The 45506-nt window shown below is 60.5% G+C and carries 45 protein-coding genes, 2 tRNA genes and 1 pseudogene; 28 read left to right on the top strand and 20 right to left on the bottom strand.

Features of this window, described 5'->3' with window-relative positions; all coding sequences use genetic code 11:
* Positions 1-158: 158 nt before the first annotated feature.
* A complete protein-coding gene (locus tag G6N73_RS23860) occupies positions 159-905 on the bottom strand; it encodes an SDR family oxidoreductase (RefSeq protein WP_165032187.1) in 747 nt (248 codons plus the stop codon).
* A gap of 6 nt (positions 906-911) precedes the next feature.
* Positions 912-2387 (bottom strand): aldehyde dehydrogenase family protein, encoded by a 1476-nt coding sequence (locus tag G6N73_RS23855; protein ID WP_165032185.1) that lies wholly within the window; start codon positions 2385-2387, stop codon positions 912-914.
* Positions 2388-2570: 183 nt separating this feature from the next.
* On the opposite strand from G6N73_RS23855, the gene zwf reads away from it, so the two are divergent.
* Genes zwf through G6N73_RS23830 form a run of 5 tightly spaced genes read left to right on the top strand, consistent with a single transcriptional unit; the run spans position 2571 to position 7350 of the window.
* Positions 2571-4043, top strand: coding sequence for a glucose-6-phosphate dehydrogenase (zwf, locus tag G6N73_RS23850; RefSeq protein WP_165032183.1), 1473 nt, complete (start codon positions 2571-2573; stop codon positions 4041-4043).
* A 5-nt stretch (positions 4044-4048) separates the two neighbouring features.
* Positions 4049-4747 carry a 6-phosphogluconolactonase gene (pgl, locus tag G6N73_RS23845; protein WP_206079052.1) on the top strand — a complete coding sequence of 233 codons (699 nt, stop codon included), beginning with the start codon at positions 4049-4051 and terminating at the stop codon, positions 4745-4747.
* A 58-nt stretch (positions 4748-4805) separates the two neighbouring features.
* Entirely contained in the window at positions 4806-6629 is a 1824-nt protein-coding gene (gene edd, locus G6N73_RS23840; protein ID WP_165032179.1) for a phosphogluconate dehydratase, read from the top strand.
* 53 nt (positions 6630-6682) lie between these two features.
* Positions 6683-6937 (top strand): AbrB/MazE/SpoVT family DNA-binding domain-containing protein, encoded by a 255-nt coding sequence (locus G6N73_RS23835; protein ID WP_165032177.1) that lies wholly within the window; start codon positions 6683-6685, stop codon positions 6935-6937.
* Positions 6934-7350 (top strand): type II toxin-antitoxin system VapC family toxin, encoded by a 417-nt coding sequence (locus G6N73_RS23830; protein ID WP_165032176.1) that lies wholly within the window; start codon positions 6934-6936, stop codon positions 7348-7350. The genes G6N73_RS23835 and G6N73_RS23830 overlap by 4 nt, the downstream gene beginning before the upstream one ends.
* 58 nt (positions 7351-7408) lie before the next feature.
* On the opposite strand, the gene G6N73_RS23825 is transcribed toward G6N73_RS23830, so the two are convergent.
* The 4 genes from G6N73_RS23825 to G6N73_RS23810 form a co-directional block, all read right to left on the bottom strand.
* Positions 7409-9067, bottom strand: coding sequence for a vWA domain-containing protein (locus G6N73_RS23825; protein WP_165032174.1), 1659 nt, complete (start codon positions 9065-9067; stop codon positions 7409-7411).
* An 81-nt stretch (positions 9068-9148) separates the two neighbouring features.
* Complete coding sequence (locus tag G6N73_RS23820) at positions 9149-10111, bottom strand: GlxA family transcriptional regulator (RefSeq protein ID WP_165032172.1); 963 nt, start codon at positions 10109-10111, stop codon at positions 9149-9151.
* A 52-nt stretch (positions 10112-10163) separates the two neighbouring features.
* Positions 10164-11063 (bottom strand): bifunctional methylenetetrahydrofolate dehydrogenase/methenyltetrahydrofolate cyclohydrolase FolD, encoded by a 900-nt coding sequence (gene folD, locus G6N73_RS23815; protein ID WP_165032170.1) that lies wholly within the window; start codon positions 11061-11063, stop codon positions 10164-10166.
* Positions 11064-11179: 116 nt separating this feature from the next.
* Complete coding sequence (locus tag G6N73_RS23810; RefSeq protein WP_165032168.1) at positions 11180-13789, bottom strand: GumC family protein; 2610 nt, start codon at positions 13787-13789, stop codon at positions 11180-11182.
* Between the two features lie 182 nt (positions 13790-13971).
* Between G6N73_RS23810 and G6N73_RS23805 the strand changes: the two genes are divergently transcribed.
* Positions 13972-15267 (top strand): lipopolysaccharide biosynthesis protein, encoded by a 1296-nt coding sequence (locus tag G6N73_RS23805; RefSeq protein WP_165032166.1) that lies wholly within the window; start codon positions 13972-13974, stop codon positions 15265-15267.
* 3 nt (positions 15268-15270) lie between these two features.
* On the opposite strand, the gene G6N73_RS23800 is transcribed toward G6N73_RS23805, so the two are convergent.
* The 3 genes from G6N73_RS23800 to G6N73_RS23790 are packed head-to-tail and all read right to left on the bottom strand — an operon-like array spanning position 15271 to position 18133.
* Complete coding sequence (locus tag G6N73_RS23800; RefSeq protein WP_165032164.1) at positions 15271-16188, bottom strand: DUF6492 family protein; 918 nt, start codon at positions 16186-16188, stop codon at positions 15271-15273.
* The gene (locus G6N73_RS23795) at positions 16185-16961 is read right to left on the bottom strand and encodes a WecB/TagA/CpsF family glycosyltransferase (RefSeq protein WP_165032163.1); all 777 of its coding nucleotides are present in this window, start codon (positions 16959-16961) and stop codon (positions 16185-16187) included. The genes G6N73_RS23800 and G6N73_RS23795 overlap by 4 nt, the downstream gene beginning before the upstream one ends.
* On the bottom strand, positions 16958-18133 hold the full coding sequence (locus tag G6N73_RS23790) for a glycosyltransferase (protein ID WP_165032161.1): 1176 nt from the start codon (positions 18131-18133) through the stop codon (positions 16958-16960). Before G6N73_RS23790 ends, G6N73_RS23795 begins: the two co-directional genes overlap by 4 nt.
* A 166-nt stretch (positions 18134-18299) precedes the next feature.
* Here G6N73_RS23790 and G6N73_RS23785 point away from each other — a divergent pair, with 166 nt between their 5' ends.
* Genes G6N73_RS23785 through proC form a run of 3 tightly spaced genes read left to right on the top strand, consistent with a single transcriptional unit; the run spans position 18300 to position 21460 of the window.
* Positions 18300-19298, top strand: a complete 999-nt coding sequence (locus G6N73_RS23785) for a glycosyltransferase family 2 protein (protein ID WP_165032159.1) — start codon at positions 18300-18302, stop codon at positions 19296-19298.
* Entirely contained in the window at positions 19267-20583 is a 1317-nt protein-coding gene (locus G6N73_RS23780; RefSeq protein ID WP_165032157.1) for an O-antigen ligase family protein, read from the top strand. Before G6N73_RS23785 ends, G6N73_RS23780 begins: the two co-directional genes overlap by 32 nt.
* Positions 20584-20641: 58 nt before the next feature.
* Positions 20642-21460 (top strand): pyrroline-5-carboxylate reductase, encoded by an 819-nt coding sequence (gene proC, locus G6N73_RS23775; protein ID WP_165032155.1) that lies wholly within the window; start codon positions 20642-20644, stop codon positions 21458-21460.
* Positions 21461-21483: 23 nt separating this feature from the next.
* Here the strand turns inward: proC and G6N73_RS23770 are convergent, their stop codons facing one another.
* Genes G6N73_RS23770 through modA form a run of 4 tightly spaced genes read right to left on the bottom strand, consistent with a single transcriptional unit; the run spans position 21484 to position 24447 of the window.
* Positions 21484-21825 carry a winged helix-turn-helix domain-containing protein gene (locus G6N73_RS23770; protein ID WP_165032153.1) on the bottom strand — a complete coding sequence of 114 codons (342 nt, stop codon included), beginning with the start codon at positions 21823-21825 and terminating at the stop codon, positions 21484-21486.
* A gap of 19 nt (positions 21826-21844) precedes the next feature.
* Positions 21845-22954, bottom strand: coding sequence for a molybdenum ABC transporter ATP-binding protein (gene modC, locus G6N73_RS23765; RefSeq protein ID WP_165032151.1), 1110 nt, complete (start codon positions 22952-22954; stop codon positions 21845-21847).
* Entirely contained in the window at positions 22951-23643 is a 693-nt protein-coding gene (modB, locus tag G6N73_RS23760; protein ID WP_165032149.1) for a molybdate ABC transporter permease subunit, read from the bottom strand. Before modB ends, modC begins: the two co-directional genes overlap by 4 nt.
* A gap of 9 nt (positions 23644-23652) precedes the next feature.
* Positions 23653-24447, bottom strand: a complete 795-nt coding sequence (gene modA, locus G6N73_RS23755) for a molybdate ABC transporter substrate-binding protein (protein WP_165032147.1) — start codon at positions 24445-24447, stop codon at positions 23653-23655.
* A 187-nt stretch (positions 24448-24634) separates the two neighbouring features.
* On the opposite strand from modA, the gene G6N73_RS23750 reads away from it, so the two are divergent.
* The 5 genes from G6N73_RS23750 (at position 24635) to G6N73_RS23730 (ending at position 29756) form a co-directional block, all read left to right on the top strand.
* A complete protein-coding gene (locus tag G6N73_RS23750; RefSeq protein ID WP_165032145.1) occupies positions 24635-25882 on the top strand; it encodes an NAD(P)/FAD-dependent oxidoreductase in 1248 nt (415 codons plus the stop codon).
* Between the two features lie 27 nt (positions 25883-25909).
* Complete coding sequence (locus G6N73_RS23745) at positions 25910-26884, top strand: TRAP transporter substrate-binding protein (protein ID WP_165032143.1); 975 nt, start codon at positions 25910-25912, stop codon at positions 26882-26884.
* 71 nt (positions 26885-26955) lie between these two features.
* The gene (locus G6N73_RS23740; protein ID WP_165032141.1) at positions 26956-27489 is read left to right on the top strand and encodes a TRAP transporter small permease subunit; all 534 of its coding nucleotides are present in this window, start codon (positions 26956-26958) and stop codon (positions 27487-27489) included.
* Positions 27490-27494: 5 nt separating this feature from the next.
* Positions 27495-28802 (top strand): TRAP transporter large permease, encoded by a 1308-nt coding sequence (locus tag G6N73_RS23735; protein WP_165032139.1) that lies wholly within the window; start codon positions 27495-27497, stop codon positions 28800-28802.
* Positions 28803-29756 (top strand): hypothetical protein, encoded by a 954-nt coding sequence (locus G6N73_RS23730; RefSeq protein ID WP_165032137.1) that lies wholly within the window; start codon positions 28803-28805, stop codon positions 29754-29756.
* 36 nt (positions 29757-29792) lie between these two features.
* Here the strand turns inward: G6N73_RS23730 and G6N73_RS23725 are convergent, their stop codons facing one another.
* Positions 29793-29981, bottom strand: coding sequence for a hypothetical protein (locus G6N73_RS23725; protein WP_165032135.1), 189 nt, complete (start codon positions 29979-29981; stop codon positions 29793-29795).
* Between the two features lie 182 nt (positions 29982-30163).
* Positions 30164-30238: transfer RNA gene (locus tag G6N73_RS23720), tRNA-Thr, on the bottom strand.
* Positions 30239-30384: 146 nt separating this feature from the next.
* Between G6N73_RS23720 and G6N73_RS23715 the strand changes: the two genes are divergently transcribed.
* From G6N73_RS23715 to G6N73_RS23665, 11 genes are all read left to right on the top strand, one after another.
* Entirely contained in the window at positions 30385-30573 is a 189-nt protein-coding gene (locus G6N73_RS23715) for a hypothetical protein (RefSeq protein ID WP_165032133.1), read from the top strand.
* Between the two features lie 120 nt (positions 30574-30693).
* Complete coding sequence (gene murA / locus G6N73_RS23710) at positions 30694-31983, top strand: UDP-N-acetylglucosamine 1-carboxyvinyltransferase (RefSeq protein WP_165032131.1); 1290 nt, start codon at positions 30694-30696, stop codon at positions 31981-31983.
* A gap of 85 nt (positions 31984-32068) precedes the next feature.
* Positions 32069-32506 (top strand): DUF2948 family protein, encoded by a 438-nt coding sequence (locus tag G6N73_RS23705; RefSeq protein WP_165032130.1) that lies wholly within the window; start codon positions 32069-32071, stop codon positions 32504-32506.
* 6 nt (positions 32507-32512) lie between these two features.
* Positions 32513-33805 carry a histidinol dehydrogenase gene (hisD, locus tag G6N73_RS23700; protein WP_165032128.1) on the top strand — a complete coding sequence of 431 codons (1293 nt, stop codon included), beginning with the start codon at positions 32513-32515 and terminating at the stop codon, positions 33803-33805.
* 8 nt (positions 33806-33813) lie between these two features.
* Positions 33814-34299: a UPF0262 family protein gene (locus tag G6N73_RS23695; protein WP_165032126.1), complete on the top strand. Its 486-nt coding sequence runs from the start codon at positions 33814-33816 to the stop codon at positions 34297-34299.
* 41 nt (positions 34300-34340) lie between these two features.
* Positions 34341-34760: an arsenate-mycothiol transferase ArsC gene (locus G6N73_RS23690; RefSeq protein ID WP_165032124.1), complete on the top strand. Its 420-nt coding sequence runs from the start codon at positions 34341-34343 to the stop codon at positions 34758-34760.
* A gap of 87 nt (positions 34761-34847) precedes the next feature.
* Positions 34848-35066, top strand: a complete 219-nt coding sequence (gene infA, locus G6N73_RS23685; RefSeq protein ID WP_019172992.1) for a translation initiation factor IF-1 — start codon at positions 34848-34850, stop codon at positions 35064-35066.
* 27 nt (positions 35067-35093) lie between these two features.
* Complete coding sequence (locus G6N73_RS23680) at positions 35094-35723, top strand: Maf-like protein (RefSeq protein ID WP_165032122.1); 630 nt, start codon at positions 35094-35096, stop codon at positions 35721-35723.
* Entirely contained in the window at positions 35720-35923 is a 204-nt protein-coding gene (gene yacG, locus G6N73_RS23675; protein WP_165032120.1) for a DNA gyrase inhibitor YacG, read from the top strand. The genes G6N73_RS23680 and yacG overlap by 4 nt, the downstream gene beginning before the upstream one ends.
* 158 nt (positions 35924-36081) lie before the next feature.
* Positions 36082-36157 (top strand) — tRNA-Phe (locus G6N73_RS23670).
* Positions 36158-36269: 112 nt separating this feature from the next.
* Positions 36270-37718 (top strand): tyrosine-type recombinase/integrase, encoded by a 1449-nt coding sequence (locus G6N73_RS23665; protein WP_165032118.1) that lies wholly within the window; start codon positions 36270-36272, stop codon positions 37716-37718.
* Positions 37719-37750: 32 nt separating this feature from the next.
* Here G6N73_RS23665 and G6N73_RS23660 read toward each other — a convergent pair whose 3' ends face one another.
* From G6N73_RS23660 to G6N73_RS23650, 4 genes and pseudogenes are all read right to left on the bottom strand, one after another.
* Positions 37751-38590, bottom strand: coding sequence for a hypothetical protein (locus tag G6N73_RS23660; RefSeq protein ID WP_165032116.1), 840 nt, complete (start codon positions 38588-38590; stop codon positions 37751-37753).
* A 120-nt stretch (positions 38591-38710) separates the two neighbouring features.
* The gene (locus G6N73_RS23655; protein WP_343044720.1) at positions 38711-39652 is read right to left on the bottom strand and encodes a type IV secretory system conjugative DNA transfer family protein; all 942 of its coding nucleotides are present in this window, start codon (positions 39650-39652) and stop codon (positions 38711-38713) included.
* Between the two features lie 24 nt (positions 39653-39676).
* A pseudogene (locus G6N73_RS38690) lies at positions 39677-39871 on the bottom strand (type IV secretory system conjugative DNA transfer family protein); the annotation flags it as partial.
* Positions 39872-40031: 160 nt separating this feature from the next.
* Positions 40032-40289, bottom strand: coding sequence for a helix-turn-helix domain-containing protein (locus G6N73_RS23650; protein WP_165032112.1), 258 nt, complete (start codon positions 40287-40289; stop codon positions 40032-40034).
* Between the two features lie 174 nt (positions 40290-40463).
* On the opposite strand from G6N73_RS23650, the gene G6N73_RS23645 reads away from it, so the two are divergent.
* Together G6N73_RS23645 and G6N73_RS23640 are read left to right on the top strand one after the other, a co-directional pair.
* Positions 40464-40760, top strand: coding sequence for a hypothetical protein (locus tag G6N73_RS23645; RefSeq protein ID WP_165032110.1), 297 nt, complete (start codon positions 40464-40466; stop codon positions 40758-40760).
* 593 nt (positions 40761-41353) lie between these two features.
* Complete coding sequence (locus G6N73_RS23640) at positions 41354-42139, top strand: hypothetical protein (RefSeq protein ID WP_165032108.1); 786 nt, start codon at positions 41354-41356, stop codon at positions 42137-42139.
* 114 nt (positions 42140-42253) lie between these two features.
* On the opposite strand, the gene G6N73_RS23635 is transcribed toward G6N73_RS23640, so the two are convergent.
* Complete coding sequence (locus G6N73_RS23635; protein ID WP_165032107.1) at positions 42254-42970, bottom strand: DUF932 domain-containing protein; 717 nt, start codon at positions 42968-42970, stop codon at positions 42254-42256.
* Positions 42971-43229: 259 nt separating this feature from the next.
* Between G6N73_RS23635 and G6N73_RS23630 the strand changes: the two genes are divergently transcribed.
* Positions 43230-44951: a hypothetical protein gene (locus G6N73_RS23630; protein WP_165032106.1), complete on the top strand. Its 1722-nt coding sequence runs from the start codon at positions 43230-43232 to the stop codon at positions 44949-44951.
* Positions 44952-45506 lie beyond the last annotated feature (555 nt).

Below are 45506 nucleotides of genomic sequence, written 5' to 3'. Positions count from 1 at the left end.
ACGTATAAAAATTAGGAAGGCGTTGGCCTCGCGCCCCGCTTCCCGACTTCTCCCTTCAAAGGGAGCGTTCTTTGACAATGGCCAGGGCTGAAAGGCAGCGTGGCGATGATGAAGCGTGCGTGGTCTCCCCCTTGCGGGGGAGATTGAGGAGCCATTGTTCAAATACACCGCCCGCCATCGACCTCAAGCGCCACGCCGGTGATGAAGGCGGCCTCGTCGGAGGCGAGCCAGAGAGCGGCGTTGGCGATATCGAGCGGCGTCGACAGCCGGCCAAGCGGGATCGAGGCGCGGAATTTCGCGCGAAGTTCCGGCGTGTCCTCGCCCATGAACTGCGCCAGCATGCCAGTGTCACCCGCCACCGGACAGAGGCAGTTGACGCGGATGTTCTTCGGCGCAAGCTCGATCGCCATCGATTTGGTCGCGGTGATCGCCCAACCCTTGGAGGCGTTGTACCAGGTCAGTCCCGGGCGCGGCCTGAGGCCCGCGGTCGAGGCGGTGGTGAGGATGACGCCGCCGCCCTGCGCTTCCATGATCGGCACCACGGCGCGGGCGGAGTGGTAGATCGCCTTCATGTTGACGGCGGTGATCAGGTCGAACACGTCCTCTTCGACCGCGAGCATGTCGCCGTTCCGATGCGTGTAGCCGGCATTGTTGACCATGATGTCGATGCGGCCGAAGGCGGCCATCGCCGCCGCCACCATCTGGTCGAATTCCGATTGCAGCGAAACATCGGTGGTCACCGCGATCGCCGCCTCGCCGATCTCGGCCGCGACGCGCTCCGCGCCCTTGGCGTTCAGGTCGGCAACGACGACTTTCGCGCCCTCTTCCGCAAAGCGCTTGGCCATACCCTCGCCGAAACCCGACGCCGCGCCGGTGATGATGGCGACCTTGTCTTTCAGACGCATGCATTTTTACCCATGATTGAAAACAATCGTCTTCGTCGCGCTCATGTCGTACAGCGCCTCGAAGCCCTTCTCGCGGCCGTGGCCGGATTTCTTGAAGCCGCCGAAGGGCAGTTCGATGCCGCCGCCCGCCCCATAGCCGTTGACGAAGACCTGGCCGGCGCGGACACGTTTGGCGATCCGGTGCTGGCGGCCGCCATCCCTGGTCCAGATACCGGCGACCAGGCCGAAATCAGTGCCGTTGGCGAGTTTCACCGCCTCGTCCTCGCCCTCGAACGGGAACAGCGTCAGCACCGGCCCAAAAATCTCCTGCCGCGCGATTGCGGCTTCAGGATCGACCGAGCCGAACAGCACCGGCGCGTGGTAGTAGCCGCCGGACGGGGCATCCGGGTGCACCGAACCCTTGGCCAGGACGGGAATCCCCGCCTCTTCGGCCGCCGCGACCATGCCGGCGACCTGGCTTTTCTGCCTGGGGTTGATCAGCGCGCCGAGATCGAGGTCGGCGTCGTGCGGGCCCGCGACCAGCTTCGAGAAGCGTTCGGCGAGGCCTGCGGCCACCTGCTCGTATACTGGCCGCTCGATCAGCACCCGGCTGCCGGCCGAGCAGGTCTGGCCGCCATTTTGAATGATGGCGTTGACGAGGACCGGAAGCGCCTTCTCGATGTCGGCGTCGGCGAAGACGATCTGCGGCGACTTCCCGCCAAGCTCCATGGTTACGCCGCGATTGTTGATCGCGGCCGCCTGCTGGATCGCGGTTCCGGTCATCGGCGAACCGGTGAAGGTCACGTAGTCGACCATCGGATGCGCCGAAAGCGCTGCACCGGCGTCACGGCCATAGCCAGTCACGACGTTGAAGACGCCTTCCGGAAAGCCTGCCTCCAGCGCCAGTTCGGCCATGCGGATCGCGGTCAGCGAAGCATCCTCGGCGGGCTTTACGACCAGCGTGTTGCCCATGGCAAGCGCTGCGCCCGCGACGCGGGCGAGAATCTGCAGCGGGTAGTTCCACGGGATGATGCCGGCGACCACGCCGTGCGGTTCGCGCAGCGTCAGCGCCGTATAGCCGTCGAGGAACGGGATAGTGTCGCCATGGATCTTGTCGCCGGCGCCGCCGTAGAATTCGTAGTAGCGCATGGTGGCCGTGACGTCCGCCCGGCCCTGCCGCACCGGCTTGCCGGTGTCGCGTGATTCGAGTGCGGCGAGTTCGGCGCCGTCCCTCTCGACCAGATGGAAAAGCCTGGTCAGGCAGCGGCCGCGCTCCATGGCCGGCATCCGCGACCACGGCCCGTCGTCGAAGGCGCGCCGCGCCGCCTTTACCGCCCGGTCGACATCGGCAGCGCCGGAGGCAGGTATGGAGGCGAACGCCTTGCCGTCGGAGGGACAGACCACGTCGATGCGCTCGCCCGACAGCGCGTCCGCGGGCTTGCCGTCGATGAACTGCATGAAGGCGCGGCCCTCGGCAACCGTTGCGGAAAGATGCGTTCCCATCGGTATTTCTCCTTGGCTTTCGCCCGTGCCGCCATATGTTGCGGCACCGTCACAAGGCGCAACTACCACTCCCGACAAACAAGCGGGTTGCGCCAGTGTCAAGTTTGAAGATGTGACAGTCTGACACTGGCCATATTAAATCGATTAGATTATAGCAGCGACCGTCAGGTATACGGAACCACCATGACCAGCCAGATCATCCCTGTCGAACCATTCGATTTCATCGTCTTTGGCGGTACCGGCGACCTCGCCGAGCGCAAGCTCCTGCCCTCGCTATACCACCGCCAGCGCGCCGGCCAGTTTTCGGAACCGACCCGCATCATCGGTGCATCGCGCTCCAAGATGACCGACGACGAGTTCCGCGCCTTCGCCCGCAAGGCGATCGCCGAGCACGTCAAACCTGAGGACACAGTCGCCGATCAAGTCGAAAGCTTTGTGGCTCGGCTCTCATATGTACCGGTCGACGCCAAGACCGGCGAAGGCTTCTCAAAGCTGAAGAAGGCGATTGGGGCCCATGAGGCGATCCGCGTCTTTTATCTTGCGGTTGCGCCGGCGCTGTTCGGCGACATCGCCAACGACCTGCGAGAACATGGCCTGGTTTCTCCCAATTCCCGCATCGTGGTGGAAAAGCCGATCGGGCGCGATCTGGCGTCCGCGCGTGCGCTGAACGACCAGATCGGCGCGGTTTTCGACGAACAGCAGATCTTCCGCATCGATCATTATCTCGGCAAGGAGACGGTGCAGAATTTGATGGCGCTGCGCTTCGCCAATGCGCTTTACGAACCGCTGTGGAACTCCGCCCATATCGACCACGTGCAGATCACCGTGGCGGAAACCGTCGGGCTGGAAGACCGCGTCACCTACTATGACAAGGCGGGCGCGCTGCGCGACATGGTGCAGAACCACATTCTACAGCTCCTGTGTCTCGTGGCGATGGAAGCGCCGGGCTCCATGGAGGCGGACTCCGTACGCGACGAAAAACTGAAGGTGCTGCGCTCGCTGAAGCGCATCAATGGCGCGGAGGCTCCAAGATCGACGGTTAGAGGACAGTATCGCGCCGGCGCATCCTCGGGCGGCGCGGTGAAGGGCTACATCGAGGAACTCGGCGACGGCCAGAGCAACACCGAGACCTTCGTCGCGATCAAGGCCGAAATCGCCAACTGGCGCTGGGCCGGCGTGCCGTTCTATCTCAGGACCGGCAAGCGCCTGGCCTCGCGCGTCTCGGAGATCGTCATCGAGTTCAAGCCGATCCCGCATTCGATCTTCGGCGAAGGCGCAGGGAATATCCAGGCGAACCAGTTGGTGATCCGGTTGCAGCCTGACGAAGGGGTCAAGCAGTGGATCATGATCAAGGATCCCGGACCCGGCGGCATGCGGCTGAGGCAAATCGCGCTCGACATGAGCTTTGCGGAATCGTTTCAGGAGCGCAATCCGGACGCCTATGAGCGGCTGGTCATGGACGTGGTGCGCGGCAACCAGACGCTGTTCATGCGCCGCGACGAGGTCGAGGCGGCGTGGAAGTGGATCGACCCGATCCTCGGCGCCTGGGAAGACAGCCACCAGGAGGCGCAGGGCTATACCGCCGGCACTTGGGGTCCGTCCGCTTCCATCGCGCTGATCGAGCGCGACGGCCGCACGTGGCACGAGAGCGACTGAGTGGCATGGCCGACGACGCTACCTGGCACGAATTCGCCTCGCGCGAAGAACTCGCCGAAGCGCTGGCGAGCGCTGCGGCGGACGTGCTGCAGGCAGCGATCGAGAGGCGCGGAACCGCGCTGCTTGCCGTCTCCGGCGGCACGACGCCGGGCCGTTTCCTTGCGGCGCTGTCCCGGCAGGACATCGAGTGGGGGCGTGTCACCGTAACGCTTGTAGACGAGCGCTTTGTCCCGGAAGATTCGCCGCGCTCGAACGCCCGGCTGGTCCGGGAAAACCTGCTTCAAGACAAGGCAGCGGTCGCCCGGTTCGCCGGACTGTTTTCGGACGCAAACACGGTCGAAGACGCGGCAGACAGGGCCGGCGAGAGGTTGAGCCATCTCCCGCTCCCGCTGGACGCGGCGATCCTCGGCATGGGAACTGACGGCCACACCGCTTCGTTTTTTCCGGACGCCGGCAACCTCAAATCGCTGCTCGACCGTTTCGCTGAGACGATCGTCGCGCCGGTCCACGCGGCAAGCGGCGGCGAACCCAGGCTGACGCTGACTTTGGCGCGAATCGTGGAAGCAGGCTTCGTCGCTCTCCATATTGAAGGGGCCGAGAAGCACCGCGTGCTGGAGGCAGCGTCAGGCGCGGAGGCGCATCTGCCGGTCCGTGCGGTGCTGGATCGCGCGCGACAGCCGGTACAGGTGTTCTGGGCGCCGTAGTTTGAATGCCGATGCCGGAAAACTCCCGTTCCGGCATCATCGAAGAGGATGCACCACCATGACCGCCAGGAAAGACATCGAGGCCATCACCGAACGCATCCGGCAGCGCTCGAGGAATTCGCGCGACATCTATCTGGAGCGGGTCGACAACGCCGCGAGCCGCGGCGCCAACAGGGCGGTGCTCTCCTGCGGCAACCTTGCCCATGGTTTCGCGGCCTGCGCGCCGGCCGAAAAGACCGCGCTTGCTGGAGACAGGGTGCCCAATCTCGGTATCATCACCTCCTACAACGACATGCTGTCGGCGCATCAGCCGTTCGAGACGTTCCCGCAACTGATCAAGCAGGCAGCGAAAGAGGCGGGCGGCATCGCGCAGGTGGCAGGCGGCGTGCCGGCCATGTGCGACGGCGTCACACAGGGGCAGCCGGGTATGGAATTGTCGCTGTTTTCGCGCGACGTGATCGCCATGGCGACCGCGATCGGCCTCAGCCACAACATGTTCGACGCCGCAGTTTACCTCGGCGTCTGCGACAAGATCGTGCCGGGGCTGGCGATCGCGGCGCTGACCTTCGGCCATCTGCCGGCGGTGTTCATCCCGGCCGGGCCGATGACAACCGGCATTCCCAATGACGAGAAGGCGCGCGTCCGCCAGCTCTATGCCGAGGGCAAGGTCGGCCGCGCCGAACTTCTGGAAGCCGAGTCGAAATCCTATCACGGGCCGGGCACCTGTACCTTCTACGGCACGGCCAATTCCAACCAGATGCTGATGGAGATCATGGGCCTGCACACGCCCGGCGCCTCCTTCGTCAATCCCAACACGCCGCTGCGCGACGCGCTTACCAAAGAGGCGGCGAAGCGGGCGCTGGCTATCACGGCCATGGGCAACGCCTACACGCCGGTCGGGCGGATGATCGACGAACGCTCGGTGGTGAACGGCATCGTCGGGCTGCACGCGACCGGCGGCTCGACCAACCACACGATCCACCTGATCGCTATGGCGCACGCGGCGGGCATCCAGATCACCTGGCAGGATATTTCCGATCTTTCCGAGGCGACGCCGCTGCTTGCGCGCGTCTATCCGAACGGCCTGGCCGACGTGAACCATTTCCATGCGGCGGGCGGGTTAGGCTTCCTGATCCGAGAACTGCTCGATGCCGGCCTGCTGCACGAGGACGTGCAGACCGTGTGGGGCGAAGGCCTGCGGCCCTATGCCATCGAAGCCAGGCTCGGCCCCGATGGCGGCGTGATTCGCGAAGCGGCGCCGAAAATCAGCGGCGACGAGAAAGTGCTGACGACCTTCGCCAAGCCGTTCCAGCCGACGGGCGGCCTGCGCGTGCTTGCCGGCAATATCGGCCACGCCATCATCAAGACATCCGCAGTCAAGCCTGAGCGGCGGCTGATCGAAGCGCCGGCTATCGTGCTGGACAGCCAGCAGGCGCTGAACGACGCCTTCAAGGCCGGCCAGCTCGACCGCGATTTCGTCGCCGTCATCCGCTTCCAGGGACCGAAGGCGAACGGCATGCCCGAGTTGCACAAGCTGACGACGATACTGGGCGTGCTGCAGGATCGCGGCCACAAAGTTGCGCTGGTCACAGACGGCCGCATGTCGGGCGCATCGGGCAAGGTTCCGGCGGCGATCCATGTGACGCCGGAGGCTCTAGAAGGCGGCGTCATCGGTCGGATCCGGGACGGCGACATTATCCGGCTCGACGCCGACAACGGCACGCTGGAGGTCCTCGCGCCCGCTTCCGAACTGGCGGTACGGAAAGTTCCGGATATCGACCTGTCGGCCAACGATCACGGCTTCGGCCGCGAATTGTTCGCGGGCTTCCGCCAGATGGTCGCGCGCGCCGATCATGGCGCGAGCGCGTTCGGGACGGCGTGACGCGCTCTTGAAAGTAAGGCGGATTTGCCTTACATGGAAGTCGGAGGTTTGCCATGACTGTTCTGACAGTTACATCGAAAGGCCAGGTCACGTTGAAGCGGGATGTCCTTAGGCATCTGGGCGTGAAGCCCGGCGAAAAAATAGAAGTCGATCTTCTACCTGATGGGAAAGCCACTATAAGCGCGGAGACGGTCCGCACAGGCAAAATTTCCGACCTCTTCGGGATGCTGAAGAAGGAAGGCCAGAAGCCTCTGACCCTCGAAGAAATCAAGGAACTCATTGAGGACGGCTGGGCTAATCGTAGATGAAAGCCACGGTAGACACGAACATTCTGCTACGTGCAATTCTCGACGATCATCCGACACAAAGTCCAGCCGCCCAAGAGATGTTGGATCGGGCCGAACTTGTGTCCGTCACGTTACCAACGCTCTGTGAATTCGCTTGGGTTCTGCGCAAGGGCTACAAGAGATCCAGGCAAGAGATATCCGCCGCCCTCGAGACCATAGCGCGAATACCGACCATTTCCCTGGACCGCCCTGCGGTCGAGGCCGGTCTCGCCTTGGCGAATGCGGGCGGCGACTTCGCGGACGGCGTGATCGCTTTCGAAGGCCAGCGCCTGGGTGGAGATATCTTTTTCACCTTCGACCGGGGTGCGGCAGAATTGCTCGCCAAAGCTGGCATCGCCACATCGCTGTTGTCGCCTGCTCCTACTGGACATTAATCATCGGCCTTTTTGGAACAGCCTGGCCCGAAGGCCAGCCGCACAACCCTTCCCCCTGCTACGGCACCGTCACCTCGGTCCGCTCGCCCGCGTTGACCGTCGCCGTCGCTTCCTTCTTGCCGCCATTGTCCTTGCGATCGGCAACGATAACGTAGTCGCCCGCCGGCAAGGTCGCCTGGTGCTTCTCGTCGAAGGCGTAGCCGAACGCCTTGCGGTTGCCCTGGATGTCCTTCTTGGCCCCGAACACCTCGATGTGTTTTGCGCTGGGCGCGGAGATCGCAAGCACGCCGGCGTCAAGCACGGCGGCTACGTCCTTGGCTTCGCCGGCGCGGATGTTGAAGGGCTGCTCGGCCTCAGCTTCCTCCATCCGCACGATCGCGACATAGTCGCCCGGCGGAAGATCGAACTTGCCATCCGGACCGAAGCCGTAGGTCACCTGTTCACGCGATCCGTCGATCTTCTTCTTCGCCTTGAAAATCTTGACGTCCAGCCCGGATGCCCCGACCTTTTCGCCTCCTTCCGCGTAGAGCGCATTGACGATGACGCTGCCGATGCCGAGCACGACATCTTTCTCGATGATCTGCCCCGCGGCGAGCGTAATCGTTTCGCTGACCTCGCCCTCGCCGATTTTCACCGTCAGCTTCTGCTCGCCGGCGGGCAGGACGATCCTGGTCAGGCCGTAATTGGTGGCATTGCCGCCGCCCGGATATTCGGTGACCACCGTCGCGCCGTCGCTGACCTCGGCGCCTTCGCTGGCCAGCGGCCGGACGATCAGAATGCCGGCATTGAGCACGAAGACCGGCTCGGTGACCTTGCCAGCCTCGATCTTGACCGGCATTTCGGCGGACGCCTCGCCGAGCGTCGCCCTGACTATGTAATCTCCCGGCTCCAGGCTGCCCTTGTAGTTGTTGTATTCGGTCGCGACGCGGTCGCCCTTCGCGCCATCGACTTTCACCGTGTAGATCTCATAGGCATTTCCGGCCTCGTCCAGCGCCGGCTGGCCCTCTGCCAGCAGCGTCTTCGGGACGAAGTTGAATTCGGGCGCGGCCGGCTCGGGCGCGGGGGCGGGTTCCGGATCAGGCTGCGGCGCGGGCGCGACCACGACCGTCTCGATCAGCGCATCCTTCAGCGCGCCGGCATCCGACGCCTGGATGTATTTGCCACCGGTGTTCTCTGCAAGGCACGCGACCTGCCTGCCCTCTTCTGCCGTGAGGCCGAAGCCGACCACATGGGCGGTGAAATCGACGCCGGCCTGTTCGAGTTCGGTTCCGACGGCGCAGGGATCGGCATTGCAGGTTTCGAGGCCGTCGGTGATCAGGATGACCGTCGCCTTGTCCTCGGTGTAGCGCAGCGCTTCCGCCGCCTGCCTGACTGAGGCGGAAAGCGGCGTTTTGCCAAGGAATTTCATCGCATCCGCGGCGAGCGTGATGGACGAAGCGGCGCCCGGCGCCGGCGGGACCACCAGTTCGATGTCGTTGCAATTGCCTTTCTCGCGGTGGCCGTAGGCGAGCAGGCCAAGCTCCATGTCGGCGGGAATTGTCTGCAGCACGGTCCTCAGCGTCTGGCGTGCGATTTCGAGCTTGGGCTGACCGTCGATCTGGCCCCACATCGAGCCCGACGCATCGAGCACGATGATCGTGCGGTCCGCCGAAGCGGCGATAGCGGTCAGCAAGAGGCTCAAAAATGCCGCCAGCACGCCACGTGACAATGCGATCATGATATCCCCCTCGGTCCGCTGTTCGCTCGCGGTCGCAAGCTAGCGAAGGGCCTGGGAACTGGCAACCCGGCGGCGTGCCGATCAGTAAGTGGTGCGGCGCTCTTCGGAAGGCGGGCGGCCGAATTGCAGCCGGTAGCTCTGCGCGAAATAGGAATGCGATGTGAAACCTGTGGCGATCGCTACGTCGAGGATGGGCATGTTGGTCTGGCGCAGCAATTCGCGCGCCCGCTCAAGCCTGAGCCGCATGTAGTAGCGTCCAGGTGTGACCGTCAGATGGCGCAGAAACAGACGCTCAACCTGCCGCACCGAAAGCCCGGCGGACTTGGCCAATTGCACTGCCGAGAACGGCTCGTCGAGATTGTCGGCCATCAGCTCGACGATCTTGCGCAGCTTCTCCGACTTTCCGGTCAGGTCGCGTTCCGGGCCGACGCGCTGGCGGTCGCCGGCAGAGCGGATGCGCTCGTGTTGGAACTGGTTTGCGACGCCGTTGGCGATGTTGGAGCCGAAATCGGTGCGCACGATCTCCAGCATCAGGTCGATGGAGGTCGTGCCGCCGGCGCAGGTGTAGCGCTTGCGGTCGATCTCGAAGACGTTGCCAGTGCATTCGATGTCCGGGAACTTCTCCATGAAGCCGGCGCGGTTTTCCCAATGGATGGTGCAGCGGTGGCCTTCGAGCTGGCCGGCCTCGGCAAGAAGATAAGAACCCACCGACAGCGCGCCGAGCGCGCCGCCGCGCCTGCCCCAGCTTCGCAGCGCGCCGAGCACCTTGCTCTTGCCGGGAAATTCGGTGGTCAGGCCGACGGAAACGAACAGTATGTCGACGGACGGCAGGTCGGCGACGCTGTAATCGATCTTCAGCGGCAGGCCGTTCGACGCCATGACGGCGTCGCCGTCGGCCGAGACAGTGGTCCAGCCGTAATAGTCGTAGCCGAGCAATCGGTTCGCCGATCGGAACGTGTCGATCGCGGCCGCCAGCGAAAACATCGAGAATTTGTCGACCAGCAGGAATGCGAACTGCCGGCCCCCCTGGATCTGGTCGGGCATGGCCGGCCGTTCTACAGCAAGAGGGGGCGGGGGCAAAGCTCGGACCTTGGCTTTAGAATGTCGGGCGCTTTAGGCCCGCGGCACGATATGCGGAAACCAGCGTGTTGGCCATAAGCAGCGCGATTGTCATCGGGCCGACGCCGCCCGGCACCGGCGTGATCGCGCCGGCAGCCTTTTCGGCCTCGGCGAACGCTACGTCTCCGACCAGCCATGACTTACCCTCGCCCTTCTCCGGCGCGGGAACGCGGTTGATGCCGACGTCGATGACGGTGGCGCCGGGCTTCACCCAATCGCCCTTGATCATCTCGGGGCGACCGACGGCGGCCACAAGAATATCGGCGGTACGGGCAAGAGCTGGCAGATCCTTCGTGCGGCTGTGGGCGATGGTCACGGTGCAGTTGGCGGCGAGCAGGAGATTGGCCATCGGTTTGCCGACGATGTTCGAGCGGCCGACAACAACAGCATTCAGGCCGGAAAGGTCCTTGCCCCGCACCCGCTCGATCAAAAGCATCGAGCCTGCCGGCGTGCAGGGCACGAAGGCGGTGTCGAGCTCGCCAGTGCCGAGCTTGCCGACATTGATGTAATGAAAGCCGTCGACGTCCTTTTCGGGCGCGATCGTCTGGATGATGCGGCCGGCGTCGATGTGAGCAGGCAAAGGCAATTGAACCAGAATGCCGTGGATCGCCGGGTCTGCGTTCAAATCGCGGACGATCGCGACCAGTTGTTCCTCGGAGGTTTCGGCAGGCAGCGTGTGCTGAACCGAATGGAAGCCGCATTCCTTGGCCTTGCGGCTCTTGGACGAGACGTAAACCTGGCTCGCCGGATCCTCACCGACGATGACGACAGCCAGGCCGGGCGTGATCGCCTTGGCGTTCACCAACTCGCTGGTGAGCCGTTTGACAGTCTGCACGACCTCATCGGCTACGGCTCTTCCGTCAATGATTTCGGCCATGGTTCATCCTTGACTGCAGCTTGGCAGTCTGCGGCATAGTGGCGAAAGATTGCCGGCGCAATCCGCCAAAGCGGCGTCGCGTGGCGTAAACTCGAAACCGCTGCGGAATTTCTCGCTCAGAAATAGCGGCGGCGCTGCCGGGCCTCGGTGAAGTCACGCACTGCCTCGCGGAACTCGCGCAGGCTGGACCGGATTTCATCGATCGGGGCCTGATGCGTCTCCGTGGCCGGAGGAGGAGCTTCCGGTTGCTGGAATGGCGCGCGCCGCATCGCGGGTTGCGGCTCATAGGACTGCGGCGCCGCATGCTGCGGATAGAGCGTCTGCGGCGGCATGTGCCCGGGATAGAAGCCCGTGGGCTGCTGTCCCTGCTGCGGGTAGGGATAATAGGACTGCGGCGGCATTTGCGGCTGCTGCCAATGCGGCGCCTGCTGGACTGGAGCCTGCGGATAAGCCATCGGCGGCGCATAGTGCGTCGCGGACGCGTTGGGCTCCGCATAGTATGGCTGCTGCATCTGCGGTTGCGCGTAGGCCGGCTGCGGCTGCGCCGGCGGACAAGGCTGCGGGTAGGCCTGCGGCTGCATCGGATAGGCGGTAGGGGCGGACGCCGTATGTGGCGCGCCAAATGGCGAGTAGGCGTAGACTGGACCTTGCATCGGAGTCTCCCTCGAAATTGAGAGTGCGTCATCAGGGTGCGACGGGGTCTGCGGCTCCGGCTGCGTCTCGGGTGTCGTGCCGGCCGGAGCGGCTTGCCGGCTGCGTGTTTCCGACCGGACGGCATGATATCCGGTTTCCTGCTCTGCCGGCCGGGGCGCGCCGGTCCATTCCGGGCCTTTCGCCGGACCGACCGGGCTGGATGAATCGCGCCTGCGCGGCCTTTGCCGCGTCTCGCTCGAATTGGCAGTTTCGCGCAGGCTCTCATAGGCTCCGCGCATGCCGCCGAATCCGACGCCGGCGAAGAAGCCGAGCATCAGACCGGTCAGCGCCATCGTCGAGCGCGAGGGTGGATTGGCGTTGAGTGGCGGCCAGGCCTTGGAAATCACGCTCATATTGGCGGTGTTGATGTCCTTCTGCTCGCCGGTTTCGCGTGCGCGCAGCAGGAACGCCTCGTATACGGCGCGCTTGGCGGACGCTTCGCGTTCGAGTTCGCGCAGCGTCACCAGTTCGTTGCTGAGATCACCCTGGCGCACCTTCAGCTGCGCCAGTCGTGAAGCAAGTTCCTGCTCGAGTTGGACCGCCCGCTTCAATTCGGTCTGCGTCGACGAAACAATGCGGCGCAACTCGCTGTTGATCATGTCGCGTGCACCCGCGAGCTGGGCCTCGACCGCCATGCGTTCGGGGTGACGCGGGCCGAGCCGCACCGCCATCCGGTCGGCGTCGCTTTTCAAGGACGAATATTGCGCGCGCAACTCCTGAATAGTCGGCGAAGTCAGCTCCTCCGGGAGCGTTCCGCCGAGCACCGCATCGACGTTGACCGATCGCGTCGACGCAGCCCTTGCGTTCAGTTCAAGCGTCCGCGCGCGCGCCACTGAAAGCTGCTCGTTCAGCTTTACGATCTCGTCGTCCGTAATCAGGCGACCCTGCGCATCGATGATGTCGTTTTCCGCCTTGAAGGTCTCGACTTTGCGCTCGGCCGCCTCGACACCTGCGCGAAGCTGGTCGAGCCGCGAGGTCAACTCCTCCTCTGCCCGCCCGGCTGTATTGGACTGGATCTGCCCGTATGTCTGCAGAAACACATCGGTCATGGTGTTGGCGATGAGGGCCGATTTCTCGCCGTCCTTGGTGACCGCGCTGATCATGATGACGAAGGTCTTGCCGCCGCGCTCGACCGACAGGGCCTCGGAAAGGTTCTGCACTGCAAGGGTGTGCCGCCTGTCGCCGCCATCGTCGCCATCGCTGCGCGACAAAAGCGAGCGGATGTTCGAGATGAAGGCGCCGATGCCGCCGTCGCTGCCCTCACCGTTGAATTCGGGATCGCTGGCGAGGTTAAGACGATCCACCACCCTGGTCAGCACCGTTCCGGACGTCAGGATCCGGACCTGGTTCTCGATAATCGCCAAAGTAGCCTCGTTTGAAAGCCCGCTCTGGGTGATATCGCGCTCGACCAGATTGAGGTCGCGCGGGTCGACCAGCAACTCGACTGTCGCCTCGTATTTCTTCGGGGTCGAAAGGGCGATCATGACGCCCAGCACCGCGCCGAGGATTGTGGTGCTGACGATGATCCATTTCGATTTGGCTATGCCGGCTACGACCTTGCCGGGATCGATGAGCGGCTTCCAATGCTCGTCGGGCACATCGCGGACGGTGATTGGCTCGGAATGCTCGACTCTCGGAATGCGGCGATCCTCGCGGCGTTCCGCTGGAGCCTCCACGGCGGGCTGAGGCGCGACGCCCCCGCCTTCTGCCCGCAAGCGCCGGCTGATCCAGCCAGGGACAAGACCGCTGACCCAATCCATCCCTGCTGGCTCCGGCGCAGGCGCTGCTTTGGGTGCGGGCTTTTCATCGATCGCCGCTACGCGTTCGCGACGAGGCTGAGGCGGATCGTTCTTCACTTCCCGGCGCTGACGGGCCAGATGATGGCGAGCGGCGGCATCGTCAGTGCGTTGCGGCTCGGCCGCGGCAAGAAGCGACGCCGAACGCCGCGGAACGCCTTCACCGCGCCGGGCGTCGCCAAACGAAAGCAACGAGCGCTCACGCCGTGGATCGTCGCGTTGGTCGGTGTCGAACATGGATTGCGGCCGTTTCCCGGCGCATGCCGGACTTGTGAATGCAAACGTTAATCCACGCTAAACAGCCGTGGGAAACAAAAGGTTAATTTCACGGCCTAAAGGCGTTCATCATCTTACGGAAAACAGCGGCGCCCTCCTCGGAACCGGCCATTAAACTTTCCGCGCTAGCATTTTGCAGAAACATGACCGAGGCAAGCGACATCCGGCAAAGGCGGCCTTTCGCCAGAATTGGCGCGTTCCTGTCGGAGCGGCGTGGCCTCGTGCGCGATTATTTCGCGGCGATCAGCGGCGCCGGCGGCCGGCTGGTGTTTTCACTGCTTTATTTCGTCGCGCTGGCGAACACGCTGTCGCTGGCCGATTTCGGGCTTTTCGCAACCGCCTCGGCCGCCGGCGTCATGCTGTCGCGGATCCTCGCATTCGGCTTCATTTCGGCGCTCTATCGAACGGCGACCATCCGCCCAAACCTTATCGGCACGTTCACGGCGGGTTTCGTCCTGCTGGCGGCGCTGTCGCTTCCAGTTCTGGCGGCGGCCTCCTGGCTGACTTACCTGCTGTTCTTTTCGGGCCAGATGGCGCTTTCCCTGTTCGCGGCGGTGATATTCGCCGAGGCGCTGCTGTGGCGGCCGTTCGAAGTCGTCATCATCGTCAACAACGGTTTGAACCGGTTCGGGCGCGCGGCTTCGCTGACCATTTTTGGAACCGTTATGCGCGCGGCGGGCGCGGTGGCGTTCGCATTGTGGCCGGCCGACAGCCTGGCCGCGTGGTCCGGCTTCTATGTCGCCGTCAACGCTATCGCGCTTATTGCAGCAGTCGCGCTGTTCTACCCCCGCCAGCGCCTGCGTTTCCGGCCGCTGCTCTATTGGCGGCGGCTTGCGGATTCGCTCTATGTCGCGGGGGCGGAAATCCTGTTCTACCTGCAGATGGAGTTCGACAAGCTCCTGGTTCTGGCAATTGGCGGTCCACAGCTTGCCGGCCTATATGCGATCGTTATGCGGCTGGTCGACCTCACCGCCATCCCGATCCGCACATTTTCGATGATGCTGGTGCAGCGCATGATGCGCGCGCCGGACATGCTGAAAAGCTTGCGCATGCGCGGCGGCATCGAAGCCGGCATTTTTGCCGTTTCAACCGCTGCGTTACTGAGCCTGGCTGTCATCCTTCACTATTTCCCGGCTGCATTGGGCAGAACCGTCGCGGAGGCCGCGCCACTCGTCGGACTGGCGGTTTGCGTGCCTGGCCTGCGAAATCTGATCGAATATCAGGCCGAATTGCTGTTCGCGCGCGGGCAGACGCTTGTGCGGGCGCTTAACCTTGCTTTGCTTGCGGGCGCGAAAGCCGTGCTTCTGAACTTCGTCATGATGAACAGTCTCGACACCGCGGCATTCATCTGGTCGCTGAACGCAATGTTTGTCGCGCTCTATGTGGTGTCGGCGCTGTTGACCTATTCGGCGCTGCGCATGCCGGCCAAGCCGGTCTGATGGCTACGCAGCCTGGGTCAGGCGGCGGATGCGGTCGATATCGGTGCCTATGAAAGACTGCATGCCGATTGCCACCTGATGCGGCGACATGCCGGCGACGAAGCGCTGGAATTCACCGTCGGACATGGCCGACCCGGTCCAGTGGACGCGGCAGAATTCCTCGGCAGCATGGAAGTGCCCGGCGCCGCCGAGCACCTCGTCAACGAAGCGGCCGTAGATCAGGCATTCGGAAAACTTGCGGGATGAGCCGACCACTTCGACCCAGTTGCGGCCGTGCAGCCGCTCGATCTGCGCGCACAGTGCCTGAACGTCACGCCTGCTCCATGCGATCAAGGTGGAGATGTAGTCATGCGGCGAAACCGCTGGATGCCCGATGCCCAGGACCGCGCCAGCATTTCTGGACCAGGTCGCGTGATCCCCCGTGCTCGGCAGCGCATTGTCGCGCCGGAACAGCCGCAGCCTGTCATCGCTGCGGAACGCCGCGCAGTCGAAGGGTTTCAGGAAGACGACATCGGAATCGCAATAGACGAGGATGTCTTCGGCCGCATGGGCAGCGATGGCGATGCGCCGAAGCTGCTGAACGTGCCAGCCGCGCAGAGGCATTGTTTTCCAACTCAGCCAGATGCGTCGGCGAAACAGGCTCGCAGGATCATTGACCGCGTGAAGCCATGACGGCAGCAGGTCACGCTCGTCGACCACAGTCCGTGATTTCGTTTCGAGCTGGCGAAACAGCGCCACATCGTTCCGCTCGACCAAGATGTAGTGATGCGCCATGCCGGTCACGTGCCGATCGACGGTCTCGCAAAGCAAGCGGCAGCGCTCGAAATCGGGCGCATAGCTGGCCGTGACCATGGCCGAAGCCGTTGTCTGACTCACGAGCCCCGGCGCGACCGCTCCTTGCGGCAGGAAGCGGCTGTTCACCGGCTGCCCTCGCCGACGATCTTCTGGCGCAGGACGCGTGCGAGAAAGAGCGGGTTGCCGACGATATAGCGCCGCCACAGGCGGCCGGGTTCGACTACCAGGCGGAAGAGCCATTCGAGCCGCATGCGCCGTACCCAATCCGGCGCGCGCGGCACCGCCCCGCTCAGGAAGTCGAGCAGCGCGCCGACCGCGATCGGCAGCGTGCAGTGCTTGTCGGTCAGATTGCGGGCGATCCAGAGTTCCTGCCTCGGCACGCCCATCGCGACCAGGAGCACATCCGGCCGCAACGCCCTGATGGTTTCGACGACGCCAGGTTCTTCCTGCGGCGAAAAATACCCGTCATGGATCACGACATAATTGTGCTGCGCGGCGATGGCGGCCAGCTTTCCGGCCGCCGCATCGGCGTTGCGCCGGGTCGCGCCGAGCAAGCCCACCGTCAACCGCTTCGAGACGGCCTGAAGGAACCCCGGAATGAAATCGGTGCCGTTGAGGTTTGCCGGAAAAGGCGATCCATAGAGGATCTTCGCCGCCATATCGACGCCGACGCCGTCCGGCAGGATGAGGAAGTCGTCGAGCGCATCGGCAAATGCCGCGTCGATGGAAGCGACGTTGGCGTTGTGGGCGTTGAGGAAGCTGACCTTGGTGAACCGCCGTTCGGCCAGCATGCGGTTCAAGAGACCGATCGCCTCGTCCCACCCTATGCTGGCGACCGAGATGCCAAGGATGGTTTTCCAGGCGGAAATGCCGATGGCGTTGGCGGCGTGCATGTTCATGCCAACGCCTCGTGCCGCTGGTAGCCGAGCGCTTCCAGGCCGCGCCTGACCCGCGCGTCGAGTTCCTCGCGCTGGCGGCGGTAGAACGCGGCGCCGTCGGCATCGGCAACTTCGCCCGAAGCAGCGCGCTCGAGCGCGGCCGCAAAGGTTGCCGGATCGTCGGCAACAACGCAGTTTGCGGGAACATGCCCGACACCGCGCAGCGATGAACTCGTGGCGACGGTCGGCAGGCCGAGCTCGAACGCCTCGATCGTTTTCAACTGCACGCCGGTCCCTGCCCTGCTGATCAGCGACACGACCGCGGCACTGCGGACGAAATCTTGTGCGTCGGAAACTCGGCCGACGAATGTCACGCCCGGATGGGAACAGGTGACGCCAGCGGGCACGGAACCGGCAATGCTGGTCCGGAAATCGCGGCGTAGGTGCGGCACGACTTCGCCCAAAAACCAGTCCAGACCGACGCGGTTTGGCTGCCAGGTCCATGTGCCGATAAGGGCAGCATCGCACTCCGAGCGGCGAGCGGCCGATGGCGACGGCGCGTCGGGCCGGGTCACCAATGGCAGTGCGGCGGATTTGGCATCGGAAGCAACGCCGAGCGCCGAGCGGTCTTCCTCCGCGAGGGTGAAGACGAAGCGGGCGCTGCCGCAGAGCCGCGCCTCCAGGCGTTTCAGAAGCCGCGCCTCACGCAGGAACAGCAGCCGCTCGAACCCACCTCTCGCCGCGTTCGCGTTTTCGGCGGCCGAGACATGCTCGACATTGTGGGCGATGAAGATCGATGGCCGGTCATCGAACACGCTTTCGAAAGCGCCGGCAAACTGCACCGAGTTCAGCAAATAGCCGTCGAATGGCCCGGCCTCAGCGATGGCGCGGCGAACCTGTTCCGGGCTGACCAGGCGCAATTTCACCGACGAGAATGTGAGGCCAGTCAGCGCCGCCTTGGCGAGCCATTTGAGCTTCTGCACGATCGACGCGTGCTCGTTGCGAACGTCGACGGCGCCGAGAACGATCGTGTTTTCGGCATCCAGCGCGGTCCGGCCGGGCCAGGTGAAGCCAACGACGGTGACGCGAACGCCTGCACGGCGCAAAGCCGCGATGATCGCGGCGTTGGCGATTTCGTAACCTGAACCGAGCCCGCCGTCGGGCACGATCGAAGTGGCAAACAGCAGATGCATCTCACCTATCCTGGAGATGTCGAATAGCCAAACCCAGTGAAGCCTTGCTTAAAAGCCTGGTCGGTCGAACCAAAACGGCGACAATCAAACGGCCATCCGCCAAAGGTGTTTAACGAATCCTTATCGCCGCCGGTGCTATGCAAACCAGGCATTGACGGACGTTCGCATGAAGCCCTTGCAGAAAGATGGACCGGTTTCGATCCTCGGCCGGTCTCCGGGACTTGTTCCGGAGACCGTCGAAGCGGTTGTGACAGTGCCGACATTCCGCCGGCCGGAACAGTTGCTGGCCACGCTCGAATCGCTGCGGCTGCAGGAAACGGCGCGCCGGTTCGCGGTGATCGTGATGGAAAACGAGGCGGAAGTGCGAGAGGGCGCCACCGCCGCGCTGCCGCTTTTCGAGGCGGGCACACTTGAGGGGATGGTTATCGTCGCGCATGAGCGCGGCAATTGCAGCGCCTACAACGCCGGCTGGCAAACGGCGGTGATGCACTTTCCAAGCTTCAGATATCTGCTGGTCATCGACGACGACGAGATCGCCGACAGAAGCTGGCTGGAAAACATGTGCACTGCCGCGGAAAAGTACGCGGCGGACATCGTCGGCGGGCCGCAGGTGCCGGTCTTCGCCAGCCCGACGCACTCGAAATGGGCGGAACATCCGGTTTTCGCGCCGCCTTACGCGAAAAGCGGAAGGGTCGGCGCGCTCTATTCGTCAGGCAATCTGCTGATTGGCCGGCATGTGCTGGCGGCAATGGGTCCGCCATTTCTCGACCTCAAATTCAACTTCATGGGTGGCGGCGATTCCGACTTCCTGAGCCGCGCGGTGCAGCGCGGCTTCAAGCTCGCCTGGTGCGCCGAGGCGCCGGTTCGTGAAGCGGTTCCGCCGCGCCGGGTCGAAGCCGACTGGATCCGTGCACGCAGCCTTCGCAACGGCGTGATCTCCACGCTCGTCGAGAAGAAGCGGCGCGCCGGAACGCCGCTGGCCAACGCCAGGGTGCTTGCAAAGAGCCTGGCGCTCCTCGCTGCTTCACCGTTCCGGGCGCTGGCCAGGTTGGCCGCCACGGGCTCGGCGGCGATCGGCGTCTATCCGATCCATGTCGCGCTTGGCCGGGTCCTGGCCGAGTTCGGATACGCCAATGAACAATACCGTCAGCCCGAGAAGAACTGACGCCGCGCCGATCACGGCGGCGTTCTCGCGGAGCGGTATAGCCACGGCGATCGCGGCGATCCTGCTGACGATCGCGATGGTGTCGTTCAAGCCGTTTCAGCCAGCTGCCACGACCGTTGGCGACGGCGGCGACATCGTCAATCAGCTCGGATTCGGTTCGCTGGGCGCGCTTTCGATCTTCTCGCTCGTGGCCTTCGCCAATCCGCGGGTTGTCAGCGCCCTATTCAGCCCGAGCTTTCTGCTGATGATCGGCTTCCTGCTGCTTTCGGCGTCAAACGCAACCGACCCGAATGCCGCGATGCGCGCCGCCTCCTTTACGCTGATCGGCATTCTGACGATGGCGACCGTGCTGGCGATACCGCGCGACGCCGACGCGTTCTCGGCCGTCATAGCGGTGGCGGGGCTTTTCGTCATCGGGCTGAGCTTCGCCGGGCTGGTGATCTTTCCGAACGACGCCATGCATACGGCCGATTCCATCGAGGCCGAGCATGCCGGACTCTGGCGCGGCGTCTTCAGCCACAAGAACATCGCCGGCCCGGTGATGGCCTGCCTAAGCTTCGGCGGGCTTTATCTCTTCCGCCGCGGCTGGAAGGCGACCGGCGTGCTGCTGTTTGCCAGCGCGATGGTCTTCATGATCAACACCGGCTCCAAGACGACCGCCGGCCTTGTGCCGGCCTCGATCCTGGTCGTCGTCGTGCCCAGCCTGTTCGGGATGCGGCTGATAACGCCGCTTTTGTTTGCGCTCTCCATGATCTGCACGGCGCTCGCCACGCTGGGCATCGTCTTCATCGATCCGCTGAAGCAGCTTGCCGCGGAGCATTTCCCCGACCTCACCTATACGGGGCGCACGACGCTTTGGGAGTTCGTCGGCGAGATGATCGCCAGACGGCCCTGGACGGGCTACGGCTACAACAGCTTCTGGGGTACTGACGCCGTCACCAGCACCGCACAGCCATTCGACCGGGCATGGGACGTGCGCGGCATCGTCCATGGCCACAACGGCTATCTCGACATCGCTGTGATCATGGGCCTGCCCGCAATGTTCGTGGCCATATGGGCGTTCCTGATCGCACCGCTACGCGATTACATGCGCATACCGCTGCGCAAGGAGAACATCTTCCTCGGCGATTTCTTCATGATGATCCTGCTGTTCACGGCGCTGAATTCGTTCCTGGAAAGCTTTTTCTTCCGGCGCGCCGACCCCGTGTGGCTGTTCTTCGTGTTCAGCGTCATTGGGCTTCGCCTGACCGCACGCTTCCCGCTCAAGGCGTCCAATCCGGACTGATCGGCCTCTTCCGCATGAGTTCCGGACCGTCTAAACGGAGGCAGACGGAGGCTCGGAAATGACAGTGAAAGTGATGCTCGCCGGTTGCGGCAACATGGGATACGCCATGCTTTCAGGCTGGCTTAAATCGGGCAAGCTCAGGCCCGGCGAAACCTTCGTCATCGAGCCCAACGCAGAATTGCGGGCGCGAGCCAAGGCGCTCGGCAGCGAGGTGGGCAGCGATGCCGGCGAAATTCCCACAGGCGCCGTCGTCCCTACTCTGATCGTGCTTGCGGTCAAACCGCAGGTGATACGCGACGTGACGGCTGGCTACCAGCGCTTCGGCGACGGCCGCACGACCTTCCTCAGCATCGCCGCGGGAACGGCTATGGCGACGTTCGAAGAAATACTCGGCGAACGCGCGCCGATCATCCGCTGCATGCCCAATACGCCGGCCTCGATCGGCAAGGGGATGATGGTCACGTTCGCCAATGAACGCGTCTCGGACGAGACCCTCGCATTCGTCGCCGACCTGCTTTCGGCCAGCGGCGAGGTCGCCTCCATCAACGACGAGAGGCTGATGGACGCGGTGACCGCCGTTTCCGGTTCCGGCCCGGCCTACATATTCCATTTCATCGAGTGCCTGACAGCGGCGGCCGAAAGCGCCGGCCTGCCGGCGGAGACGGCGAAACTGCTGGCGATGCAGACCGTCTACGGGGCGGCTTCACTGGCGGCCGAAAGCGGCGAGAATCCCGGCGTGCTGCGCCAGCAGGTCACCAGTCCGAACGGCACGACGGCGGCGGCGCTTGCCGTGCTGATGGGCGAGGATCGGCTCAAGCAGTTGGTGACGGAAGCGGTGGAGGCTGCGAAGCTCAGAAGCATAGAACTGGGCAGATAGCGTAAGGCCACACCGCCTCGGGGCTACCCCGCCTCGATTTCCGCCTGCAGCGCCGCCAGTTGCTGCGAGGCGGCGGCGACCGCCGCGTTTTCGATAGCGCGAAACCGGGTGACTACAGAAAGTCCAAGCGGCGTGAGCGCTGCGCCACCGCCGCTTTTCCCGCCGGTGCGGGCTGAGACAAGCGGCTTGCCGAACAGCCGATTCAGATCGTCCACGAGATCCCAGGCGCGCTTGTAGGACATGTCCATCGCGCGGGCGGCCGCCGAGATCGAACCCGAAGCCGATATCTCCTCAAGCAACGCGATCTTGCCGGGTCCAATCCGGCCTTCGGGATCTAGATTTATCCGCAGGCTGAGCGAAGGCATCCTTGTAGCGCGCTCCCGTTCAGAAACCTTGATCGGCCAAGCTATTCGACAGGTTTTCGTGGTCGAAAGCCACAGATTTTATCACCGCGAAAACCTCCTGCCCGACGTGCAGCCGAAGAGCATCAAGCGACAGGCGGGTGATCCGCGACAGCACCTGCTGTCCGTGGCAATCGACATGGATCTCGACCAGTGGATTGGACGCATGGGCAATCCGCGCGATCTTCCCGCGCAGTATGTTCTGGGCGCTGAGCGCCACCGGTTCGGCAGTCGCGATCATGACGTCGCGCGCCCGGAGCCGGAGCCTGACCGCGGAGCCGGTCTCAGCGCGGATGCGCGGGACCCGGATTTCGCCGGCGGCCGACTTCAGAACCGTCACGCCGTATCTGATGTCGTGGGCGGCTACCGTCATATCGAGCACGACGCCGCCCTCGCCTCTTTCTTCGGCCGGGAGAAGGTCGAGCCGCTGAATGATCTCGCCTGTCGGGCCGGACGCGGCGACCTTGCCGTCCGACATAACGACGATGTCAGTGGCGAGCCTGGCGACCTCTGCGATCGAATGGCTGACATAGACGATCGGGATTTTCAGTTCGTCGCGAAGCCGCTCGATATAAGGCATGATCTCGCTTTTGCGCGCTTCGTCGAGCGAGGCCAACGGCTCATCCATCAACAACAATCGGGGGCTGGCGAGCAAGGCGCGGCCGATGGCGACACGCTGCTTTTCGCCGCCGGAAAGCAGGTTGGGCCTGCGCTCGAGCAAGTGGCCTATGCCGAGCAATTCCACAATACGGCCGGTATCCGCGTAACGTTCGCGCGCAGGTGCGAACCATTTTCCGTAGGCAAGATTGCGGCGCACGCTCATATGCGGGAACAGCCGTGCGTCCTGGAACACGGCCCCGATGCGTCGGCGATGCGTCGGCAAGAAAATGCCCGAAGCCCGGTCAGTGAGCACACGCCCGTCGATCTCAACGCTACCTCGGTCGGGCCGGATCAGCCCGGCGATCATGCTGACGATCGAGGTCTTGCCAGACCCCGACGGTCCGAATAGCGCCGTCAGATGACCGGGGCTTGCGAAGCGCGCTTCCAGTTGGAAACCACCGAGCCGGTGGCTGACATCGACGAGGATGGTCATGCGCCCTCGATCCGGCGGCTGGCGCGCTGCGCCAGCGCTTCTGAAGCCATCAGCGCAGCCATCGAGATAGCCACGGAAATCAGGGTGAGCCGTAGCGCGCCCGCATCGCCTCCAGGGATTTGCGTGAAAGTGTAGATCGCGGACGGCAGCGTCTGCGTTTCGCCGGGAATGTTCGACACGAAGGTGATGGTCGCGCCGAACTCGCCCATCGCCTTGCCGAAGGAAAGGATCATGCCCGCGATTATGCCGGGCAGGATCAACGGCAGGGTGATGGTGGCGAAGACCCAAACCGTGCCGGCGCCGAGCGTGCCGGCGGCTGCCTCGAGCCGACGGTCGACGGCCTCGATCGACAGCCTGATCGCACGCACCATCAGCGGGAAACCCATGATCGCGCAGGCTAACGCCGCCCCGGTCCAGCGGAATGAGAAGACGATGCCGAAATGCTCGGCGAGGAACGCGCCCACCGGCCCTCGCCTGCCAAAACTCAGCAGCAGCAGATAGCCGGTGACCACGGGCGGCAGGATCAATGGCAGATGGACGATGCCGTTGAGGAGCGATTTGCCCCAGAAATTGCCGCGCGCAAGAATCAGAGCCGTGAGCAGGCCGAGCGGTAGGCTCCCCAGCATGGCCCAGACAGCGACCTTGATCGACAGCCGGACCGCATTCCACTCATCTGGCGTGAGTTCCATGCGTGATTGCTAGTTGGAGGCGACCGGAGCGAGCACGGTGAAGCCCTGCGCCTCGAACAATTGCCTTGCCTTGGCCGATTGCAGGTACTTCACGAATTCCGCGGCGTCCGGATTGCTGGCGTCAGCGGTCACTCCCACAGGATAGACGATCGGCGGATGTGCATCCTCGGGAAAGACGCCGATTACCTTCACGGCCGGTTCGGCGACGGCGTCGCTCCGGTAAACGATGCCGAGCGGCGCCTCCCCTGTCGCAACAAGTTTGAGCGCCGCGCGCACATTCTCCGCCTGCGCCACCCTGTCTTCGACCTCGACCCAGACGCCGAGCCTTTCGAGCGCTGCCTTGCTGTATTTACCGGCAGGCACAGCCTTTACGTCTGCCATTGCCAGCCTGCCTTCGCCGAGAAGCTCGGTTAGCGGGAAATCGGGTGCAATATTCGCCTCGATTGCCGAATCCGCACTTGCTATCAGGACGATGCGGTTGCCGAGAAGATTTGTCCGGGAACCCGGCACGATCAGCTGCCTTTCCGACAGATACTCCATCCAGTCGAGATCGGCCGAGATGAAAATATCGGCTGGGGCGCCCTGTTCGATCTGCCTGGCCAGCGCCGAGCTTGCCGCGTAGGAGATGGTCGCCGTCTGGCCCGTCTCGGCCTGCCAAGTCTCATTGACCGCATCGAGTGCATTTTTGAGGCTGGCAGCAGCAAACACGACCACTTTCTCGGCTGCATGAACGGAAGGCGCAGATGAAAGCGCCATCACCATCGCGCCAATCAGCGCGGCGAACTTCCACCCATTTCTGCCCATCTCTGCCACTCTCCAAGGTCGATCGCGATCAGCCTAAGCGAAGGCTAGCGATATATCCAGACGAATATAACACCTGCCGGCGCGGCACAACGCCGAGGCGCGACTCGGCGATACAAATCCGGGCCGGTCCAAGCTATGCGTCGAGGGCCGATGATCGAAGACAGGCGGCGGGAGGAATGACTGAAGCATGACGCGAACTATTGTTGTTGTCGGAGCCGGCATCGTCGGCGTGTCGGCGGCCATCTGGTTGCAGCGGGAAGGTCACGAGGTGATCCTGATCGATCGTGGCGAACCCGGGGAAGGGACGAGCTACGGCAATGGCGGCGTTCTCGCTTCCTGCGCGATCGTTCCGGTCACGGTGCCGGGCCTGCTGCGCAAGGCGCCGCGGATGCTCTTCGATCCTCGCCAGCCGCTGTTTCTGAAATGGCGGCATCTCCCCAGGCTCGCGCCTTGGCTCAGCGCCTATCTCAGCCATTGCACGCCAGACGAAACGCGACGCATCGCCAACGCACTCTACGCCCTTACCGGCGACAGTCTCGCCGACCATCAGGCGCTTGCCGCCGGGACCGGGGCGGAGCCGTTTGTAGTGCCTTGCGATTATTTCTACGTCTATCGCGATCGGTCGCAGTTCGAGGCCGACGCTTTCGGCTGGTCGATCCGAAGGGAACATGGTTTCCGATGGGATGAACTCGATGGAACGGCGCTCCGCGCGCATGACCCGATCTTCCGGCCGGACCTGAATTTTGCGGTTCGGCTCGGCGGGCATGGGCGCATCACCGATCCCGGACGCCATGTCAAAGCACTGGCAAAACACGTGGAGACCCGTGGCGGGCGCGTCATTCGCGCCGAGGTGACCGACATCGTACATCAGAACGGCCGCGTCGCAGGCGTCCGCGCCGGCGGCGAAACCATTTCCTGCTCCACCGCGATCATCACGGCGGGCGTCTGGTCGGGATCATTGACCAAGAAGCTGGGAATTGAGGTGCCGCTCGAGAGCGAACGTGGATATCACATCGACCTGCACGAGCCGAACCGGATGCCCAAATCGCCGGTGATGTTTGCATCGGCGAAATTCGTCGCGACACCGATGGACGGCCGTCTCAGGCTTGCCGGCATAGTCGAGTTCGGCGGGCTGGACGCCCCGCCTTCCCGTGCGCCTTCCGACCTGCTGCTCAGGAACATACGCGCCGCGATGCCCGACCTGACCTGGCGCAGCACGAAGGAATGGATGGGGCATCGGCCCGCAACACCGGACTCCATCCCTGTAATCGGAGCCGTGCCGGGCATTGAGGGCGCCTGGCTCGGATTCGGTCATCACCACATCGGGCTGACGACAGGGCCAAAGACCGGCAGGTTGCTCGCGCAACTGGTTTCGGGCCAACCACCGAACTTAGACCTTGCGCCCTATGCCCCTTCACGTTTCACTAGGCGGTAACAAATCGAATTGAATGGGAGATTCACAATGAAGTATTTTGCACGCCTGATGGCGGCGACGGCGTTTGCGGTGGTTTCCGCGAGCGCCGCTTCTGCGGAAAAATGGGATATGCCGATGGCTTATCCCGCGACCAATTTCCATTCCGAGAACGCGGCAGCGTTTGCGAAATGCGTCGGCGAAGGCACAGGCGGCACGCTGGAGATCGTCACCCATGCCGGCGGCTCGCTGTTCGGCGGCAACGACATCAAGCGGGCGGTGCAGACCGGTCAGGCGCCCATCGGCGAGCGGCTACTTTCGGCGCATGCCAATGAAAACCCGCTCTACGGGATCGATTCGATTCCCTTCCTTGCCACGTCCTTCGACGCCTCGGAAAAGCTGTGGGCCGCAGCGAGCGACAAGCTCAAGACGGCGCTCGATGCGGAAAACCTGGTCTACGTTTACGCCGTGCCGTGGCCGGCGCAGGGCCTCTACATGAAGAAGGACGTCAATTCGGTTGCCGATCTGAAGGGCGTGAAATTCCGCTCCTATAATGCGGCAACCGCGCGCATCGCCGAACTCGCCGGTATGGCGCCAGTGCAGATCGAAGCGGCCGAACTCAGCCAGGCGCTGGCGACCGGCGTCGTCGAAAGCTTTATCTCGTCCGGCGCAACGGGCGTCGATTCGAAGGTCTGGGAACAGCTCACGCATTTTTACGACGTGCAGGCCTGGCTGCCGCGCAACGTCGTCTTCGTCAACAAGGACGCCTGGACCGCGCTCGACGACGCATCCAAGACGGCAATCACCACCTGCGGTGAAAAGGCGGCTGCGGACGGCCTCGCCAAGGTGAAGGAGCTTTCCGGAGGCTACCTCAAAACGCTGGAAGAGAACGGCATGAAGGTGTCGCCGCCCAGCGAGCAACTGGCGAAGGAACTCGAAGGTTTCGGCCAGACCATGACCGACGAGTGGCTGAAAAGCGCCGGCGACGACGGCAAGGCGATCATCGAAGCTTACCGCGCTAACTGACGACTCCGGTCAGACCAGGGCCCGGCGACGTCGCCGGGCCTGCTTCTTCATTGACAACCCAGGAGCGCACAGTGGACGGCGAAGCCCGCATAATCCGCCGCAGCCTCGACTTCGTCTATGATTTCGCAGCGTGGCTGTCGGCCCTGTGCCTGGTCGCGATATTGGTCGTCATCACGGCGCAGGTCGTCGCCCGCTGGATGGGCATCCCCTTCCACGGCTCCAACGAATATGCCGGCTACTTCATGGCCGCGGCGTCGTTCCTGGCCTTCGCACATACGCTGAACCGCGGCGCGCATATTCGCGTCGGCCTGCTCCTAAACGCACTCGGCGGAAGGCGCTTCTGGGGCGAACTCTGGTCGCTCGCCATCGCTTCGGCGGCTTCGACCTATCTCGCCTGGTATGCGGTCAAGATGGTCTACTGGTCGTGGAGGCTGAACGATGTCAGCCAGGGCCAGGACGTGACACCTTTGTGGATCGCGCAAACGCCGATGGCGGTCGGCGCGGTCATTCTCGCAATCCTTCTGATCGACAATCTCGTCACCCTGCTGGTCACCGGACGCGACAATATCCGCGACGGCCTCGCCGAACAGAGCCACGCGGAATAGCGCCGATGGAACCTTTCTACGCCATCGGCATCTTTCTTTTCGTCCTCTTCCTGCTGCTCGGATCCGGCGTCTGGATAGGGCTCGCCCTGCTTGGCGTCGCCTATGTCGGCATGGAGATGTTCACCAGCCGCCCGGCTGGCGACGCGATGATGACGGTGATCTGGCGCTCATCGTCATCCTGGTCTCTGACGGCGCTGCCGATGTTCATCTGGATGGGAGAAATTCTCTACCGGACACGGCTGTCGGAAGACATGTTCAAGGGGCTCGCTCCGTGGATGGGAAGGCTGCCGGGCGGCCTGCTCCACACCAATGTCGCTGGCTGCACGATCTTTGCCGCGGTCTCCGGCTCCTCCGCCGCCACGCTGACGACGGTCGGCAAGATGACCATCCCCGAACTGCGCAAACGGAACTATCCCGAGCGCCTAACAATCGGAACGCTTGCCGGCGCGGCGACGCTCGGCCTGATGATCCCACCGTCGCTGACGCTGATCGTCTATGGCGTGGCAATCAACGAATCGATCACCAAGCTGTTCATCGCGGGCGTCATTCCCGGGCTCGTGCTGGCGACCCTTTTCATGTGCTACGTCGTCACCGCCTCGATGGTCTCCAAGGACTACAATCCGGCCGCCGAGCCGACGCTGCCTTTTTGGGACAAGGTGAAGCGGTCGCGGTTCCTGGTCCCCGTCCTGCTTCTGATAACCGCCGTGATCGGCTCCATGTATCTGGGCGTTGCAACCGCGACCGAAGCCGCCGCGATCGGCGTTATCGGCTCGCTGGCGCTCGCTGCCGCGCAAGGCGCGCTGACGGCCGGGAATTTCTTCGAGAGCCTGATGGGCGCGACGAGAACGTCGGCTATGATCGCGCTGATCCTTGCGGGCGCGGCTTTCCTGTCGCTGTCGATGGGCTTCACCGGGCTGCCGCGAGCGCTTGCCGAATGGATCGCCTCGATCGAACTCAGCCGATTCGAACTGCTGATGGTCCTTCTGGTCTTCTACATCATCCTTGGCTGCTTCCTCGACGGGATTTCCGTCGTGGTGCTCACCATCGCCATCGTCGAACCGATGATCCGTCAGGTGGGGATCGACATTATCTGGTTTGGCATATTCATCGTCGTTGTTGTCGAGATGGCGCAGATAACCCCACCGATCGGCTTCAACCTGTTCGTGCTGCAGGGCATGACCGGCCATTCGATGGGGTTCATCGCACGCGCGGCGTTTCCGATGTTCCTGATCATGATGCTCATGGTGTTGATCCTGATCGCCTTTCCGGAGTTGGCGACCTGGCTGCCCAACAACATGCGGCAGGCGCGCTAGTTGTTCGGCGCGCTCCTCAACCAGGCCGCAAAGCACGGTCGCCTGCTGCTGGTGCTCGGACTGGTCGCCGGCATCGCGCTGCCCGGCTTTGCGCTCGCGTTGAAGCCGTGGATCGGTGAGATGGTTGCTGCCCTGCTGTTCCTCGCGGCGTTCCGCGTCGGCCCGCGTCAGGCGCTTGGCGCCGCGCGCGATATCGGATTTTCGGTTGGCGTCGTGCTGGTATTCCAGGTGCTGTTTCCAGTCGCGCTTATCGTCTTCATGGTTGGCATCGGTTGGACCGGGATATTGCCGACCGCGCTGGTGCTCATGGCCGCCGCATCGCCGATTTCGGGCAGCCCGAACCTGACCGCCATGACCGGCCACGATCCAGCGCCAGCGCTTCGCCTGCTGATCGTGGGCACGGCGTTGCTGCCACTGACCGTGCTACCGGCGTTCTGGCTCACTCCTGCGCTCGACAATCCGTCGCAGGTTTTCACAGCGGCCGGCCGCTTGGTCCTGATCATCTTTGCGGCGAGCGGGCTGGCATTCATCCTGCGCTGGCGCTTTCTCAACGACTTGAGCGCCAATGGACTACAGGCGATAGACGGCGCGTCAGCCATCGCAATGGCCGTGGTGGTTATCGGACTTATGTCGGCGGTCGGGCCGGCGATCTTTTCCGATTCCCCCGGTTTTGCGATCAATCTCGCAGTAGCCTTCAGCGCGAATTTCGGCCTTCAGATCATCATGGCAACGCTTCTGCGCCGCAGCGGCAGGCGGAGGCTCGCAGCCCCTCTCGCCATCGTGGCCGGCAACCGCAACATAGCGCTGTTCTTGACGGCGTTGCCTGCCGCCGTTACCGATCCGCTACTTCTCTTTATCGGCTGCTACCAAATCCCGATGTATCTGACGCCGCTTCTTCTCGGGCGATTCTATCGCGATGCGCAAGCGAGTCGCGATGGCGACGCCGCCGCTTAGGGCACTCTCGTTAGACTTTAGAAGCGGGGGGCTTGGTCACGATTTCCCTGATCGAAGGCCGTCAGTGAGATAGTTTGCAAAGGCAATCTCTTCGACCGTCATGTGATAACGCGTCGCAATCGGCCCTCCGGCGTTAGCCTTTCCTTCGGCGACGGAAATTTTTGGCCTGGAGAGCGGCGACCGCTCCTGGAAGTTTTGCGAGCGCTTGCCGCCGGTCATCGCCAAGCTGAGTCTCTAGTTCTGTTTTCCCGACTAAGTGCCGCAATTCCGAACCACGCGCGGAATAGCGCCTATTCCGCTCTTTGAGATTCCGAATATTGCCAGCCATTTTTGTGACATCGTTTGTGACGCCAGAATTGGCGGAAGCCTTGGAAGCCAAGGGTACTAACGATTTCAGCGGGATGGGCTGGTGCTGCGAGAGAGGATTGAACTCTCGACCTCTCCCTTACCAAGGGAGTGCTCTACCACTGAGCTACCGCAGCTGCCGAATGCGGCGGACTTCTGCCATATCAATCAGGCAAGCGCAAGTTAGCTGCGGACAGTTTTCAAGCCCGGTGTTTTCGACATTGCGCGGCCACAATGATAGTTATTTCAATGAAGCCGAAGCAGTTTGCGACGAAACAGCCGGATGAACAGGAAAAACACCGCCAGCGGCCAAACGGATAGCAGCGCCGAGCGCAAGAAAAGGCTCGCCGAGGAACTCCGCGCCAATCTCCAGAAGCGAAAGGCGCAGGCGCGTTCGCGCCGCACCGGCGAGGCCGACAGCCGGCCGGAGGGGATTGAGATCGCATCAGGGCAACCAAAGATGGAACTGTGACGCCGCTCTTAAGGGGCCCCGGGGGCAAATCCTATTTCTTGAACCGATTTACGTGATGGTCTAGACGGGCCGTTCGGGCAACGATCAACAGCCGGGAAAACTCCCGGAGAAACGAATTTCATGGACCGCATCAGAATCGTCGGTGGCAATCGGATCAATGGCCGTATCCCGATCTCGGGCGCGAAGAACGCCGCCCTGCCGCTGATGATCGCGTCGCTTCTGACCGACGACACGCTGACGCTCGAAAACGTGCCGCATCTCGCCGATGTGGAACAGTTGATCCGCATCCTCGGCAATCACGGCGTCGACTATTCCGTCAACGGCCGCCGTGAGCGCCAGAACGAAGGCTATTCGCGCACGATCAATTTCACTGCCCGCAGCATCGTCGACACCACCGCCCCCTATGAGCTCGTGTCGAAGATGCGCGCCAGCTTCTGGGTGATCGGACCGCTGCTTGCCCGGATGGGCGAGGCGAAAGTGTCGCTGCCCGGCGGCTGCGCCATCGGCACGCGTCCGGTCGATCTGTTTCTCGAAGGATTGCAGGCGCTCGGCGCCCGTATCGACGTCGAAAACGGCTATGTCATCGCCAAAACGAACGGGCGTCTCACCGGCAACCGGTACGTGTTCCCCAAAGTGTCCGTAGGGGCCACTCATGTGCTGATAATGGCGGCGTCGCTTGCCAAGGGCGAGACGGTGCTAGAAAACGCCGCTCGCGAGCCCGAAATCGTCAATCTCGCCGAGTGTCTCAACGCCATGGGCGCAAAGATCACCGGCGCAGGCACCTCGACAATCGTGATCGACGGCGTCGATGCGCTGTCCGGCGCGCGCCACCAGGTCATTCCCGACCGCATCGAGACCGGCACCTACGCCATGGCGGTCGCCATGGCCGGCGGCGACGTTATCCTCGAGGGCGCGCGCGCCGACCTGCTGCAGGGTGCACTCGACGTGATCGCGCAGACAGGCGCCGAAATCATCCCGGTCAATTCCGGTATCCGTGTCAGGCGCAACGGCTCGGGCATCGCGCCGGTCGACGTGACGACGGAGCCTTTCCCGGGCTTTCCGACCGACTTGCAGGCACAGTTCATGGGGCTGATGACCATGGCCGAGGGAAAGTCGCGGATCACCGAGACCATCTTCGAGAACCGCTTCATGCATGTGCAGGAGCTCGCCCGGCTCGGCGCGCACATAACCCTGGCCGGACAGACGGCGATCGTCGACGGCGTGCGGAAGCTCAAGGGCGCACCGGTGATGGCGACGGATCTGCGCGCCTCGGTTTCGCTGGTGATCGCCGGGCTGGCGGCCGAAGGCGAGACGGTGGTCAACCGGGTCTACCATCTCGACCGTGGGTTCGAACGGCTGGAGGAAAAGCTTTCCGGCTGCGGCGCGACCATCGAGCGCATATCGTCGTAAGGCCCCGCATCTCCCTCGGTTGCGCGCTTCGCCGAGACCGCCTAACAAGGCGGCAGGCGCGATCACCTTCCACAGGCGTTGAGACATGGACCAGTTGAAACTTGTCGCCCTCGACGAAGAGGATCTGAGAATCCTGTCGGCGCATGTCCAGGACGCCGTCATGAAAACCGGTGACCTCGAATTCCTCCCTTCGCTCAAGCGCTTCATCGTGCCGATGAACCGATTCGTTTGGGAAGGCAAGTCGCGCTTCTTCTTCCGGCCGCGCCCGCAGCGGCGCAACAGCGTGCTGCATTTCGATCGCGTGCTCAATGCCAAGACCAGCGGCATCGCCCGTGACCGGCCGGCCGAGATCCTCTCGCTGCTCGCCATCAGCTTCGTGCCGATGGATGCGCCCGCCGGCATCGTAGAACTGATCTTCTCGGGCGGCGGCGCGATCATGCTCGACGTCGAATGCGTGGAGGCCCGCCTCGCCGATCTCGGCGGCGCCTGGCAGGCATCTTCGCGCCCGCACCACAAAGTCTGAGCGCATATGGCCATCACACTCAACCAATCCGATGCCGGCTTCGAGGTGCGTTTCGCAGCGTTCCTGACGACCAAGCGCGAGGCATCTCCCGATGTCGACAGCGCCGTCGCCGCCATCATCGCCGATGTCCGCGCAAGGGGCGACGAGGCGCTGGTCGAGTACACGCAGAAGTTCGACGGGGCCGATTTGCGCAGCCTCGGCATCGCGGTCTCGAAAGCCGATATCGCCAAGGCCTATGGCGAAGCCGACGCCGAGACCATCGAGGCGCTGAAATTCGCTCGCGAGCGGATCCGGTCGCATCACCAGCGCCAGCGCCCGGCCGACGACCGCTACACGGACGCGGCCGGCGTCGAACTCGGCTCGCTCTGGACGGCGGTTGAGGCGGTCGGGCTCTATGTGCCCGGCGGCACCGCGTCGTATCCGAGTTCGGTGCTGATGAACGCGATCCCTGCTGTTGTCGCCGGCGTCGAGCGCATCGTCATGGTGGTGCCGGCGCCCGGCGGCGCGATCAACCCGCTGGTGCTGGTCGCAGCCGACCTCGCCGGCGTTTCCGAGATCTACCGGGTCGGCGGCGCACAGGCCATAGCTGCCCTCGCCTACGGTACCGAGACGATACGGCCGGTCGCCAAGATCGTCGGACCGGGCAATGCTTATGTCGCCGCGGCCAAGCGCCAGGTGTTCGGAACGGTCGGCATCGACATGATCGCAGGGCCGTCGGAAGTGCTTGTCGTGGCGGATGCCGACAATGATCCCGACTGGATCGCAGCCGACCTGCTGGCCCAGGCTGAGCACGACGCCGCGGCCCAATCGATCCTGATCACCGACGATCCTGCTCTCGCAAGCGCGGTCGAAGGCGCGGTCATGCGCCAACTCAAATCGCTGCCGCGCGCTGAGACCGCCGCCGCAAGCTGGCGCGATTTCGGCGCAATCATCCTGGTCGAGACGCTCGAGCGCGCTGTGCCGCTTATCAACCGCGTCGCGGCCGAACATCTCGAACTGGCGATCAGGGATGCCGACACCTTCCTGCCGCACATCCGCAATGCCGGAGCAGTGTTTCTCGGGCGCCATACGCCGGAAGCCATTGGCGACTATGTCGGCGGCTCGAACCACGTCCTGCCGACCGCCCGCTCGGCGCGGTTCTCTTCCGGGCTTTCGGTGCTGGATTTCATGAAGCGCACCTCGATTCTCAAGCTCGGGCCGGAGCAGTTGCGCGCGCTGGCGCCAGCCGCTATGGCACTCGCCAAGGCCGAGGGGCTGGAGGCGCACGGACGCTCGGTCGCCATCCGGCTGAATATTTAGAGCATGGGATGGCGCGGAACGACGGGCAACGCTCAAGGCTGATCGACGTCGAACTCGACGAATCCATCGGCCGCTCGACGCCCGACATCGAGCATGAGCGGGCGGTGGCGATCTTCGATCTCATCGAGGAGAACAGCTTTCAACCTGTCGACGACGATGGCTGCGGCCCCTATCGGCTGAGATTGTCGCTGGCCGACGCCCGCCTCGTCTTAGCCATCTCGCACGAGGACGGCTCCCCCGTGGTCACGCATATTCTGTCGCTGACGCCGTTCCGCCGCATCGTCAAAGACTATTTCATGGTCTGCGAGAGCTACTACGAGGCTATCCGCACCTCGACGCCGAGCCAGATCGAGGCGATCGACATGGGCAGGCGCGGCCTGCACAATGAAGGGTCGCAGACGCTGATGGACCGGCTGGCCGGCAAGATCGATATCGATTTCGACACCGCTCGCCGCGTCTTCACGCTGGTCTGCGTCCTGCACTGGCGGGGCTGACCCTGGCTTCGACGCTTCCGCATCCCCGTTCGATCCTGTTCATGTGCAGAATGAATGCCGTGCGCTCGCCCATGGCCGAGGCATTGGCGCGAAAGGCCCTGGCGCCGACGATCTTCGTCGCGTCAGCCGGCGTGCGGACGGGCGAGCGCGATCCGTTCGTCAACGCCGTGCTCGCCGAAGACGGCCTGTCGCTGGAAGACCGGCTTCCAAAGACTCTGGACGACCTGGAGGACGGTTACTTCGACCTGATCGTGACGCTTGCGCCGGAAGCCCATCACGCCGCGCTCGAACTGACGCGCTCAATGGCGGTCGAGGTGGAATATTGGCCGACGGCCGATCCGACCACGGCCGCCGGCACGCGCGAGCAGATCATGGCGGCCTATCGCGACGTGCGCGAGCGGCTGAAGGCCAGGATCGCCCAGCGCTTCGCCGACGGGGCCTCCCCAAGCGCGGGCGATTAAGCGTGTTCACAAAGAGCCGATAATCATATAGGTTCCGCGCAAATTCCGGCCCGGCGCCGGAAATTCCATCCAAACCAAAGGTATAGAATGCCGAAGGAAGAAGTCCTCGAGTTTCCGGGTACTGTCACGGAATTGCTCCCGAATGCTATGTTTCGGGTGAAACTTGAAAACGAGCACGAAATCATTGCCCACACCGCCGGCCGCATGCGCAAGAACCGCATCCGCGTGCTCACGGGCGACAAGGTCCTGGTGGAAATGACGCCATACGACCTGACCAAGGGCCGCATCACCTACCGCTTCAAATAGGACGGCCGCAGGCCGCGACCCGACACGATGAGCGTTTTCCAGAAGCTTGTGCTCGCCTCGGGTTCGCCGCGCCGGATCGAGCTTCTGCAGCAGGTCGGCATTGAGCCGGACAGGGCACTCCCGGCCGAAGTCGACGAGACGCCACTGCGCGCCGAGCATCCGCGCTCGCTGGCCAAGCGTCTGTCAAAAGCAAAAGCTGAGAAGGCGCTCGAATCGCTGAAGGCTGAGCCGGATTTCGCCGGCGCCTACATACTGGCGGCCGACACCGTCGTCGCGGTCGGGCGGCGCATCCTGCCAAAGGCCGAACTGGTGGACGAGGCTTCTAACTGCCTGCAACTGCTTTCGGGCCGCTCGCACCGGGTCTATTCGGGCGTATGCCTGATTTCGCCGGAAGGTAAGCTGCGGCAGCGGCTGGTGGAAACCCGCGTCCGCTTCAAGCGGCTCGGCCGCGAAGAACTGGAAAGCTACCTCGCCTCGGGCGAGTGGCGCGGCAAGGCCGGCGGCTATGCCGTTCAGGGGCTTGCTGGCACATTTGTCGTGAAGCTCGTCGGATCCTACACCAACGTCGTCGGCCTGCCGCTCTACGAAACCGTCGGCCTGCTGACTGCTGAAGGCTTCAAGGTGCACTTCAACTGGCTGTCGGGCACACGCGCATGAGCGGCGAAGGAACCGGCAACGTCGCGCCGCTGCGACCGAAACGCCCCTGCCCCGAATGCGGCAGGCCTTCGTCGCGCGACACCTATCCGTTCTGCTCGACGCGCTGCAAGCATGTCGACCTCAATCGCTGGCTTTCCGGCAGCTACGCCATTCCGGTCCGCGAGGACGAGGAAGACGGCGACGAAAGCGAGCCGAAATAGCCTCGCGAAGCAGGAAACGAACGAAGTTCGGTTTCTTCCTCAAAAGGCTGCGCCAGCGCTGGACAGCGCAAAATCCCGTGCTATAACCCACGCGCTTTCGCAGGTTTGATCCAAGCCTCGCGAGTTTCGGATGCCTGCGCAGCCGGCCATCGAAACAGGCCCAGATAGCTCAGTTGGTAGAGCAGCGGACTGAAAATCCGCGTGTCGGTGGTTCGAATCCGCCTCTGGGCACCATCTTTCCCTTAAAAATCAACCACATACGCATTTTTTAGTCTGACCTCTCTTCCTTTCGACACCGTTGCACAACCCTTGCACAAACTACACACTGCAAACGGAGGACGAGAGGATGAGCGAAAAGCACACGATTCTGGGCGACAAGGTTAATCTGTACAAACGACCAGGCAGCCCTTTGTGGCAGTGTTCAACCTACCTCAAAGGCAAAAATTGGCGCGTCAGCACCAAGGAAGAGAGTCTGGCTAAAGCCAAGGATTGGGCGGAGGATTGGTACCTTGGGCTCCGCGGCAAGGTGGTCAAGGGCGAGCTGAAGACCGAGAAGACCTTCAAACAGGTGGCAGAGAAGTTCGTGGGCGAATACGCCGTCATCACCGCCGGCGAACGCAACGAAAAGTACACCGAGGATCACCAAAGCCGTCTGCGCAACCATCTCGTTCCGTTCTTCGGAGAGCTGGGGTTGTCCGAGATCACATCAGGTGCCGTGCAGGAATATCGAGTGCACCGTATCAAGGCCGGTAGCGACAGCTCAGACCGGACGTTTGAGGAAGCGGCGAAGGGGTTCTTGCGAGCGGTCGCCGCCGTTAAGGGAAAGCAGAGAACTACCAAGAGCGTCGAGTCGCACAAGATCTTCATCAAGACGCACCTACTACCTTTCTTCGGCTCTCTGTCGCTCTCTGCCATCACCGAAAGTGCGCTTGAGGAATACCGGACCCATCGGGCCGAGTGTGTCGAAAAGCAGAATAGGCGACACCAGCGAGCGGTGTTAAAAGAGCTGGAAACCCTGCGACAGGTGCAGATGTGGGTGGAGCGGATGAGTAAACCGCCGTCAAAAAGCACGATGCACCACGAGATCGTCACCTTGCGACAGGTGCTGAAGACCGCCGTACGGCACGGCTGGCTAACCGGCCTTCCCGATATGTCCACCCCTTATCGTAGCTCGGGTAAGATAACGCACCGGGCTTGGTTCTCACCGGAGGAATACAAGCGCCTCTACCAAGCCACCCGTGAAAATGCTCGCAAAGCCAAAGGACTGCCTTGGCAAGCCGAAGCCGAGCAATTGCACGATATGGTGCTCTTTATGGCCAATACCGGCATCAGACCGGATGAGGCTAATTGGCTGGAATACCGCGACGTGCACGTGGTGGAAGACGAAGCCACCAAAGAGACCATTCTGGAGATTGAAGTGCGCGGCAAGCGCGGGGTGGGCTACTGCAAAAGCACCACTGGTGCGGTGCGACCATTTCAGCGGATGAAGGAGCGGAACAAGCCCAAGTCCACCGACCGACTTTTCCCGAGCAATCACAAACGCGCGTTCAACCGCATCCTTGAAGAACAAGGGTTAAAGGTAGATCGCCAGGGCAACAGCCGTACCCTCTATTCGCTCCGCCACAGCTACATCAGCTTCCGACTGTTAGAAGGTGCGGACATCTACCAGATTGCCAAAAACTGCCGCACCAGTGTGGAGATGATTGAGAAACACTATGCCGTGCATCTCAAAAACAGCTTGGATGCAGCGGCCATCAACGTGCGGAGAATCAAATCTGTACCTAAGGCGTCTTGAAATATCTGACTTTTAAGTCCACCCCTTTCCTTTTACACCTCTTCCAAATCAATGCTTCCAATAGCCTTCTTTAATTCGTCCACATTTTCTGCCGGATATGACAAGACGAGACACTCGGCCGATTGAGTCGTGTCATGAATTTTCTCTAGTGGGTCAAACCCTCCCATTAGCATAAAGAACGACCGGTCTTCTTTTGCATCAAGATGCGGGATCATATGGAGGCGCAATTGGAGTATATGTCCTGCGAGAGGATTTGACTCTGGTGGTGCTAGTAAAAATCCTAGGCCTGGTTCTCCTTCCTTTGGATAAACGAATTTCGGTCCTATTGCATTAGAATTTGGAATTGGACGGACGCCTTTGACGGTCTCATGAAGCGGCTGCATTATTGCAACAAACTTGATCGTTTCAATCGGAATTGTGCCGAGATTGAATTCTACCGTTGTTCGTTTATCGCTCCAGCCATGATCATACTTTTTGCCATTTGCTTGTTCGAATCCGTCAATACCTTGTAGCATTGCTGTAAAAATATGACCATTCAGCTCTTGTATCGGAACTGATTGCTTTTTTATCTCCGTCTTCACCTTCCCAGTGAGTGAAAAATGTGCCTGTCCGGAAAGGTGGTGTGCATATTTAACAAGATGAGAGGTAAGTTTTGCGCAGTCAGTCAGATTCACTTGGTGACTGACAGAACCGGCTGGAATCTGGAGTTTTCCAGCGAAACCAGTTGTTTTTCGATAATATGGGAAGTTGACGTACATGCTTCCGTCGTCAGAAAACAAAATCTGAAAGAGCTTGTAGCGAACACTGTTATGAATAACGGTGATTATGTGTTGCTGGGAACGCAACACCGACAGATTGATTGTCTTTTTCATAGCGCAAATAGTTATATTTTACCTTACACATGAGAAATTACAATAAAGTCAGCATCCTACTGGGTGCTGACTGGTTCGCTCAATACTCGCTAACGAACATGACGGTCAACGCCCGCCGTGTCACAGCGGCAACGTCCCTGCCGAAAACACCTTCGTCTGAGCACCATCCACCATCAACTTGATAAAGGTCTCGTGGTTGGCGAGGTTGGTGAGGTCAGACGGTTTCGGAAAGTCGGTGCCGAACTGGCGAGATAATAATGAGGCATCATTAGCACCAACTCGAAACGATACCAGTGTGCCGACATTCCCCAGAATCGCTTCCCGTGTCTTTTCCTCCACTCTTCCAAAGTGCTGTGTGGTCAGGGTGAGGGACAGACCATACTTACGCAACTCGGAGAGCATGTCCGCGAAAGCGGAGGTGGTGAAAGAGTGAAATTCATCGACGTAGAGGAAGAACGGTCGCCGTTCTTTTTCCGGTCGATCCTGCCGGCTGTATGACGCACCGGCGATACCAGACACAATCAAGCCACCGAGTACGTTGGAAACATCCGCTCCGAGTCGGCCTTTCGCCAGGTTGATGATTAGCTTTCCACCCTCGTCCATCAAGTGGCGCCAGTGCAATGGTTGTTCTGGCTCACACACGGCCTTCCGCACTGTCGGCTGCACCAAGAAAGCACCGAGCTTGTTGGCAATCGAGGAAACACCGTCACTGGAGGACTGATAACGCAGGGCTCCATATTCCACGGTCCAGAATTGCCGTACCGGTCCTTCTGGTAGGGTCTCAATCAGATCCTTTCGGTATTCCTTGTCGAGGAATAGCGGGAGGATATCGGCAATGCTGGCGTCTTCTTGCTCCAACAGCGCCAACAGCGCAAAACGAAGTAGGTGCTCCATCCGAGCACCCCAGGCATCCGGCCACTGCTTCTTGAAGGTATCAATGAGCCCAGAAGCGACCAGTGGTCGCCAAGGTGGCGGTACCGAAGACAATGGATTGTATCCGTAAGGGCAGGCTGGGTCAGCGGCGTTCCAATAGATGCCGTCTTCACCCAACAACTCGGCCACCGATTCCGCCAAATCTCCATGCGGATCAATCAGACAGAAACCTCTACCAGCCGTTATGTCCTGCCGACACAACGAAGCCAGTAGCGTGGACTTGCCGGTACCGGTCTGTCCGATGATGAACGTGTGGAGCAGTCGATCTGCCTGCCGGATACCAAAAACCTTTCCACCGCGCCGGCCCAGAGTCGCCCCGACTCGTGTTATGTTGTCGCGATTTTGCACCCGTCTATGATGAGGCAAGCCGTCGCCACGTCATAGACGCCTAGAGTTGCCAGTTGTGAAAATTACTGCAAAGTCATTTATAATAAGCTGATCTTCCACATGATCCACCTACCCGCCACCATCATCGATGCCGCATCATCTCATAAGTATATCGTAGAGCCTAACCCTTTTGCCGGATACCGCGCGGCAGGTTCGCAGGTAGCGGCGTGTCGCTTTCGGTCACAAGGTCGGCGACTGTGCAGGTGAGGGTTTCAGCAATGCGAGCGAGGATACGGACTGTAGGGTTCTGTTCGCCGCGCTCCAATGCCCCCAGGTACGAGCGATCCACCTCTGCATCAAACGCAAGCCGCTCTTGCGAGAGGCCGCGTGCGAGACGGATGCGGCGCACGTTCGTGCCGACAATGTGTTCAATGTCCATGGCGGCAACCAAGGACATACGCGGATTATTTCACCACTGGATATGTACCGCATTTGAAAATGATGATACAGGCAGCTCACATCGTTGCACATACCATAAAGCACAGAGACATCTATGGACAACCTAACTCATGTTTCATTCAAATATATGAAGCGCCTTGATCGGATAGTGTATGTGACCGAAACGATTGCGACGATGCAGTATACCGTACTCGGTATTGTTCTTGGCTGCTGCGTAAGCTGGAGCCTTGTTGTGCTCATGCTCGGTAGCGAAGAAACGGAGTATGTATTCCTCTTCCTTGGTGCGGTCGTCGGAAGCCTTGCAGGGTTTGTCTTCGGTGGATGGATTGGCACATTCCGGGTAGGTCGAATTATGCTCTCGTTGGACAGCCTGCATTTTGATAGGCAGGTTAACGCACAGCTTACAGAGATTGAAGCGAGAATGCCACGATGGACCCGGCATATTGCATAGGCTATCACCACGGGCATTTCACGACGGAGTACACCATGTCTATTGATGACATAAACTGCGTATATTGCGTTTCTGATGCCCGGCACTTTACGCTGTCCATGTCAAGCGTGCAGTGGAGCTCTTACTTGTATGTCTCTATATTTGATAGAAAAAAACCACCCGTACAAAACGGATGGTTGAGAAATGAATTTTTACTATTTATTTTTCTTAAGCCCAAAAATAACAAGTTGTATTACGAAAGGTAACACAGCAATGTATGCTGATGCTAAAAAGATCAACGTAATCCAAGTAGGCGGACGACTCGACACTATGGAATAATCTGCGAGAACGGACCAAACCATCTGAGTGCTTAAAACTATCACCGCAACAGATGAGAATATTACAAGGATTATGAACGAAGTCCACATTGGATCAGTGTGTTCGGAACTACGAAAGAACTTTACAGGGCTAAAGACCATGATATTCCTCCAGAGAGCTAGCATAACGCCAGCTCGATTTTGAGTTGACGTTGAAAGTACCTTGGAGATACATATTACATTCTAGCACAAAATACATACTACGTCAAGTAAATCAAGGACTTACGGAGGAATATCTTGTCTGATCTCGATACAAAAAACAATAAAACCTATAAGTCTGTGCAGTTGTACGTTTACATTGGCGGAGTAATAATTTCTGCCCTAACCCTATTCGCGCTTTCACGTCAGGTATATTTACTTGAAATTAGTATAGACCAGCAATCAACGATAATAAAACATACCGAAAATATAAACGACTATCAGATAACAAAATCTTTGATCGATGATTTTAAGCCAAAAGTAGACATAACAATGCATAAAAGCGGATTTAACAAGGAAGAGAATAGATTTGAGTTTTCATGGTCCGCCCAAAACCTTGGTGGCAGTTCTCTTAAGCTGTCAGATGGTTTCTCGTCGCTGATTAAAACATGTGATGATCGCAGTAGTGTTTGGGATGGTAAAAACTGGCATCCAGCAGGCTGGGAATGGCCCGCATCCGATATACCAATAGATTGGACCGATAAATCCAAGAAACCAATTACACTTGAACCTGGCGGTCCTACTAGTTGGAATACTTATACCGACTTTCATCCAAGGGACTATGATTTTCTGCCAAACGGAACAGTAATTGTGGTGGTTAACACAATACTGATATACGATCCTGATCAAGAGCAAAAGGTCTTTCGTGAACAAATAGAACGTCTCAAGATCGAATACGGCGGGAGATTTGTTGTTGATGGTGCGCCAGTCGGCTTTCCATATATACGCAGGTTACAAAATGCTCTTGCTAACTTTCGGCTCATCAACGGTACGTGGGAAAATACTGAACTCAGCAATCATTGTATGATTGAAATAGGAGGGTAGATTTATAGACAATTCATCATCACATCATAGACGCCGGGAGTTTCAGCGATAGCATCACGCGAAAAAAAGCCCCTCATAATGAGGGGCTAGTTGATGTTGTCTGACGTATCCACGTCAGACTGTGCGTTCACACACTCCATCAATGACACGATGGAGCACCGTCGTCACCGCCGGGTTCTCGGCCACCCGTCCGGTGAGCGAGAACGTCGCGGCGTTGAAAAGCCGCCACAGAGTCTTGTCACCCCAGTCATGCGCTGGCGTCTCCCACTGCTCCATCACGTCAGGGACGCGCTGGAGGTTGATGACGCCAGAGCGATAGAGCGATAAGATGACATGATCTGCCACTTCATCGGGTAACACTGTCTCACGGTAGCGAAGGAAGCGCTCGGCCTGTTCCTGTCGCTCCGTGTTTAATGGCTCCACCACTTCGGCAACAAGACCAGGAAGCTCCCGCTTGGCGTTAGCCGTGTGCTTGCGTCTGATGACGTGATCGGCTTGGAAAGCCAGATTATCACAAACGAAGACGCGACTACCAAAGGCAATACCAATCGGGAACTTCTTGTCGTGGCTATTCCGCAGACCAAGGGTGTCGGTGTACTCACCGTCAGGGCTACGAAGTGACAACAGACCGAAATAACGAGCACCGTCTTCGGTGACGGCGTGGTGCTCCTCGATGATCTCGTGGCCATAGAAGCCGAGGCTATAACGCATCAGCTCCACGATTTCATGGTGAGCCACCGGCACGTGAGACGCTGTGCGGGGTGGTGTCGCCACCGCGCGCAGATCGTCATACGCGACTTCCGTCGCGCCGGCATGCAACATCAATGTCATGGAAAGAACTCCTTCTCTCTGCGTCTCGTTCGACCATTCGAACGAGACGTTGAGGGAACGAGGTCGGTATTTTAGAGCTGGGTCGGTCCGCCTGCCGGATACCGAAAACCTTCTCACCTCGACAACCGAGGGTGCACCGAATCGTGTTACGTTGTCGTGATTCTGCACCCCTCTATGATGAGGCAAGCAGTCCCAACGTCATAGACGCCGGAAGTTGCGGAATTAGAAAAATTGTCTGAGGAGGAGTATAATTCCTAAGATGTGGTACGAAAGAATACTTAATACTGCTTTATGTGCCGTCGAGCGTTTTGTAGGTATGCTCGATCCGTACCTTAAACACCTTGACCCATCACTATTTCAGACTGTCATTCTTGGCATTTTGGCGATATTCATTCCGTTCGCTATCGTCTTTCTAACGGACGTATTAAACAATGGACGGAAGAGAAGCGAATTTGAAAAGATGGTTTTGAGTGATGAGGTATTTGGAGCAAAGAAGGTATTTTGGCTATCGATATTCGGCCTAGGATTATTTCCATTTTTCAGTGGAAATGATATCTCTTCACGGCAGAAAATATTGGCAATCTTGGTTGTAACAATCTTGGTGATTGTACTCGGGCGAGCATTCCGTAGAGCATTGCGATTTTCCGAGGGGCACAAGTCGGAATTTGAGATCAGCTTCTTGAAAGGTTTGCGTCTCCGAAAGGTTTTTCGTTTTGGTAATAGATCAAAAATCGAAAAGATGGTCCGCGCATGGACATCGTACTGGTCGGAAGTATCAGAACATGGTGACCGAGACCATACCGAAATCTTCGTCAATCATATAGATGACGCAATCAATACCAAACATTATGATTTGGCTGTTTCCCTTGCTCGCTCCTATCAAAGCCATATAGACAAAAGAGACATATTCTCACTCGGTCACTACGTGTTTCCAAAATTGTTTGTCTGGAGTGACAGTCTATGGGATGCTGAGCAAGATTGGCTGAAAAGGAGGGGAGTATCGGAAAGGGTAGGTAATATTTCTGCCCTAAATAAACTACCTGCCTTTAAAAGACGTATATCGACAGCATTAGATAAAATATATGCGAGCGACTATTCATTCTGGGAGTGGCATTATTTCCAGAAAGAACTTCTACCGGCGACTACCAAGGCCCTGTTACAGAACGATCACGGCGCCTACCAGATATTCGCTGATCTTAAAGAATATGCTAACACCGCGGAAGTCAGGCTGGAAAATATAAAGAACGAAGACACCAAACGGCGCTGGTGGAATCATGTGGTCAACCAATTTGGCTATTTCTGCTCCACGTTTTTTAACAGCGTTTCCGATGCTCCCAGGCATTTCGACATCTGGGAACACTATTTCCCTAATGAGTGGAAAGTGACTAGCGGAAATGTTAGCAACCGTATGTCGCGTATTGTGTGGAAGAAGTTTTTGGAGTGGGCACAACCGCTCATACTCCAGAAAGCCAATAACGATTTCGACATGAATTTAACTCACGTAGCAACAGGGTTGTTTCCTGGCGTTCACTCTGGCTACTTTCCGATTTTCCTAGTTGCCTTTCTTTCTGGTGATGTGAAATATGCTATTACTGGGGGAGCGAGGTTTAGTATTCATAACAGTTCGTTCTCATGGTCGGGGGAGTTGAGCGATGCGGAAGTGCAAACACTCCACGAAGAAATGGATAAATCGCAAGCGCAAGAGACTGTTAGTGCAATATTTGGGTATTTTTACAAATGGGCACCTCTTCAATTGTTCAAAAACGATCTTTCTGAGGACGAGTTGTCCAATTGGAACAATCTTGCCGAAGATGAACGAAAGGAGATGGTGAGGCGAGTCAGGCAAACGAAGCTGAAAGGATTACTTGCGGAACTGGACAGTGAAGAGGTGATTAAATTGTGTGATGGAGACGACTTAAAAGAGCATAGACGAAAAGCTTTTATTAGCTTGGTGAAATTGTTGCTGGAGAGAGTCGCTTAGGTTTTTTGTCGCTGCTACAATCCACAATAGCATTAACTTGAACAAACTCGCGCGACTGTGCCGCTTCCATCAACGCCTTAAATTGCTCATCCTGCACCTCCGGTAGCCTTCGGGAAGTGGTGTGATCTGGGGCACAAGACGCCACTTTTTTCGATTCCGGAAACTCCGGTAGCCTTCGGGAAGTGGTGTGATCTGGTGCACAAGACGCCACTTTTTTCGATTCCGGAAACTCCGGTAGCCTTCGGGAAGTGGTGCGATCTGGTGCACAAGACGCCACTTTTTTCGATTCCGGAAACTCCGGTAGCCTTCGGGAAGTGGTGCGATATGGAGCACCATAAAGTCCAATTATCGAATCACACAAAAAGCGCTCTTTTGAGCGCTTTTTGTGTGTGCACGAGTTTCTAAAAACGAAGGTTTAGACCTAGACCTACTTCAGTCTCGAACCAAGCACATCATCAAGCAACTACCAACTCGTCAACCACGGTGTGTAATCCACGTTGCCATACACAGCGTCTCCACTGCCGGGACCATCTCCACTTGGGCCGTCGGTAGGTA

This window comes from Allomesorhizobium camelthorni (assembly GCF_011045125.1).
GTDB lineage: Bacteria > Pseudomonadota > Alphaproteobacteria > Rhizobiales > Rhizobiaceae > Allomesorhizobium > Allomesorhizobium camelthorni.
The sequence above is the reverse complement of the archived record's forward strand: the minus strand, read 5'-3'. Positions and strand labels throughout refer to the sequence as shown.

Coding starts and splice junctions, on each gene's coding strand:
- G6N73_RS23860 (WP_165032187.1), bottom strand. CDS start 905: ATGCGTCTGAAAGACAAGGTCGCCATCATCACCGGCGCGGCGTCGGGT.
- G6N73_RS23855 (WP_165032185.1), bottom strand. CDS start 2,387: ATGGGAACGCATCTTTCCGCAACGGTTGCCGAGGGCCGCGCCTTCATG.
- zwf (WP_165032183.1), top strand. CDS start 2,571: ATGACCAGCCAGATCATCCCTGTCGAACCATTCGATTTCATCGTCTTT.
- pgl (WP_206079052.1), top strand. CDS start 4,049: ATGGCCGACGACGCTACCTGGCACGAATTCGCCTCGCGCGAAGAACTC.
- edd (WP_165032179.1), top strand. CDS start 4,806: ATGACCGCCAGGAAAGACATCGAGGCCATCACCGAACGCATCCGGCAG.
- G6N73_RS23835 (WP_165032177.1), top strand. CDS start 6,683: ATGACTGTTCTGACAGTTACATCGAAAGGCCAGGTCACGTTGAAGCGG.
- G6N73_RS23830 (WP_165032176.1), top strand. CDS start 6,934: ATGAAAGCCACGGTAGACACGAACATTCTGCTACGTGCAATTCTCGAC.
- G6N73_RS23825 (WP_165032174.1), bottom strand. CDS start 9,067: ATGATCGCATTGTCACGTGGCGTGCTGGCGGCATTTTTGAGCCTCTTG.
- G6N73_RS23820 (WP_165032172.1), bottom strand. CDS start 10,111: ATGCCCGACCAGATCCAGGGGGGCCGGCAGTTCGCATTCCTGCTGGTC.
- folD (WP_165032170.1), bottom strand. CDS start 11,063: ATGGCCGAAATCATTGACGGAAGAGCCGTAGCCGATGAGGTCGTGCAG.
- G6N73_RS23810 (WP_165032168.1), bottom strand. CDS start 13,789: ATGTTCGACACCGACCAACGCGACGATCCACGGCGTGAGCGCTCGTTG.
- G6N73_RS23805 (WP_165032166.1), top strand. CDS start 13,972: ATGACCGAGGCAAGCGACATCCGGCAAAGGCGGCCTTTCGCCAGAATT.
- G6N73_RS23795 (WP_165032163.1), bottom strand. CDS start 16,961: ATGAACATGCACGCCGCCAACGCCATCGGCATTTCCGCCTGGAAAACC.
- G6N73_RS23790 (WP_165032161.1), bottom strand. CDS start 18,133: ATGCATCTGCTGTTTGCCACTTCGATCGTGCCCGACGGCGGGCTCGGT.
- G6N73_RS23785 (WP_165032159.1), top strand. CDS start 18,300: ATGAAGCCCTTGCAGAAAGATGGACCGGTTTCGATCCTCGGCCGGTCT.
- G6N73_RS23780 (WP_165032157.1), top strand. CDS start 19,267: ATGAACAATACCGTCAGCCCGAGAAGAACTGACGCCGCGCCGATCACG.
- proC (WP_165032155.1), top strand. CDS start 20,642: ATGACAGTGAAAGTGATGCTCGCCGGTTGCGGCAACATGGGATACGCC.
- G6N73_RS23770 (WP_165032153.1), bottom strand. CDS start 21,825: ATGCCTTCGCTCAGCCTGCGGATAAATCTAGATCCCGAAGGCCGGATT.
- modC (WP_165032151.1), bottom strand. CDS start 22,954: ATGACCATCCTCGTCGATGTCAGCCACCGGCTCGGTGGTTTCCAACTG.
- modB (WP_165032149.1), bottom strand. CDS start 23,643: ATGGAACTCACGCCAGATGAGTGGAATGCGGTCCGGCTGTCGATCAAG.
- modA (WP_165032147.1), bottom strand. CDS start 24,447: ATGGGCAGAAATGGGTGGAAGTTCGCCGCGCTGATTGGCGCGATGGTG.
- G6N73_RS23750 (WP_165032145.1), top strand. CDS start 24,635: ATGACGCGAACTATTGTTGTTGTCGGAGCCGGCATCGTCGGCGTGTCG.
- G6N73_RS23745 (WP_165032143.1), top strand. CDS start 25,910: ATGAAGTATTTTGCACGCCTGATGGCGGCGACGGCGTTTGCGGTGGTT.
- G6N73_RS23735 (WP_165032139.1), top strand. CDS start 27,495: ATGGAACCTTTCTACGCCATCGGCATCTTTCTTTTCGTCCTCTTCCTG.
- G6N73_RS23715 (WP_165032133.1), top strand. CDS start 30,385: ATGAACAGGAAAAACACCGCCAGCGGCCAAACGGATAGCAGCGCCGAG.
- murA (WP_165032131.1), top strand. CDS start 30,694: ATGGACCGCATCAGAATCGTCGGTGGCAATCGGATCAATGGCCGTATC.
- G6N73_RS23705 (WP_165032130.1), top strand. CDS start 32,069: ATGGACCAGTTGAAACTTGTCGCCCTCGACGAAGAGGATCTGAGAATC.
- hisD (WP_165032128.1), top strand. CDS start 32,513: ATGGCCATCACACTCAACCAATCCGATGCCGGCTTCGAGGTGCGTTTC.
- G6N73_RS23695 (WP_165032126.1), top strand. CDS start 33,814: ATGGCGCGGAACGACGGGCAACGCTCAAGGCTGATCGACGTCGAACTC.
- G6N73_RS23690 (WP_165032124.1), top strand. CDS start 34,341: ATGTGCAGAATGAATGCCGTGCGCTCGCCCATGGCCGAGGCATTGGCG.
- infA (WP_019172992.1), top strand. CDS start 34,848: ATGCCGAAGGAAGAAGTCCTCGAGTTTCCGGGTACTGTCACGGAATTG.
- G6N73_RS23680 (WP_165032122.1), top strand. CDS start 35,094: ATGAGCGTTTTCCAGAAGCTTGTGCTCGCCTCGGGTTCGCCGCGCCGG.
- yacG (WP_165032120.1), top strand. CDS start 35,720: ATGAGCGGCGAAGGAACCGGCAACGTCGCGCCGCTGCGACCGAAACGC.
- G6N73_RS23665 (WP_165032118.1), top strand. CDS start 36,270: ATGAGCGAAAAGCACACGATTCTGGGCGACAAGGTTAATCTGTACAAA.
- G6N73_RS23660 (WP_165032116.1), bottom strand. CDS start 38,590: ATGAAAAAGACAATCAATCTGTCGGTGTTGCGTTCCCAGCAACACATA.
- G6N73_RS23650 (WP_165032112.1), bottom strand. CDS start 40,289: ATGGACATTGAACACATTGTCGGCACGAACGTGCGCCGCATCCGTCTC.
- G6N73_RS23635 (WP_165032107.1), bottom strand. CDS start 42,970: ATGACATTGATGTTGCATGCCGGCGCGACGGAAGTCGCGTATGACGAT.
- G6N73_RS23630 (WP_165032106.1), top strand. CDS start 43,230: ATGTGGTACGAAAGAATACTTAATACTGCTTTATGTGCCGTCGAGCGT.